Source organism: Luteimonas changyuni (genome assembly GCF_039548395.1).
GTDB lineage: Bacteria > Pseudomonadota > Gammaproteobacteria > Xanthomonadales > Xanthomonadaceae > Luteimonas.
Genome location: NZ_JBCLUZ010000007.1, coordinates 1 through 55,014, shown reverse-complemented (window position 1 = coordinate 55,014; position 55,014 = coordinate 1). Strand labels below are relative to the sequence as shown.

The window sequence follows — 55,014 nt, the reverse complement described above, 5'->3', positions numbered from 1 at the left end:
AAACCATTGCAAACTCCGAATACCAAGACAGAATATGCGGGAGACACACGGCGGGTGCTAACGTTCGTCGTGAAAAGGGAAACAACCCAGACCCACAGCTAAGGTCCCAAATTCCATGCTGAGTGGAAAACCATGTGGAAAGGCACAGACAGCCAGGAGGTTGGCTTAGAAGCAGCCATCCTTTAAAGAAAGCGTAATAGCTCACTGGTCGAGTCGGTCTGCGGGGAAGATTTAACGGGGCTAAGCATGGAACCGAAGCTTGGGGTGCATCACTTTGTGATGCGCGGTAGAGGAGCGTTCCGTAAGCCGTTGAAGGTGGATTGAGAAGTCTGCTGGAGGTATCGGAAGTGCGAATGCTGACATGAGTAACGATAATGGGGGTGAAAAGCCCCCACGCCGAAAGCCCAAGGTTTCCTTGCGCAACGTTAATCGACGCAGGGTGAGTCGGCCCCTAAGGCGAGGCAGAAATGCGTAGTCGATGGGAAGCTGGTTAATATTCCAGCACCTCGCACAAGTGCGATGGAGGGACGGAGAAGGTTAGGTCTACCAGGCGTTGGTTGTCCTGGGGAAAGGAGGTAGGTTTGGGTCTTTGGCAAATCCGGGACCCTTCAAGACCGAGCACCGAGACGAGCTCATTAGAGCGAAGTGACTGATACCACGCTTCCAGGAAAAGCTCCTAAGCTTCAGCTTGTGCAGACCGTACCGTAAACCGACACAGGTGGGTAGGATGAGAATTCTCAGGCGCTTGAGAGAACTCGGGTGAAGGAACTAGGCAAAATGGTACCGTAACTTCGGGAGAAGGTACGCCCTCTTTGGTGGCCACATGCGTGGCTGAGCTGAGGAGGGCCGCAGATACCAGGCCGCTGCGACTGTTTATCAAAAACACAGGACTCTGCAAACACGAAAGTGGACGTATAGGGTCTGACGCCTGCCCGGTGCCGGAAGGTTAATTGATGGGGTCAGCCGCAAGGCGAAGCTCTTGATCGAAGCCCCGGTAAACGGCGGCCGTAACTATAACGGTCCTAAGGTAGCGAAATTCCTTGTCGGGTAAGTTCCGACCTGCACGAATGGCGTAACGATGGCGGCACTGTCTCCACCCGAGACTCAGTGAAATTGAAATCGCTGTGAAGATGCAGCGTTCCCGTGGCAAGACGGAAAGACCCCGTGAACCTTTACTATAGCTTTACACTGAACGTTGAGTTCGTCTGTGTAGGATAGGTGGGAGGCTGTGAAACCCTGGCGCTAGCTGGGGTGGAGCCAACCTTGAAATACCACCCTGTCGTGCTTGACGTTCTAACCTAGGTCCGTTATCCGGATCGGGGACCGTGTATGGTGGGTAGTTTGACTGGGGCGGTCTCCTCCCAAAGAGTAACGGAGGAGCTCGAAGGTACGCTCAGCGCGGTCGGACATCGCGCACTGTGTGCAAAGGCATAAGCGTGCTTGACTGCAAGATCGACGGATCAAGCAGGTACGAAAGTAGGACTTAGTGATCCGGTGGTTCTGTATGGAAGGGCCATCGCTCAACGGATAAAAGGTACTCCGGGGATAACAGGCTGATACCGCCCAAGAGTTCATATCGACGGCGGTGTTTGGCACCTCGATGTCGGCTCATCACATCCTGGGGCTGTAGCCGGTCCCAAGGGTATGGCTGTTCGCCATTTAAAGTGGTACGCGAGCTGGGTTCAGAACGTCGTGAGACAGTTCGGTCCCTATCTGCCATGGGCGTTGGAGATTTGAGAGGGGCTGCTCCTAGTACGAGAGGACCGGAGTGGACGAACCTCTGGTGTTCCGGTTGTCACGCCAGTGGCATTGCCGGGTAGCTACGTTCGGAAGCGATAACCGCTGAAAGCATCTAAGCGGGAAGCGCGCCTCAAGATGAGATCTCCCGGGGCACAAGCCCCCTGAAGGAACCATCAAGACTAGGTGGTTGATAGGCTGGGTGTGTAAGCACAGCAATGTGTTGAGCTAACCAGTACTAATGATCCGTGTGGCTTGACCATATAACCTCAAGTGGCCTTGGACTCGACGACGCGTCGATGTTCGACCCAAAAGTTCGCTACGTCCCTATTTATTCGCCAACGGCGGAGCTGATTTCCGGCTCTGTTCCGAGGCAAACCAACGAGAGCGTGTGCGCGTCAAGCCGGTAACGGCCCGCGACCCTCCACCCTCTCCCTGGTGACAATAGCTGTATGGAACCACCCGATCCCATTCCGAACTCGGAAGTGAAACGTACATGCGCCGATGGTAGTGTGCATCTAGCATGCGAGAGTAGGTCATCGCCAGGGTTTTACCCCAAAACCCCGCAGCCACGGCTGCGGGGTTTTTCTTTGTGTATCATCCGTGCGGCCTTGCCTAGACGGGCCACCTCCGATAACGTGGGCGACCTTTCAAGACCGGTGAATCCAATGCGTCGTGCCGCCAGTTTGTTGTTTGCCGCCAGTTGCCTCCTGGCGCTGTCGCCAAGTTCTGATGCCGCCGAGCTGGGGCGCGTGGATGTCCAGGGTGCGGTAGGCATGTGCAGGGCGATTACGCAGGCCGACGCGGCCGGCATTCGCTACAGGCCCCTGGCGCTGGCCAACGAGTCCAGTGGAATTGCCCGCGTCGCCTGCAGCTGGCAGGGCGACGACAGCCCCCAGACGGTGCGCGCGGCCAAGCGGCTCGCGGTCACCATCAGCAATTTCGGTGTCGTGCCGGTCGAGGTGAGCTGCACCCTGGTCAACGGCCACCAGACGGGTGCCCTTGTCTATGCGAGCTACACACCCAAGACGGTGGCCATTGCCGCGGGTGCTTCGGCCGAGCTTGCGTGGCTTCCGGGCGACGTCGCGAATTCCAAGCCTTCCGGCATCGACAGGCCGTCGGTGAGCTGCCTGCTTCCGCCGCAGGCGGCGATGATGCACACCACCCGCGAGTACAACGAAAATGTCGGCGCCTGAGGTGCGCGCGGGCGCGCCGCTGGCGGCAACCGCACTGTTCGCGGCGCTCGTGGTCGCTGCGCCGGCCTTTTCGCTCGACGCACGCAGTGCGGAAGTCTCCCGCTATGATTTCCAGGGGGCGGCCGCGATCTGCCAGCCCGCGACCGCCGCCTACGGGCAGTCCGTGCGCTCGCGTCCATTGGCCGTGGTCAACGAAGGCACCAGCAACACCTTCGTGACCTGCGCGCTGCGCGGTGATCCGCGCCCTGGTGGCCGTGGCGCGATGAAGGTCCTGGTTGAAACCGGGGCTCCCGTCGGCAGGAACGGCATCGTGTCCTGCACATTCGTCGACGGCACCCAGCACGGCAATGTGGTCGACGCGGTGTATCGCACAAAATCCGCCAGTGTCGCGGCCGGAAGCCGCGGCGTTACGCTGACCTGGCAGCCGGTCGAGATCGCCGGTGCACCCGAGCACATCTTCCGGCCGGCCGTGCAGTGCATGCTCAGCCCAGGGATTGCGTTGCACTACCTCAGCGTGACCTACGACGAAGACGTCGGTAGCTGAGGGGTCCCGCCCGGACCGTAACGCGCGGTAATTCCGCGCTCAGCGTACCCGCGGCGGCGTTCCGCCGACGATCACCACGTCGGCGGGGCGACGCGCGAACAGTCCGACGCTGACCACGCCCGGCACCTGGTTGAGCATTCGCTCCAGCGCCATCGGGTCGGTGATCGACAGGCCATGGATGTCGATCACCCAGTTGCCGTTGTCGGTCACCGTGCCCTGGCGCCAGACCGGTTGGCCGCCGGTCAGCGCCACGATCTCGCGTCCGACCAGGCTCCGCGCCATCGGGATCACTTCAACCGGCAGCGGAAAGCGGCCCAATACGGCAACCTCTTTCGAGGGGTCGATGATGCAGACAAAGGTTTTAGCCGCTTCGGCGATGATCTTTTCGCGGGTGAGCGCAGCGCCGCCACCCTTGATCAGGCGCTTGCCCGGATCGCATTCGTCGGCGCCGTCAACGTAAAGCGGGATCGGGCCGCAGGCATTCAGGTCCAGGACCTCGATGCCGTGCCCGCGTAGTCGTTCCGTGCTCTGGTCCGAGCTCGACACCGCGCCGGCGATGCGGTCGCGGATGCCGGCAAGCGCGTCGATGAAGAACGCTACGGTCGATCCGGTGCCCACGCCCACCACCATGCCGTCTTCGACGTAGTCCAAGGCCTTTTCGCCGGCCAGGCGCTTGGCTTCGCTCATTTCGGCTCCATCGCCAGCAGGATCTTCCACTGCGCGGCGCCTACCGGCAGCACCGACAGGCGGGTGCCCTTGCGGATCAGCGCGAAGTCCTCGCCCAGGGATTCCGAGCGACCGCGGATGGCTTCAAGCGTGACGGGTGCGGCGAGCCTGCGTACGAAGCCGACGTCGACCAGCATCCAGCGCGGCTCCTGCGGGCTCGCCTTGGGATCGAAGTATTTCGACTGGCGGTCGAACTGCGTCGGATCCGGATAGGGCGCGCTCGCGACCTCGGCAATTCCGTAGATGCCGGGCACCTTGCAGTTGGAGTGGTAGAACAACACGCCGTCACCGATCTGCATGCCGTCGCGCATGAAATTGCGCGCCTGGTAGTTGCGCACGCCGGTCCATGGCTCGGTGCCGACCCGTTCAAGGTCGTCGATCGAGAAGTCCTCGGGCTCGGACTTCATCAGCCAGTATCGTTTGCGCGTGCGGGTGGTCATGTCGGTCGGAAATGGGTGGATTGATCGGTGCAGACCGCGTCGAGCTGGACGTCCCACTCTTCGCTGGGAAGGTCTTCGTCGACGCGCTGGAATTCAAACGCAGCGCCGACCAGCCGCGGTGGCGCGGATTGCCGATGCCGGAAGGCGAAGCTGCGATCGTACCAGCCGCCGCCCATGCCAAGCCGGTGGCAGCGGGTGTCGAACGCGACCAGGGGCACGACCACAAGGTCCAGCGCCGCTGGCTCTAGGAGTGCCCCGGGCGCAAGCGCGGGCTCCGGTATGCCGTAGCGATTGGGTACAACGGGTTCGCCCGGGCGCCACGGGCCGAAGCGCAGGCAGCCGTCGTCCTGCAGCACCGGCAGGCAATAGATGCAGTCGGCGGGAAGCCGCAGCTGCCAGACATGTAGGGCGATTTCACCGTCGGCGGCCCAGTAGCCGGCGACAGTGGCGCCGGGTACAAGCGGCAGCGAAAGCAGCTGTCCGGCAAGCGCGCTGGCCGAGCCGATGCGTGCCGCCGGGGGAACCCCACGTCGCCGCTCGCGCATGAGGCGGCGCGTGTGGCCGCGGTCTGGTGGACTCACGTCACGTGCGGCGCAAGGCTCGCCGCCGGGAGTCGGAAAAGAGATACGCCCTCCACCATGTCGATGCATACCAAACGACCTTGAACCCGGGGTTCAAGTGGAGACGCTTGGCTGCCGTCGGGCTTTCCGCTCGGGGGCGGACATGCACGCCAGGCTACCGTCGCGTCCCCGTGGTCGTGATTAAGGGACAAGGCGAATGTTTGTGTACGCCGTCGGTCACGGCAGAGGACGCAGGTGCAGTATACCCCCTGGTCCTGCGGCCCGAAGGCCATCCGTCGGTGGACGTTCACCTTGGGCCGGTCCGCCCGGTCGCTGCGTTCGCCTTCACGCATCGAGCAGCGCATCGAGCTTCAGCTCCAGCGCCGACAGCGCATCGGCCAGTTGCCGGTCGCGACGTTCCGCATCCCTGCGCAGCTGTTCGAGTTCGTGCGCCAGGTTGAGTGCGGCAAGCACCGCGACGCGATCGATCGCGGCCATGCGGTTGGCACCGCGCACCTCGCGCATGCGCGCATCCAGCACGCGTGCCGCGGCCATGAGGCCCTCCACTTCGCCGGCACCCACGCCAACGGTGTACTCGCGATCAAGCACCCGTACGCTGACCGCCTCGGTACTGCTCACGTGTGCTGCTCCAGCGACTTGAGGTGCGCGATCATCGCCTCGACCCGGCTGCGCGCCTGTTCGTTCCTGGTCAGCAGCTGGGACCGTTCCCCCGAGGCCTGTTCATGCTGCTGGCGGAGGCTGCGGTTTTCCTCGCCCAGCCGGCGCGTGCGCAGCGCGAGCTCGTCGAAGCGTTCTGAAAGCCGCCGCAGCTGGGCAAGTACGTCCGGAGTGTCCATCAGCGGCACGATAGCAGGCGGGCGGGAGTGGTCAAGGCGTGCCGATGGTGCTGGCAGTGGCGGGCGCCGCGGATTGCCGATGGTTGTGGAAGTAGGCCATGCAGGACACCGCGTCCAGGGGCTGCGACACCCAGAAGCCCTGGATCTCGTCGCAGTCGTTGCGGGCCAGGAACCGCGCCTGGTCCGCGGTCTCCACCCCTTCGGCCACCACGGTCAGGCCGAGTCCGTGCGCCATCGCGATCACCGTGGTCGTGATCGACGCGCCTTCGCGGTCGTTGCAGACGTCGGCGATGAACGTCTTGTCGATCTTGATCGTGGTGATCGGCAGTCGCTTCAGGTAGGCAAGCGACGAGTAGCCGGTGCCGAAATCGTCGATCGCCAGCGAAACGCCCAGCTCGCGGAAGGCCTGCAGCTTGTGCGCGGTCTGCGCGGCGTTGGCCATGAGCATGCTTTCGGTCAGTTCCAGTTCCAGGGCCTGCGCCGGTATGCCGGTATCGTCCAGCACGCCGCGCACGACGTCGGCGAAGTCGCCGCGCAACAGCTGCAGCACCGACATGTTCACCGATACCCGGACATCGGACAGGCCATGGTCGCGCCAGCGGCGGGCCGCCAGGCAGGCCTCGCGCAGGACCCATTCGCCGATCTCGAGGATCATGCCGTTCTCTTCGGCAAGCGGGATGAAGTCGGCCGGCGGGATCTCGCCGTGCTCGGGGCTGGTCCAGCGCAGCAGCGCTTCGGCGCCGGTGATGCGTGAAGACGCCAAGGCCTGCCGTGGCTGGTAGACCACCCGGAGTTCGCCGCGGTCGAGCGCCTTGTGCAGCGCGCCGGCGAGGATCGCGCGCCGGCGGATCGCGGCTTCCATGCTGTCGTCGTAGCGCATCCAGGTGCGGCGGCCGGCGGCCTTGGCCTGGTACATGGCGGCATCGGCGCGCTTGAGGAGTTCGGTGGGCACCTGGGCGTGGTCTGGATACAGGCTGACGCCGATCGAGGCCGATACCGAAACCTCCTGGCCGTCTTCGGGAACCAGTGGCGCCTCGAACGCCATGATGATCTCCCGCGCCACGCGCTCGGCGTCCTCGGGTACGGCCAGCCCCTCGAGGATCACCGTGAACTCGTCGCCCGCCAGCCGGGCCACGGTCTGCCCCGGGCCGACGGCCTGCTGCAGGCGGGCCGCCGCCGCGCGCAGGATGCGGTCGCCGACGGCGTGGCCAAGCGAATCGTTGATGTCCTTGAAGCGGTCGAGGTCGAGGAACAGCACGGCGACCCGGGAGCCGTCGCGCCGGGCATGGACGATCGCGCGCGACAGGCGCTCTGCAAGCAGCGAACGGTTGGGCAGGTTGGTCAGCGAATCGAAGTTGGCCACGTAGCGCAGCTCTTCCTCGGCGCGCTTCTGCAGAGTGATGTCGCTGAGCATCAGCACGTGCATGCGTTCGCCGCCGGCGTCGCCTTCACGCACGGTGGCGGCCTCCACGGCGCAGAGGAGCTCCTCGCCGTTGCTTTCCCGCTGCCACATTTCGCCCGACCAGCGGCCGTCGCGCCGGAGGGCCTCGCGCATGATGCGTCCGCGGGTGTGGTCGTGCCGGACGCTGTCGAGGACCTCCATGCCGCGCCCGATGACATCGGCCGCGCCGTGGCCGGTGATGTGCGTGAACGCGGGATTCACCGAAAGGAACCGGAAGCGGTCGTCAAGGACCGCGACCGCCTCGTTCATGCTGCGCAGCACTTCGCTGGCGATGCGGTTCTCGCGCTCCACCGCGCGGGTGGCACTGATGTCGAGCGAGGTTCCGGCCACCCGCAGGATGGCGCCGTCGGCCTGGCGCTCGACCGCGCGGCCGCGGGCCCTGATCCAGGTCCACTGGCCCTGGGTCGACGCCGGGCTGTCGGCGCGGACCCGGTGTTCGGACGAAAACTCCGCGGTCTCGCCGGCGGCGTAACGATGCATGGCGTCGACAACGCCCGGCAGGTCGTCGGGATGGATCACGGCGGCCGGCTCCGCCTGCTCGGAGCTGAAATCGTGCCTGCGGCCATCGCCCTCGTGGCGGGCGACCAGGTATTGCAGGCGCGCGCTCGGGACATGGAAGTCCCAATAGCGCTGGCCGCTCGCCCACAGGGCCAGGCGAAAGCTCTGCTCGCGCGCCTGCAGCGATGCCACCAGGCTGCGCGCCCTTCGCGCACGCACGGCAAGGACGCCGCAGGCCACGGCCAGCAGCATCGCCGCGATGATCACAGGTCCAGCTCCACCGGCCACGGGCAAGGCGGCTCTCCCCACCGCCTCCCCTGGCGGACATCGCAGTGTATGCGCGCGCGCGCGCCGGCAACAAGCCGCGCCCGGCGGTACACTGCCGTGGTCCATCGCAGACTCCGTGCCATGTCCGAAAAATCATTGCCTACCCTGTCCGAAGTCGAACAGGCCTGCCGCGAGTCCGGCCTCGCCACGCCCGCGCCCGAACTGCACGGCAGCCTTTGCGGCTGGCTGGCCGGTGGTGGCGACGCCGCGGGCAACTGGCTGGCCCGGGTGATGGTGGACGACAGCCTCCCGGCCCCGGCCGAAGGCTCGGTGCTGGCGCGCCTGCAGTCGGCAACGCGAAGCCAGTTCGAAGACCGCGAGTTCGGGCTGGTCCTGCTCGGCCCCGACGACGACGCCTCCCTGGCCGCGCGCAGCGGCGCCCTGTTCGACTGGTGCCGCGGTTTCGTTGGCGCGTTCGGCCTCGCCGCCGGTGGCGGGGCGAAGCTTTCCGAGGAGGGCGAGGAAGCCCTTGCCGACCTCGCACGCCTGGCGCGCGCCACCGCCCAGGATGACGGTGACGAGGAAGACGAAGCCGCACTGGCCGAGATCGAAGAGTTCGTCCGCGTCGCCGCACTGCTCCTGCACGGAGATTGCGCGCTGGCCGCTCGCCACCGCAACAGCCTCAACTGAGATCCGCTGCATGGCTTTTGCCGTACCGACCAGCAGCTGCAAGCGTCGCCGCCGCCAGCTCATGCGGATGGCCGGTGATGACGCGATCATCATCCTTCCCGCCGCGCCCGAGCGTGTGCGCAGCCGCGACACCTTCCATCCCTACCGGCCGGACTCCGACGTCCTGTACCTCAGCGGGTTCGACGAGCCCGAAGCGGTCCTGGTGCTCGTGCCCGGCCGCAAGCACGGCGAAAGCCTGCTGTTCTGCCGCGAACGCGATGCCGCGCGCGAGGCCTGGGACGGCTCGCGCGTCGGCCCCGAAGGCGCCCCGGACGCACTTGGCATCGACGACGCCTACGCCATCGACGACATCGACGACATCCTGCCCGGGCTGATCGAAGGCCGCCGCCGCGTCTACTACCACTTCGGCCGCGACACCGACTTCGATCTCAAGCTGATCGGCTGGGTCAACAGCGTCCGCGCCCAGGTCCGCCATGGTGCGCAGCCGCCGCACGAATTCCTCGAGCTCGGCCACCTGCTCGACGAGATGCGCCTGTTCAAGGGCGCCGACGAGCTGCGGCTGATGCGCCGCGCCGCGGCGATCAGCGTGCAGGCGCACGAAGCGGTGATGCGCGCGGTGCGCGCCGGCATGCGCGAATACGAGCTGCAGGCCGAACTCGAGCGCGTGTTCCGCGCCGCCGGTGCCGAGCCGGCCTATTCCAGCATCATCGGCGCGGGTGCCAATGGCTGCGTGCTGCACTACCGCGGCAACCGCGCCACGGTGCGCCGCGGCGAACTGGTGCTGGTCGACGCCGGCGCCGAACATCGGGGCTATGCCGCCGACATCACCCGGACCTTCCCGGTCGACGGCCGCTTCAGCCGCGAGCAGCGGACGCTGCACGACCTGGTCGATGCCGCCTACGCCGCGGCGCTCGCGCAGGCGCGGCCCGGCGTGCCCTACGAGGCCGGCCACCTGGCCGCCGTGGAGGTGCTCACCGAGGGCATGCTCTCGCTGGGACTGCTGAAGGGCACGCTGCGCAAGGCGCTGGCGGACGAGGCCTACAAGCGCTACTACCCGCACAAGACCGGCCACTGGATCGGCCTGGACGTGCACGACGTGGGCGACTACCGCATCGACGGCGAATCGCGCCTGCTCGAGCCGGGCATGGTCTACACCATCGAGCCCGGCATCTACATCCCGCCGGGCGACACCGGCGTTGCCGCCAAGTGGCGCGGCATCGGCATCCGCACCGAAGACGACGTGGCCATCACCCGTGACGGCCATGAGGTGCTGACCGCGGGGCTGGCGCGCAGCGCCGACGAGATCGAAGCGTTCATGGCGGGCTGACTGCCGGCACGGGCGACCGCCCATGCCGGCGCTCCTTTGTTCGGCGCGGGGCGGCGCTCAGCCCAGGGCGGCGAACTCTTCGCGGGTCAGGTTCACCGGTTCGCCGTCCGTGCACACCACGTTGTCCTCGATGCGCACCCCGCCGAAAGGACGGAAGGCATCCACGCGGTCCCAGTCCACCAGGCGGGCGTTGTCGCTGGCCTTGAGGTCCTCGAGCAGCATGTCGCCGAAGTACAGGCCGGGCTCGATCGTCACCACCATGCCCGGCGCCAGCTCACGCGTCAGCCGCAGATAGGGATGGCCCTCGGGCTTGCCGATGCTGCCGCCGGCGTCGGAGGCGGCGAAGCCGGCGACATCGTGCACCTGCAGGCCCAGGCCGTGGCCGATGCCGTGGGGGAAAAAGCTCGCGCTGAGGCCCGACGCAACGGCCTCCTCGGCACCGCAGGTGATCACGCCGAATTCCTTCAGCACGCCCGACAGGGCCAGGTGCGCGTCGAGGTGCAGCTGCCGGTAGTCGACGCCGGCGCGGACCTGGTCGCACATGGCCAGCTCGGCGCGATCAACGGCGTCGATGAAGGCCTGGAACTCGCTTTCACGATCCAGCGCGTGGGTGCGGGTGATGTCGGCCGCGTAGCCGGCGTGGCCGGCGCCGGCATCGAGCAGGAAGCTCAGCACCGGCTTCGGCGGCAGGCGGTCGCGCTCGGTGTAGTGCAGCACCGCACCATGGCCGTTGAGGGCGACGATGCTGCCGTAGGGCAGGTCGTTGGCGTCCTGGCCCACCGCCTGGCAATAGGCCAGGTGGATGCCGAACTCGCTGGCTCCGGCGCGGAAGGCGCGCTCGGCGGCGCGGTGGCCGCGGACCGCGCGCCGGTTGGCTTCGCGCAGCATGGCCAGTTCGTAGGGCGTCTTGTAGGCGCGGTGGTAGTCGAGGTAGTCGAGCACCGGCTGCGGATTGTTGGGCGCGAAGGCGCCGTAGCGGCCGAGCGCGCTCTGCGCCTCGCCGAGGATGGCGCAGCGGGTGGCGTCCCGCGGCAGGTGCTGCAGGGCCTCGTCGGGCGTGCGCACGACGGTGATGTCGAAATGTTCGACCCAGTCGCCGGACGGCGCCTCGGGCACCACGTGCCAGTAGTCGCGCGGCTGCAGGTAGACCAGCTTCGGGCGCGCGCCGGGCGTGGCCACCAGCCAGCTGCCGGGGTTGGCCAGCAGCGGCACCCAGGCCTTGAACTGCGGATTCACCGCATACGGATAGTCGCGGTCGTCGAAGAGCTGGTAATGCAGGGTGCCGCTGGGAACGACCAGGTGGTCGAAGCCGCCGCGCTCCAGCGCGATCGCGGTGCGCGCGGTCAGCGTCTCGATGTGGGCGGCGTACAGGGATGCGGTGGTCTGGGTGGTCATGGCGGATACGCAGGCGGGGTTGGCCCCATTTTGCCGCATCGGCCGGATCGTCGCCGGGCCCGCTATTCGTAGCGGCTTCCGGGCGCGTCGATCCACGCGCGCAGCGGCCGCGCCTGCAGTTCGGTGATGCCGAGGAACCTGAAACCGGCCCAGGTCTGGCCGGGCGCGCTGGCCTGGTCCATCCACAGCAGATGGGCGCCGATCTCGACGCTGGACTCGTCGTCGCCTTCTGTCGGCAGGCTGAAGCGGAACTGGTACAGGGCGTCGTCGACCAGCGGCGTCCCGGCCATCAGCAGCATGCCGGTTTCCGAAAGGTTGCCGATCCGCCCGACCACGCGTTCGGTCATGGCGTCGATCACCAGGATGGTCGCGGGGGCCTTGCGTCGCCGGGCGCGCCGGAACTCGTTGATCATGCGTGCGAATCCGCGTCGAGGGGCAGGGCGTCGCTGCGCCCGGCGAAGCTGCGCAGGGTACGCAGCGCAGCCTGCCAGGCGCGGTCGACCAGCCGGCCGCGCTCCGCGGTGACGATGCGCGCCTGCCCGGCCGCCATCATCCGCGCCAGCGAATCCAGCGAATGCTCGCCGATGCGCTGTCCGCGCTGGTTCACGAACAGCGCGTTGTCGGTGACCGGGCTGAACCACGACATGCGGCGGCGGACGACGTCGCCCTGCTGGTTGGTGGTGAATTCGATCCACGCGCCGAAGGGCATCACCCGGAGCTGCTCGTAGCGCGCCTGCTCCTCGGGCGTGCGCGGCGGAAGGTCCGGGCGTCGCGCCCGTTCGGCGTCCTCGCCGAGCCGGGTGCGCGCCTTGAGCTTCATCGCCAGCTCGGTGCGCGATGCCGGGTCGTCCTCGTCGCTGCGGCTGCTGGTCAGGCGCGCGGCGATGATGCCGGCTTCGTCGGCGTGGTAGCCGACCTGCGACAGGGCGGCTTCGACGTGGGTCGTCAGCGCCGGATCGGCGAGTTCTTCACCGCGCGCGCAGGCGCTGATGATGCGTCGGGTGGCATCCAGCTGGGCCTGCCACTCGGGCGAATCCTCGCCCTGGCGAAGCAGGCTGAGGGTCAGGACATCGGTCCAGGCCTGGTTGAGCAGCGCCCGGGAGAATTTGGGGATCCGCTGGTCGCCGAGGAGCTTTTCGAGCACGGCCGCCGAGCGGAGCTTGGCGACCTCGAGCTTTTCCTTGCCACGGGCGGCTTCGACGTGCCGGCGCTCGAGCATTTCGGCCTTGCGCACCTGCGCCTGCAGGTGTGCCTGCAACTGCTCGTTGCTGGCCTCGAACACCTTGTTGTCGCCGTCGTACTTCTCGACGACCTGGCTGACCGCCTGCTGCAGCGGCAGCAGCAGCTGCGGGTCGACGTCGTCCTTGTCGAGCCAGCTTGCGGCGGTTTCGGCGACGGTGTTGAGGAGCTCGCGCGCCGGATGCGTGGCCTGGACGAAGAAGGCCTGGTCCTGCAGCGCGACGCGCAGCAGCGGCAGCTGCAGCCTGCGGATCAGGGCGGCAGCCGGGGCGTCGGTCCGGATCTCGCCTTCAAGCTGGCCGTACAGCAGGTGCAGGAGCTCGAAGGTGTCGTTGTCGCGCTGCGACAGGTTGGCGCCCTTGCCGTGGCGCTGGCGCGCCTGCGCCAGCAGCATCTGGCGCACGTCCATCAGGCTCGGCTTGGCACCACCGGGAGCGTCCGGCTGGCGCTGTATCGATCCCAGCGCGTCCATCAGCTCGCTGGTTCCCAGCGTTGCCATCGGGCCCGCGGGCCTGGTGGCACGCAGCTTGCCGATCAGGGCGCGGCGTCCGGCCAGCAGCTGCTGCAGGGCACCGTAGGACGCCTGCTCGTCGCTGCCGGCGAATGCGGTGGTGGTTTCCGCCATCCATCCGGTGTGCGGGCGTCCGGCGCCCGCAGGCCCCGGGCCTGCCGCCGACGGCTTCGACCCGCGCTGCGTGCCGCCACCGATGCCGCCATGGTCGCCAGCGCCGTTGCGCGCCCCCGCGCCCACTGCAGCATCACCCTGTCCGGCGTTCCGCGATGCGTTGTCCGCACTGCGCTGTTCAACCCCGCCCTCGCGCCCGGAGCCGCTGCGCCCGTCCGGCGCTCCGCGGGCGCCGCGGTGGCTGGACCGTCCCGGGGCCGCGCTCTCGGCGGCCTCCTCGGCCTGGTCGCGCGGCGAGGCGCGCAGCCGCGCGGGCACATAGGTCAGTCCCTTGAGGACGCCCGCCTGGTCGAGGGTGGCGTCGAGCTTCTCGAGCACCGGCGCGTAGTGGGCCATGACCATGCGGTCGAACAGCCGGTACAGCAGTTCGCGCGCCTCGGCCCCGAGCTGGAGGGCGTGGCAGGCGCTGCGCAGGGCGCGACACACCGCCTGCGGGCCAAGCGGCAGGCGTTCGGCGTCAGGCGCCGGTGTCCCGGCCAGTACGCCGAAGCGCTGGCCAAGCAGGTGCATCGGCAGGCTGGCGCGGCCTTCCTGCCGGATCGCGATCTCGCGCAGCAGGGTGTCCTCGTCGACCATCGAATCGTCGACCAGGCTCAGGATCCGTCCGGCGGCGGGCGCTGCTGGAAGCGGCTTCGCTTCGGCCACCTGCGGCGCGCGCAGCGTGGCCAGGCCGATCTCCAGCTCGAGCATGAACTGCGGCACCAGGTCGGAGCGGTTCACGCGGAAGCTGCGCAGCGCCTGCACGTAGGCGGACTCGGTGCCCGGGTGCGTGGAGCGCTCGGCCAGGCGGAACAGCTCCTGCTCGTACTCGTCGAGCATCGATGCCAGGTACGGATCGAGCTCCATCGACACGAGCTTCAACGCCGCGTCCAAGGCCTTGCGTACGCGCCTTGGGAGGTCGACGGCCGCAAGGCCGCGCCGACCCGGGCCATCGTTGGAATGTGTCGTCAATGGCATGAGTGTTCGCTGGTTCCCCTGTGGGTTTCATATCACGGGTATGGCGTGACGGCCAGCACGGAAATCGCGCCCCCGCGCGGCCACCCGGATGCAGCCCGGCCTCAGGCCAGGAACAGCGAGACCACATCGTTGCCCAAGCGCCGCCCGAGGAGGGTCGGGACCACGCGATCGCCGTCGATGCGGAGCCAGTCGCGAGCCACGGCGTCGGCAAGCTCGGAGGCGATCGCGGTGCGCGGCAGGCCGGTGCGGGCCTCGAAGTCGCCCAGGCTGAAACCTTCGTGCAGGCGCAGCGCATTGAGCATGTATTCGAAGGGCAGGCGGCCGCGCTCGACGTCCTCGTCGCCGCCCATCGCGGCCGCGGTGCCGGCGACGGACATCCACGCCGTCGGATGCTTGAGCTTCCAGCGCCGGCGCACGGTCCCGGTGGCGCCGAGGCTGATCTTGCCGTGCGCGCCGGCGCCGATGCCCAGATAGTCGCCGAAGCGCCAGTAGTTGAGGTTGTGCGCGCACTGCCGGCCGGGGCGCGCATAGGCGCTGACCTCGTAGTGGTCGAAACCGGCTTCGGCCAGCATCGCCTGGCAGTGCTCCTGCATGTCCCAGGCGGCGTCCTCGTCAGGGATCGCCTCCGGCGGGCGCGCGGCGAACAGGGTGTTCGGCTCCAGCGTGAGCTGGTAGTGCGAGACGTGCGTGGGCCGCAGTGCGAAGGCGCGCTCGAGGTCGCGCGCGGCGCCGGCCAGGTCCTGGCCCGGCAGCGCGTACATCAGGTCGATGTTGATGTTGTCGTAGCCGGCGTCCTGGGCAAGCTTCACCGCGGCCTCGGCTTCGCGACTGTCGTGGATGCGCCCGAGGCGCCGGAGGCAGCCGTCGTCGAAGCTCTGGATGCCGAAGCTGAGCCGGTTCACGCCGGCGGCGAGGTAGCCTTCGAAGCGCCCGTGCTCGGCGGTGCCCGGATTGGTCTCCAGCGTGATCTCGCAGCCGGGCGCGAAGCGCAGCCGCGCGCTGGCCTGCTGCAGGAAGTCGTCGATGGCATCGGCCGGGAACAGCGACGGCGTGCCGCCGCCGAAGAACACGCTGTGCACGGTGCGGCCCCAGGCCAGCGGCAGGTCGTGCTCGAGGTCGGCGATCAGCGCCTGCACGTAGCCGGCGAAGGGCAGGGCGCCACGCTGTTCGTGCGAATTGAAGTCGCAATAGGGACATTTGCGCACGCACCAGGGCAGGTGCACGTACAGCGACAGCGGCGGCGGCACCAGCATGGCCTAGGCCAGTTCGTGCAGGCGGGTGCGCAACAGGGCCAGGGCCCGGCCGCGGTGGCTGATCGCGTTCTTGCGCGCGGCCGGCAGTTCGGCGGCGGTCTGGCCGCTGTCGGGATCCAGGAACAGCGGGTCGTAGCCGAAGCCGCCGTCACCGCGCGGGGCGTGCAGGATGCGGCCGCGCCAGCTGCCCTCGACCACCAGCGGCCGCGGATCGGTGGCATGGCGCAGCAGCACGATGCAGCAGTGGAAGCTGGCGCCGCGGGCGTCGTCGGGCACGCCGTCGAGCTCATGCAGCAGGCGCTCGATGTTGCGCGCGGCGTTGCCGCCGGGACCGGCATAGCGTGCGGAATACAGGCCGGGTGCGCCGTCGAGGGCGTCCACGCACAGGCCCGAGTCGTCGCCCAGCGCCGGCAGGCCGGTGGCCTGCGCCGCGTTGCGGGCCTTCAGCAGGGCGTTCTCGACGAAGCTGAGCCCGGTCTCGTCGATATCCCCGACGCCGAGCTCCGACTGCGCGCGCAGCCTGAAGCCCGCTTCGCCGAGCAGCTCGCGCAGTTCGACCAGCTTGCCGGCGTTGCCGCTGGCCAGCACCAGGTCCATGGCTCAGCCCGCGGCCAGCGCGGCCTGCTGGGCCGCGAACAGTTCGCTGCAGCCCTTGGCCGCGAGCTCCAGCATCGCGTCGAGCTCGTCGCGGCGGAAGGCGTGGCCTTCGGCCGTGCCCTGAAGCTCGATGAACCCGCCGCCGTCGTTCATCACCACGTTCATGTCGGTGTCGCAGTCGCTGTCCTCGGCGTAGTCGAGGTCGAGCACCGGCACGCCGCCGTGGACGCCGACCGAAACCGCGGCAACCGCGCCGTGGACCGGGTCGCGCTTGATGTCGCCGCGCGCCTGCAGCCAGCGCGTCGCGTCGACCAGGGCCACGTAGGCGCCGGTGATCGCGGCGGTGCGGGTGCCGCCGTCGGCCTGCAGCACGTCGCAGTCCAGGGTGATGGTGCGCTCGCCCAGGGCGTCGCGGTTCACGCAGGCGCGCAGGCTGCGCCCGATCAGGCGCTGGATCTCCAGGGTGCGCCCGCCCTGCTTGCCGCGCGAGGCCTCGCGGTCGTTGCGGGTGTGGGTGGCGCGCGGAAGCATGCCGTATTCGGCGGTGACCCAGCCGGCGCCCTTGCCGCGCAGGAAGCCCGGCACGCGGTTCTCGACGCTGGCGGTGCACAGCACGCGGGTTTCGCCGAAGGCGACCAGCACCGAGCCCTCGGCGTGGCGGGTATAGCCGCGCTGGATGCGCACTTCGCGCATCTGGCCGGCCGCGCGGCCGCTGGGGCGTGGGGTCTGGGACATGTCGATTACCGCTGGAATGGCGCGCGAGTTTACCATCGGCACCCCGATCCACTGGATGCCGGCATGATCCGCAGCATGACCGCCTACGCTTCTGGCGAGCGCACGGCCCCCTGGGGCACGCTTGCCTGCGAGCTGCGTGCGGTCAACCACCGCTTCCTCGAGATCGGCATGCGCGCGCCCGACGAACTGCGCGCGCTGGAGCCGCAGCTGCGCGAGCGGATCTCGGCCCGGGTCTCGCGCGGCAAGCTCGATCTGTCGCTGCGCCTGCGCCCCGCCGAGGGCGCGGCATCGCTGCACGTCGACGAATCGTTGCTCGGCCAGCTGTCCGTGATCGCGCAGGACGCTGGCGCGCGCTTCCCCGGGCTGCGCACACAGTTCATCGACCTCCTCCAGTTCCCGGGCGTGCTGCGCTCGGCCGCGCCGGAGCCGGACGCGCTGCAGGCCGAGCTGCTGGCGCTGCTCGACCAGGTGCTGGGCGAGTTCATCGCCGCGCGCGAGCGCGAGGGCGGCAAGCTGGTGGCAAACATGCTCGAGCGCGTCGACGGCATCGAAGCGCGTGCGGCCGAGGTCCGGACGCTGGTGCCGCTGATCCGCGCCGGGCAGCGCACCAAACTCGAGGCGCGCCTGGCTGATCTTGCCCAGGCGGCGGATCCGGGACGCGTGGAACAGGAGCTGGTGCTGGCGCTGCAGAAGCTCGACGTCGACGAGGAGCTTGACCGCCTCGACAGCCACGTCGCCGAGATCCGTCGCGTGCTCGGCCAGCCCGAACCCGCCGGCCGCCGCCTCGACTTCCTGCTGCAGGAGTTCAACCGCGAGGCCAACACCCTGGGTTCGAAGTCGGTCGACGCCCGCACCACCAATATCGCGGTGGAGCTGAAGGTGCTGATCGACCAGGTCCGCGAACAGGTGCAGAACATTGAGTAGCGGCGACGCCCCGATGCGCGGGACCCTGTTCATGGTCGCGGCGCCGTCGGGCGCCGGGAAGTCGAGCATCGTCAACGCCTGCCTTGCGCGCGACCCCAACATCAGCCTCTCGGTCTCGTTCACCTCGCGCGCACCGCGTCCGGGCGAGCGCCACGGCGAGCATTACCACTTCGTCGACGACGCGGAATTCCAGCGCATGATCGATGCCGGCGATTTCTTCGAGCATGCACGCGTCCATGGCGACTGGAAGGGCACCGCGCGGCAGTCGGTCGATCCGCAGCTGGCGGCGGGCCGCGACGTGCTGCTCGAGATCGACTGGCAGGGCGCGCGCCAGGTCCGCGCCGCGGTCCCGGATTCGGTGGGCGTGTTCATCCTGCCGCCTTCGCGCGCCGCGCTCGACCAGCGCATGCGCAAGCGCGGCCAGGACAGCGAGGAGGTCATGGCCCGGCGCCTGGCGGCCGCGCGCGAGGAAATGTCGCACTACGGCGAGTTCGATTTCGTCATCGTCAACGAGGACTTCGACACCGCGGTGGCCGAGATGTGCGCGGTGTTCGGCGCCAGCCGCCTGCGGCGCGACGCGCAGGCGCGGCGCCACCAGGCGCTCATTCGCGCCCTGCTGGCGGGGGAATGACGCGGCCCGTCCTGCAAGTCACTGATTTTCATTGCGCCTTGCTTGTTTCCTGACTCCACGTGGGGTACCATTTCCGGTTCCTTACACCGCATCGACGGCCCGCCGGCCGCCCGGAGATTTATGGCCCGCATCACCGTTGAGGATTGCCTCCAGGTCATCGACAACCGCTTCGAGCTGGTCATGATGGCCGCCAAGCGCGCCCGCCAGCTTGCCAATGGCGTCGATTCGCAGATCGACAACAGCGAGAACGACGACAAGCCGACCGTGCTGGCGCTGCGCGAAATCGCCGCCCGCCGCATCGATGCCGACTACGTCGAAGCGGTCGAGAAGTCCGAGCGCGAGCGTCGCGAACGCGAAGCGCTGGAATGGGCTGCCGCCGAGGTGGTTGCCGACGACGAGCTTGGCAAGGGCGACGACGCCTGAGCCACCCGCACGCGCGCCAGCTGGCGCGCTGTCGCAGCACCCGCGCTGTCGCATCGACGGCCCCGCCCTGGCGGGGCCGTTCGCGTTCTGGCGAGCGAAGTCGCCTGCTCGCCAACCCGGTCGCTCCATTGCCGCCCTGCGGGCGCCCGCGTACGCTCGCTGCATGAATGCAGCCGAGCTTGCGCTGGTCACCGTGCCGATCCCGGGGGATGAAGAGATCCCGGGATACATGCGCGCGCTCGAGGCCGCCGCCGCCTATCTTCCCGCCGAGCAGATGCGGCTGCTGCGTCGCGCCTGGGCGGTGGGCGCCGCGGCGCACGCCGGCCAGGTGCGGAAGTCCGGCGAACCCTACATCACCCATCCGGTGGCGGTCGCCGGGGTGCTGGCCGAGCAGAAGGTCGACCTCGAGACCCTGGTCGCGGCGATCCTGCACGACACCATCGAAGACACCCCGCTGACGCGGGCCGCCCTTGCCAGCGAGTTCGGCGAATCGGTGGCGGAGCTGGTCGAAGGCGTGACCAAGCTCGACAAGCTGCATTTCGCCAGCCGCCGCGAGGCCGACGCCGAAAGCTTCCGCAAGATGATGCTGGCGATGGCGCGGGACCTGCGGGTGATCCTGATCAAGCTCGCCGATCGCCTGCACAACATGCGCACGCTCGGCGCGCAGTCGGGCGAGGCGCGGGCACGCATCGCCCGCGAGACGCTGGAGGTCTACGCACCGATCGCCCAGCGCCTGGGCATGAACCTGATCAAGTCCGAGCTGCAGGACCTGGGCTTCCGCGCGCTGTATCCCATGCGGCACCGGATACTCGACAAGCGCATCCGCACCCAGCCGCAGCTGCGCCGCGAGGCGATGGCCAAGATCGAAGCCCAGCTGGCGCAGCGGCTGACCAAGGAAGGGTTGAACTACCGGCTGGTGAGCCGGGTGAAGTCGCCCTGGAGCATCTACAACAAGATGCGCGCCGAGGCCAAGTCCTTCGCCCAGGTGATCGACGTCTTCGGCTTCCGGCTGATCGTGGGCACGGTTGCCGACTGCTACCACGCGCTCGGCGTGGCGCACTCGGTGTACAAGCCGGTCGACGGCCGCTTCCGCGACTTCATCGCCATCCCCAAGGCCAACGGCTACCAGTCGCTGCATACGGTGCTGTTCGGACCCTACGGTTCACCGATCGAGGTCCAGATCCGGACCGAGGAGATGGATCTGATCGCCGAGCGCGGCATCGCCGCGCACTGGGCCTACAAGCATGGTGGCAGCGGGCCCAACAGCGCCCAGCAGCGTGCGCATACGTGGATTTCCGGGCTGCTGGAGTCGCAAAGCGGCACCGGTTCGTCGCTGGAGTTCCTTGAAAACGTCAAGGTCGACCTGTTCCCCGACGAGGTCTACCTGTTCACGCCCAAGGGCGAGATCATGTCCCTGCCGCGCAACGCCACCGCCGTGGACTTCGCCTATGCCGTGCACACCGATGTCGGCAACCAGGCCGTGGCCGCGCGGGTGGATCGCAAGCTGGTGCCGCTGCGCACGCGTCTGGCCAGCGGGCAGACGGTCGAGGTCGTGACCGCGAAGTCGTCGCTGCCGCGGCCGCAGTGGCTGGAGTTCGTGGTCACCGGCAAGGCGCGCACGGCGATCCGGCAGCAGCTCAAGCAGCTCGAACACGAGGACGCCGTGCAGCTCGGCCACCGCATGCTCGACAGCGCGCTGGAGGACCTGGACAGCTCGCTCGAGCGCCTGCCCGCGGCCCAGCTCGAGGCCTACCTGGCCGAGCACCGCTACCCGCGGCTGGAGGCCCTGCTGGCCGATGTCGCGCTTGGCAACCGGATGCCGGCGCACGTGGCGCAGTCGCTCAGCCACAAGGATCCCGCAGGCGCGCGCGCGCACCGCGAGGACCGCATCCTGATCACCGGCGCCGAACGCGGCGTGTTGACCTTCGCCAACTGCTGCATGCCGATCCCGGGCGACGACATCATGGGTTACCACACCGCCGGGCGTGGCGTGATGGTGCATCGGATCGAGTGCCCGAACGTGGCCGAGTACCGCAAGTCGCCCGAACGCTGGGTCGACATCGGCTGGGACCGCGAGGTCACCGGCGACTACAACGTCGCGCTGCGCTTCCAGGTCGAGAACCGCCCCGGCGTGCTCGCCCAGGTGGCGGCGGCGGTCGCCAAGGCCGACTCCAACATCGATGCGGTGGAGTACCTGGAGCGCGATACCAACGTCTCGGTGATCCAGTTCGCCATCGAAGTGCGCGATCGCACCCACCTGGCCGACGTGATCCGCAAGGTGCGCAGGCTCGGCGTGGTCCATGGGGTGCAGCGCCAGTAGGCCCGCGCTCCATGGCGGCAGGCGCGCCGGGCGGTCATAATCGGCGGCTACTTCAATCGCAAGGATGTCGCGCATGCCCAGGCAACCCGTCCGCACCGGCGATGCACCCGCCGCGATCGGCCCGTACTCGCAGGCCACGCGCGCCGGCAATACCGTCTTTCTTTCCGGCCAGATCCCGCTGGATCCCGCCACCGGCGAGCTGGTGCCCGGCGATCTCGCCGCCCAGGCGCGCCGCGCCTTCGACAACCTGCGCGCGGTCTGCCAGGCCGGCGGTGGTTCGCTCGACGACGTTGCCCGCGTCGGTCTGTACCTGACCGACCTGTCGCAGTTCGCGGTGGTCAACGCCGTGATGGCCGAGTACTTCAGCGAACCGTATCCCGCGCGTTCGACCATCGAAGTGTCGGCGCTGCCCAAGGGCGCGCAGTTCGAGGTCGACGCGGTGATGGTCCTCGACTGAGGCGTGGCCGCGCGGCGCACGCCGGGTACGCCGGCACCCGGACTGGCGCCGGCCGGTGCGACCGCGCTGTCCACGCTTGCCGGCGTGGGCCCGAAGATCGCTGAAAAGCTTGCCGCGCGCGGCCTGGACACCCTGCAGGACCTCTGGCTGCAGCTTCCGCGTGGCTACGAGGACCGCACCGCGCTGACGCCGATCCGCTTGCTGCAGCCGGGCGTCGCGGCGCAGGTCGAAGGCCGGGTCGAGGCCGTTGAGCGGGGATTTCGCTACCGGCCGCTGCTGCGCGTTGCGCTCGGCGACGATTCGCAGGCGACGCTGGTGCTGCGTTTCTTCCACTTCCGTGCCGTGCAGGCCGCGCAGTTCCAGCCCGGGGTGCGGGTGCGCGCCTATGGCACGCCGCGACCGGGGCAGCGCGGCCTGGAAATCGTGCATCCCAGCTACAGCCTGCTCGATGACGCCGACGAGGCCGGACTCGGCGATCGCCTCGATCCTGTCTATCCCGCCGTGGAGGGCATCGGTCCGGCAGCGATGAAGCGCCTGATCACGCAGGCGCTCGACCGGCTCCCGGGCGACGATGTGCTCGAACTGCTGCCGCCCGGACTGCTGCGCGCGCACGGCCTGCCGGGCCTGCGCGAGGCACTTCTCACCGTGCACCGGCCGCCGCGCGATGCCGACGTCGACGCGCTGCTTGCCGGCACCCATCCGGCGCAGCGACGGCTGGCGTTCGAGGAATTGCTCGCGCACCACATCAGCATGCGCAGCCAGCGCCTGGCCCGCCAGGCCCATGACGCCACGCCGCTTGCCGACGCCAGCCTGGCCGAACGCCTGCGCGCCAGGCTGCCGTTCGCGCTCACCACGGCGCAGGAGCGGGTGTTTGCCGAGGTGCGCGCGGACGTGGCGCGGCCGGTGCCGATGCTGCGCCTGGTGCAGGGCGACGTTGGTTCGGGCAAGACCGTGGTCGCGGCGATGGCGGCGCTGATGGCGGTGGCCGATGGCCGCCAGGCGGCGCTGATGGCGCCCACCGAGCTGCTTGCCGAACAGCATCTGGCCAACCTGCGCGGCTGGCTCGAGCCGCTGGGCGTCGAGGTCACCTGGCTGGCGGGCAAGGTCACCGGCCGCGCGCGCAGCCGCGCGCTGGCCGAGGTCGCCGACGGCCGCGCGCAGGTGGTGGTCGGTACCCATGCCCTGATGCAGCAGGCGGTGGCCTTCCACGACCTTGCGCTTGCGATCGTCGACGAGCAGCACCGCTTCGGCGTCCACCAGCGCCTGGCCCTGCGCGACAAGGGCGGCGAGGGCGGCCGCGTGCCGCACCAGCTGGTGATGACCGCAACGCCGATCCCGCGGACGCTTGCCATGGCCGCCTATGCCGATCTCGACGTGTCCGCCATCGATGAACTTCCGCCCGGGCGCACGCCGGTGCAGACCGTGGTCATGGCCGAGGGCCGCCGCCCGGAGCTGATCGAACGCATCCGCGCCGCCTGCGCCGAAGGCCGCCAGGCCTATTGGGTGTGCACGATCATCGACGAGTCCGACGAAGTGGTCGCGCAGGCCGCGCAGGCGACGTTCGAAGGCTTGTCGGCCGCGCTTCCCGGGCTGCGCGTGGGCCTGGTGCACGGACGCATGAAGGCCGCGGAGAAGCAGGCCGCGATGCGCGCATTCAAGGACGGCGACTCCGACCTCCTGGTGGCGACCACCGTGATCGAGGTCGGCGTCGACGTGCCCAATGCCTCGCTGATGGTGATCGAGAACGCCGAGCGGCTGGGGCTTGCGCAGCTGCACCAGCTGCGCGGGCGGGTGGGGCGGGGCAGTGAAGCGTCCAGCTGCGTGCTGCTCTACCAGGCACCACTGTCGCGCACCGCGCGCGAGCGCCTGGCGACGATGCGCGAAACCGGCGACGGCTTCGTCATCGCCGAAAAGGACCTCGAGCTGCGTGGTCCAGGCGAACTGCTGGGCACGCGCCAGACCGGCCTGGCCGCGTTCCGCGTGGCCGACCTTGCGCGCGACGCGGGAATGCTGCCGCTGGTGCACGAGCTCGGCGAAGGGCTGTTGCGGGATCATCCGGCGGTGGCCGCAGGCCTGGTCGCGCGCTGGGTCGGCGGGGCGGCCCGGTACGCTTCGGCCTGATCGGGGATAATCGGGCGATGGACGAACGCATTCCGCTGTTGATCGATACCGACCCGGGCGTCGATGACGCACTGGCCCTGCTGATGGCCTTCGCCGATCCGCGGCACGAGGTCGTGGGACTGACCATCGCCGCCGGCAACGTCGGCCTCGGGCACACCGTGGCCAATGCACTGAAGCTGTGCGAGCTGCTGGGTCGCGACGACGTCCCGGTGTTCGCCGGCTGCGACCGCCCGCTGCTGCACCCGGCGCCGGATGCCGCCAACGTGCACGGCCGCGACGGTTTCGGAGACGCCGGCCTGGCGCCGGCTACGCGCGGCGCGGAGTCACGCCACGCCGCCGAAGCCATCATCGAACTCTCGCACCGGCACCGCGGCCGCCTGCTGCTGGTGGCGCTCGGACCGCTGACCAACGTCGCGCTCGCGCTGCGCCTGGACCCGACGCTGCCCTCGCGCGTGGCGCGGCTGGTGGTGATGGGCGGCGCGGTCACCGGCCGCGGCAACATCACGCCATCGGCCGAATTCAACGTGTTCTTTGATCCCGAAGCGGCACATATCGTGTTCGAGGCCTTCGAGCGCTTCGATCTCTGCGACTGGGAGGCGACCATGGCCCATGGCTTCCTCCATGCCGACGTCGAACGCTGGCTGGCGGCGCCGGGTCCGGTCGCCGCGTTCTACGAGGCTGTGTCGCGGCATACCCGGCTCTGGTCGGCCGACGCCCGCGGCGAGCGCTGGCACTCCGCCGATTCCCTGGCCATGGCCATGGCGCTGTGTCCCGACGGCGTGCTTGAGGCGGAGGAGCGCCCGATCGAAGTCGTGCTGGGGCATTCTGCCGCCCGTGGCGCGACGCTGGTCGACTGGCAGCGCCAGCTGGGGCGTCCGGACCGGGCGCGGATCCTGCTTCGCTACGACCAGGCGGCCTACGAAGCGCAGGTGCGCGATTGTCTCGCCTGAAGGCTTGCGGGCCGTTCTGCTGCCGGCTATAATGCCGCTCTTCCCTCGATCACTCTGGTGCCCGCCATGAAGGCCGACATCCATCCCGAATACCGCGACGTCGTCTTCCAGGACGTGACCTCGGACTTCAAGATCCTCACCCGTTCCACGCTCTCCAGCAAAGAGACCGTGAAGTGGGAGGACGGCAATGAATATCCGCTTGTCAAGATCGAAGTCTCCTCGGCTTCGCATCCGTTCTACACCGGCCAGAACAAGCTGATGGACACCAGCGGTCGCGTCGACAAGTTCCGCAAGCGCTACGCCAAGTAAGCGCGGGCAAGAGCGCACGCCCCGACGGCCACCGCAAGGTGGCCGTCGTCGTTTCCGGCGCACGCCGCTATGCGATAATTGCCGCATCGCGGCAAAGCCGCGATCCGCCTGATTCCCCGACCGCCCGCGCCCACCGCGCCGGCGCGGGACGCCAAGAAGGAGTGCGAGAGTGTCCGCCAACCAGAACACGGCCGGCAGCGAGCCGTTCATCGCCACCGTCCAGGTCGACGGCACGTCCGTCGAGCTGCCGGTCATCAAGCCCACGCTCGGCAACGAGTGCATCGACATCGCGAAGCTGCCCAAGGCCACCGGGCGCTTCACTTATGATTCCGGCTTCACCGCGACTGCCAGCTGCAAGTCCGCCATCACCTATATCGACGGCGACGAGGGCGTGCTGCTGTACCGCGGCTACCCGATCGAGCAGCTGGCCGAGCACTCGAACTTCCTCGAGGTCGCCTATCTGCTGATGAACGGCGAGCTGCCGGACCAGGCCGAAATGGCCGCGTTCGACCACGACGTCACGCACCACACGATGATGCACGAGGCGTTCAAGAGCTTCATCGGCGGTTTCCGCCATGACGCCCATCCGATGGCGATGCTGGTCGGCATGCTCGGCTCGATGGCGAGCTTCTACCACAACGACCTCGACTACGACGACCCGCAGCAGCGCCGCCTGGCCGGGATCCGGCTGATCGCCAAGCTGCCGACCATAGCCGCCGCCTGCCACCGCTACTCGATGGGCTGGCCGCTGAGCTACCCGCGCAACGACCTCGGCTACGTCGAACGCTTCCTGCACATGATGTTCGAGTTGCCCAGCGGCCCGCTTGAGCTGCCGCCGGTCGCCGCCAAGGCGCTCGACCTGCTGTTCATCCTGCACGCCGACCACGAGCAGAACGCGTCGACCTCGACCGTGCGCCTGGTCGGTTCCACCGGTGCAAACCCGTATGCGTGCATCGCCGCGGGCGTGGCCGCGCTGTGGGGTCCGGCACACGGCGGCGCCAACGAAGCCGTGCTCAAGATGCTGGGCGACATCGGCGACGTGAAGAACGTGCAGTCCGCGGTCGATCGCGCCAAGGACAAGGAGTCGGGCTTCCGCCTGATGGGCTTCGGCCACCGTGTCTACAAGAACTTCGACCCGCGCGCGAAGATCATCCGCGAGATGACCCACAAGGTGCTGGGCGAGCTCGGCGTCGACGACCCGATGCTCGAGGTCGCGATGCGCCTGGAAGAGGCCGCGCTGAAAGACGACTACTTCGTGCAGCGCAAGCTGTACCCGAACGTCGATTTCTACAGCGGCATCATCTACAAGGCGCTGAAGATCCCGACCGAGATGTTCACGGTGATGTTCGCGATCGCGCGCACCGCCGGCTGGGTCTCGCACTGGCTGGAACAGCAGACCGATCCCGAGTTCAAGATCGGCCGCCCGCGGCAGATCTACACCGGTGCGGCTTCGCGCGACTACGTGGCCACTGACAAGCGCTGACACCTGTCCTCGACGCGCTGCACGCAAAACGCCCCGGATCCGCGGGGCGTTTTGCGTTCCCGTGCAGGAAATTCCGACATGGACGCCGGTCCTGCACGGATGGTGCGTCATTGCGCCGGCGCTGAAGATGAGCTGCAGCCGCGCACCCGGCACCCCGCCAACGCGGATCACTCTCCAGGGAAGGAGCACACCATGCGCATCAAAACGCAATTCACAGCCGTCATGGCGGCGGCACTGCTGGCGTCCGCGGCATTTGCCGTCCCGGCGCAGGAACTCGAGGTGCGCAAAGGCGTCGTCACGGCGATGCAGCCCACCGACGTGCAGGCACCGGTCGTCAGCACGTCGACCAAGCGGCAACTTGGCGGAATGCTGGGCCGTGCACTCGGCCAGGCGGTCGGTGGACGCGGTGGGCAGGCCTATGAGCTGACCCTGGCGGCGGGGAGCCTCGGCGCCGACATCGCGTCCAGCGATGCGGGGGCGGCAGGGCGCGGCAACTACCTGCTCACGGTGCGCTTCGATGACGCTTCGGAGTCGGCATTCACGCGACGCGGCGAGCAGCTCGCCCGCATCCGGGTTGGCAGTCGGGTGAAGGTGGTCGGTACGGGAGACTCGGTCACGCTGCTCGCCGAATAGCCCCTTGCCTTATCGCTGCGGGGCGCTGGATCCGAAGCCGGCGACTCCGTCCGCGGCGAGCAGTTCCCGCAGCTGGGCACGTGAGGCGCGCCGCATCGGCCGTTCATCAGTGCCCGACAGCGGCGCCTGGCGCAGTGTGTCCAGCGGCAACACGGTCAGGTCGAAGGCCAGGCCGTCGGCGCTGAAGGTCCAGACCGGCGCGTCGTAGTCGCGCGTCCGGTCCAGGCGCATGCGGCGCGAGCTTGCCTCGGCCGGAATGCCGGCGTCGGCCAGGACGCGCGTGACCTCGTCGGCGTCGTCGGCGTGCAGGTGCAGCGACACTGCGGTGTGCCCGTCTGCGGTGCCGTCGAGCACGCGGCCGACCAGGCGTGGCTGGAAAGGCTCGAAGAAGGCGAGTGCCTGCAGCGCCGCTTCGCGGCGCATGCGCAGGGTATCGGCCTGCGCGTCGCCAACGAACAGGCGCTGGTATTCGCGCAGCGCATCCTCGACTTCGCGGTTGCGCGGCAGCGATGCGTCGTCGCGGATGCCCAGGCGGTCGGCGGCCTTGAGCTTGGCCTGGTGGTAGTCGCCGATGCCGCCTTCGGCCATCAGCCTGGCGGCTTCCTGTGCGAGCCGATGGCGGCGTTCACGGGTGTTTCGCTCGGCGTGCTGTCGGACGCGGCGCATGCAGGGTCTCCATGCTGACCCCGCAAGCCTAGCCGATGCGCGCGTCAGAAAATGTCGAAGGCCTCTTCGGCCGGCATTTCGTCGTCGAAGTCTTCGAACGTGGACTCCATTCGTTCGAGGTCCTCGGCCTTCACCCATTCGGTGATCCCGCCCTCGCCGGCCGGCAGCAGGCGGCCACTGGCGCTGACCGAAACCTTGACCATGCCCTCGGGAGGCTCGTTGGCCGCGATCGGCACGCCGTCCAGCGCCGAGCGCATGTAGTCGATCCAGATCGGCAGCGCCGACCGGCCGCCGTACTCGCGCCTGCCAAGCGAGCGGTTGTCGTCGCGGCCCACCCAGACCACGGTGACCAGGTTGCCGCCGAAGCCGGAGAACCAGGCGTCGCGATGGTCGTTGGTGGAGCCGGTCTTGCCGCCAACGTCCTCACGTCCCAGTACCTTGGCCTGGGTGCCGGTGCCGCGCTGGACCACGTCGCGCATCATCGACACCAGCTGGTAGGCAACGCGCGGGTCGATCGCGCGCGGCGCGATCACGGCATCCGGACCGGGTTGCTGCGCGGGCTCTTCGGCGCTGGTGTCCGCAATCACTTCCGGTGCGGGCAGCGACGGGCCGAGGTTGAAGCCGTCGACGACGGTGGACGGCACGCCCGGCTTGCCGCCGGCGCCACAGCTGCGGCACGCCACAGCCGGATTCTCCTTGAAGATCACCTGGCCGTCGCGGTCGCGGACCTCGTCGATGTACCAGGGCGTGACCAGGAAGCCGCCGTTGGCGAATACGCTGTAGCCGCGTGCGATATCCAGCGGTGCGAGTGACGGCGTGCCCAGCGAGATCGACAGGTTCGGTGGCAGCTCGGATTCGTCGAAGCCCATGTGGCTGATGTAGCGGCGCGCGTAATCCACGCCGATGGCATCGAGCAGCCGCACCGAAACCAGATTGCGCGATCGCACCAGTGCTTCGCGCAGGCGCATCGGGCCGACGAACCTGCCGTCGTCGTTCTGCGGCCTCCAGTCCTGGCCGCGGCGCATGCGGAACACCACCGGGGCGTCGGGCACGATGGATGCCGGATTGAAGCCGCGTTCGAAGGCGGCGGCGTAGATGAAGGGCTTGAAGCTCGAGCCCGGCTGGCGGCGCGCCTGCGTCGCGCGGTTGAACTTCTGTCCGGCGAAGCTGAAGCCGCCGACCAGCGCCCGCAGCGCGCCGTTGTCGGGCTCCAGCGAGACCAGCGTCGCCTGCGCGCGCGGCAGCTGGTCCAGCTGCCACGTCGGCCTGGCGTCTGCCGCCGGTGGCTCGCCGTCCTTGCCCTTGGGTTCGATGCGGCGCACGCGCGTGAGGTCGCCGCGCTTGAGGAGCGCGGCCGGGTTGCGCCCGGTCCAGCGGCTCGAAGCGGCGTCCAGCGTGACCACGGTGGCGTCGGCCAGCACCACGTCCGCGGTGCCGCCGTCGGCGCGCAGCACCACCGCCGGCAGGAGCCCGCCCTGCGCGAAGATCCCGCGCAGGCGTGCGGCGGCCGTCGCGGCATCCTCGTCGTCGGCCAGCTCGAAGCTCTGCTCGACCTTGGACCAGCCATGGCGATGGTCGTAGGTCGAAAGCCCGCTGCGCACCGACTGGTCGGCGGCGGCCTGCATCACCGGGTCGATGGTCGTGGTGACGTGGTAGCCACGGGTCAGCACGTCGCCGCCGTAGCGCGCGATCATTTCCTGGCGGACCATCTCGGCAACGTAGGGCGCGTAGACCTCGACCGGACGCTCGTGCGGACGCGCGTGCATTTCCACCGCCTGCGCCGCGGTCGCCCGGTCGCGGGTGATGAAGCCCAGGTCGGCCATGCGCTCGAGCACGTAGTCGCGACGGATCTGCGCGCGTTCGGGATTGGAGATCGGGTTGCCGCTCGATGGGAACTTGGGAATCGCCGCCAGCGCGGCGACCTCGTCGAGGTCGAGCTCGGCCAGCTTCTTGCCGTAGTAGAACTCGGCGGCGGCGGCGATGCCGTAGGCGCGGTTGCCGAAGAAACTCTTGTTGAGGTAAAGCTCGAAGATCTCGTCCTTGCTCAGCTCGCGCTCCATCTTCATCGCCAGCAGCATTTCCTCGAACTTGCGGCTGAAGCTGTATTCCGAGCTCAGGTAGAACTGTCGCGCCACCTGCTGGGTGATCGTGGAACCGCCCGGGACGCGCTCGTCGCTGGTCGTGGCCAGCAGCCAGATCGCGCGCGCCACGCCCTTGTAGTCGACGCCGCCGTGCTCGTAGAAGCGGTTGTCCTCGATCGCGACGAAGGCCTGCTTGACCGCGTCCGGAACCTCGGCGATGTCCACCGGGTAGCGTCGCATTTCGCCGAACAGCGCCATCAGCCGACCGTCGTTGGCGTAGACGTACATCGGTTCCTGCAGTTCGATGGTGCGCAGGCTCTCGACCTCCGGCAGGCGCGAGGACACGACGTAGTAGAGTGTGCCGGCCGCGAGCAGGCCGAGGACGGTGGCAAGTGCGGCCAGCAGCAGCAGCCAGCGAAACAGACGACGAAAGCGTGACATCGGATTGATCCTGGCCGTTTCGGGGCTTGGCGCGCCGTGGAGAGTCGCGCAGTATATATATGGATCGGCCGGGCGGCCGCGGGGCGCTCGGTCCAGAGGGGTGACGTTCTACGTCAAGACGTGACCGAACGCGCAATGCGACACGCTTTGGCGTGCCGCTTGTTGCCATTCGGTAAAAACTCCGTTATTTAATGCACCGGGGCACGAAGCGCACGTAAGCGCCCGTGACATGGGGAGAAAAGCGTGGGGCTCATCACAAAAAGCCAGGCACCGCTGGTCGGGGTCGATATCAGCTCGACAGCGGTCAAGCTGCTGCAGCTGTCGCGGTCGGGTGACCGCTATCGGGTCGAGCACTACGCCGTCGAGCCGCTGCCACCCAATGCGGTGGTCGAAAAGGGCATCGTCGAGGTCGAGGCCGTTGGCGAGGCGATCCGCCGCGCGATGGCGCGTTCGGGCAGCAAGGCCAAGCATGCGGCCGCGGCCGTTGCGGGCTCCGCCGTCATCATCAAGCTGATTCCGATGCCGGCCGACCTCGACGAAGAGGAAATGGAGTCCCAGGTCGAGCTCGAGGCGGTCAACTACATTCCGTACCCGATCGAAGAAGTGAACCTTGATTTCGAGGTGCTCGGTCCGATGCCGGGCAACACCGAGATGGTGCAGGTGATGCTGGCCGCGTCGCGTTCTGAAAGCGTCGAGATGCGCGCCTCCGCCCTCGAACTCGGCGGCCTTGCCGCCAGGGTCATGGACGTCGAGGCCTTCGCGATCGAGAACGCGTTCTCGCTGCTGGCGAACACGCTCAACGTACCGCGCGACGGCATCGTGGCCCTGGTCGACGTCGGCGCGACCATGACCACGCTCAGCATCCTGCGCAACGACCGCAGCCTGTACACCCGCGAGCAGGTCTTCGGCGGCAAGCAGCTCACCGACGAAGTCATGCGCCGCTACGGGCTGTCCTACGAGGAAGCCGGGCTGGCCAAGCGCCAGGGCGGACTGCCGGAAAGCTACGAGGTCGAGGTGCTGGAGCCGTTCAAGGAGGCGCTGGTCCAGCAGATCAGTCGCCTGCTGCAGTTCTTCTACGCCGGCAGCGAGTTCAATCGCGTCGACCAGGTGGTGCTGGCCGGGGGCTGCGCCTCCATCGCGGGCATCTCGGAGATGGTCGAGGAGCAGCTTGGCGTGCAGACCGTGGTCGCCAATCCGCTTGCGCAGATGACCCTGGGTCCGCGCGTGCAGGCCCATGCGCTGGCTCAGGATGCGCCCGCCCTGATGATTGCCTGCGGACTGGCCCTGAGGAGCTTCGACTGATGGCCCGCATCAACCTCCTGCCGTGGCGCGCCGAACGCCGCAAGCAGCGACAGAAGGAATTCGGCGTCATGCTGGCCTTCGCCGCGCTGGCCGGCGTGCTGCTCTGGTTCCTGGTCAACGGCTACTACAACGCGCAGATCGACGGCCAGAACACGCGCAACACCTATCTCAAGGACCAGATCCAGCAGGTCGAGGCGCGCATCACCGAGATCGACGAACTCGACCGCCAGAAGGCGCGCCTGCTGGCGCGCAAGGAAGTGATCGAGCAGCTGCAGGCCAACCGCTCGCAGATGGTCCATCTGTTCGACTCGCTGGTGCGGACCATTCCCGATGGCGTGGTGCTCACCAATATCAAACAGGTCGGCGAGAAGCTGACGCTGGAGGGCCGCTCGCAGTCCAATGCGCGCGTCAGCACCTACATGCGCAACCTCGAGGGCTCGGGCTGGATGACCAAGCCGGACCTCTCGATCATCGAAGCCCGCGACGGCGTGGCAGGCCTGCCCTACGCCTTCACCCTGGCCGTCGAGCTTGCCAACCCCAACGCGCCGAAGGACGAGGACGGCGACGGCATTCCGGATGCGGTTCCGCCGGTTGATTCCGCGGACGCCGCAACGCCTGCCGGCATCGCCCCCGATGCGTCGCCGGAGGCCGCCGGAGCTGCCGATGCCGCGCCTGCCGCCAACGCCGAACCCGCCGTCGAGGCCCCCGTGGACGCCGAAGAAGCCGTGCCGGCCGCTGAAGAAGGAGCCGCATCGTGAGCAAGCGCAAGATGTCGCTCAAGGAACTTGATTTCAACAACATCGGTTCCTGGCCGCGCGAGTACAAGATCGGTTTCTGCACGATCGTCGGCCTGCTGATCTTCGGCCTGGCGTGGTGGGTGTTCACCCGTGAAAAGGGCGACCAGCTCGAAGGCCTGGAGCGCACCGAGTCCGACCTGCGCGCCGAATTCGAGACCAAGCAGGGCCGCGCCGCCAACCTGGAGCCGCTCAAGCTCCAGCTGGCGCAGATGGAACAGCAGCTGCAGCAGATGCTGCGCCAGCTGCCCAGCCGCACCGAGATGCCCGACCTCATCGTCGACATCTCGCAGACCGCGCTGGCCACCGGCATCCAGAACGAGCTTTTCCAGCCCGGTCCGGAAACCCCCAAGGAGTTCTACGCCGAGAAGCCGATCGCGCTGCGCATGGTCGGCAGCTACCACCAGTTCGGCGCCTTTGTCAGCGGCGTGGCCTCGCTGCCGCGCGTGGTGATCATGACCATGCACGACATCCAGCTGCGTCCGCGCGGTGCCGACAAGGATCCGCGTGTCGGCATCCGCGCCAACTCGCCGCTCGAACTGGCCGGCACGGTGAAGACCTATCGCTACCTGGACGAGGAAGAAGCCGCTGCCCAGGAAGCCGCGGCCGCTGCAGCCGGGGGGAGCCGCTGACATGCGCATGACATCAAACGCCATCCGCGGGCTGGCCCTGGTCGCGGCCATCGCGGCAGTGGTCGGCTGCGGCCGCGGCATCACCAGCGAGCCCGGCGGCGCGCCGAACCTGGAGGAGTGGGCCGCCAACGTCCGCGCCCGTCCTGCGCCACCGCTTGACCCGTTGCCGGTGATGCAGCAGTTCGAGACCTTCGAATACGCGGCACAGGGCATGCGCGATCCGTTCAGCGCCGCCTTCAGCAACGAAGGTGGTGGCAGCGGGCCGCGGCCCGACTCCAATCGCCGCAAGCAGACGCTCGAGCAGTTCCCGCTCGACAGCCTGGACATGGTCGGGTCGCTTGGCGCGGGCAACAGTTTGAAGGCGCTCGTGATGGCGCCGGACAAGGTCACCTACCAGGTCGGCCCGGGTGTGTACATGGGCCAGAACGACGGCCGCGTCACCAGCGTTACCGATGACCGCATCGAACTCGTGGAACTCGTGCCCGATGGCTCGGGTGGCTGGCTGGAACGGCCGGCCTCGATTGCGCTCGAAGACAATTGATTAGGGGAAGCCAGATGACGTTCACCAACGCGCAACGCCGTTCGCCCACCCAGCGGGCACTTCCGCTCCGGGCAGGCGCCTGCGGTCTCCTCGCCGGCCTGCTTGGCGCCTTCGGGACGGTCAGCGCCGCTCCGAACCCGGGCGTGCCCGTGGCCAGCTTCGCCCAGTCGTCCGTGGTGGCGACGGATCCGGCGAAGCAGGTCCCGGCCGAAGTGGCCGTGGCCGACATCGACTTCAAGCGCGGCGACGGCGGCGCGGGGCGACTCGTGCTCCGCTTCGACGGCGAAGGTGCGGCGCCGGACCTGCGTACCGAAGGCGGTGCCGTGATCATCAACGTCGGCAACGCGTCGCTGCCGGCCTCGCTGCAGCGGCCGCTGAACGTCACCGACTTCGCGACTCCGGTGCAGCGGATCGATGCCAACCAGGGCGCCAAGGGCACCCAGATCGTGCTCAGCACGCAGGGGGCGTTCGAGCCGCTGGCCTACCAGACCGGCCGCGACTACATCGTCGAGATCGTGCCGCGCGCCGAAGCGCCGAACCGCGCCGTGGGCGCAGCCGCCGCCAATACCGTGGCGGCCACCGGCCAGGTCGTCGCTGGCCAGGCCGCGCAGGGCGAGACCCGCGCGTATCGCGGCCGTCCGGTCACGTTCAACTTCCAGGACGTTCCGGTGCGCACCGTGCTGCAGCTGATCGCCGAGCTGTCCGACCTCAACATCGTCGCCAGCGACAACGTCACCGGCAACGTCACCCTGCGCCTGATCAACGTGCCGTGGGACCAGGCGCTGGACATCGTGCTGCAGGCCAAGTCGCTGGACAAGCGCCGCAGCGGCAACGTGGTCTGGGTGGCGCCGCAGGTGGAGATCGCGAAGTTCGAGCAGGACATTGCCAATGCCCGGATCGCGCTCGAAGAGAGCGCGGAGATGGCCACCCAGTACATCCCGATTTCCTATGGCAGTGCGGAAGACATCGCAAAATTGCTCACCGACGAAAGCAAGACTGGTCAAGGGGGTGGAAGTCAAGGGGCGTCCAGTCGTGGCTTCCTGTCTTCGCGCGGCAGCCTCAGTTTTGATCGCCGCACGAACACCCTGCTGGTGATCGACATTCCCAAGCGCGTGGAGGAGATCCAACGCGTGGTGAATGAGCTCGACAAGCCCGTCGATCAGGTGGTGATCGAAGCGCGGATCGTGATTGCCAACGAATCTTTCGCACGTGACCTGGGCTCTCGTTTTGGCGTCCGGGCGGAGAAAGATCGTCTGATCACATCTGGTTCGCTTGAGGGCAATCAAGCACCTGGAGGGGGGTGGAGCGAGCAGACGCTGAACACCAATTTCGGTCTCGGAGACCTGAATCCGGGTTCGATCGCTTTCACTATCCTCGGGAACACCATTGACTGGGACTTGGAGCTGCAAGCTCTGCAACAGGAGCAGCGGGGCGAAGTAGTTTCCAACCCGCGTGTAGTCACCAGCAATCAGCGCGAGGCGATCATCCGTCAGGGACGCGAGGTGGGGTACCTAACCATCCAGGCCAGCCAGGGACAGAGCCAGCCCAGCGTCCAGTTCAAGGAAGCTCTGCTTGAACTCAAGGTTACGCCGACGATTACATCTGATGGGCGCGTATTCCTGACCCTTGCCGTCAAGAAGGATGAGGTGGAGGACTACACTACAATCGCGGGCTATGGTTCTATTCCGAACCTCGCGAAGCGCGAAGTGACCACTGCGGTATTGATCGAAGACGGTCAAACGGTAGTGATTGGCGGTGTCTATGAGTTCGAGGACCGCAATTCCGTGTCCAAGGTGCCGTTCCTGGGCGACCTGCCGATCCTCGGCAACCTGTTCAAGACCAAGAGCCGTTCCAAGGCCAAGGCCGAGCTGCTGATCTTCGTGACTCCGCGCGTGCTGCGCGTGGCGCCACGCGGATACTGATTTCTTTCAAGCCAGTGTGATGCGCGACGGGGCCCATCGGGCCCCGTCGCCGTTTCAGTGACCGGCGGCCCTTGAACCAATCCCCCCGGTTGGAGTCAAACTGGTCCCGGCGCAGCCCGCGCCGCAGACCGGCTTTCCATGGAAACGACCAGCGACGAAGGTGTCCGCCTCCACGGCCTTTTCTCCAGCCTCCGCGACGCGCTCGCGGAAGAGATCATCGGCCAGGCGGCCCTTGTCGAACGCCTGCTGATCGCCCTGCTCGCAGACGGCCACCTCCTGGTCGAAGGCGCGCCCGGCCTGGCCAAGACCAGCGCCATCCGCGCGCTTGCCGCGCGCGTAGAAGCCGACTTCGCCCGCGTCCAGTTCACCCCCGACCTGCTGCCGGGGGACCTGACCGGGACCGAGGTCTGGCGCCCGCAGGACGGCCGCTTCGAGTTCCTTCCCGGCCCCGTCTTCCACTCGCTGCTGCTGGCCGACGAGGTCAACCGCGCTCCGGCCAAGGTGCAGTCGGCGCTGCTCGAGGCGATGGGCGAGCGCCAGGTGACCGTAGGTCGACAGACCTATGCGCTGCCGCCGCTGTTCCTGGTGATGGCGACCCAGAACCCGATCGAGCAGGAAGGCACGTTCCCGCTGCCGGAAGCGCAGCTCGACCGTTTCCTGATGCACGTTCGCGTCGGCTATCCGGACGCCGGGGCCGAGACCGCGATTTTGCGCCTGGCGCGCGAGCGCGCGATTGCGATGCTGGAGGCGCCGTCGGTTCCCGCCGAACGCATCTCGCAGGCCGATGTGATGGCCGCGCGCTCCGCCGTGCTGGCGCTGCACATGGCGCCAGCGGTCGAGCGCTACCTGGTCGAGATCGTGTTGGCTTCGCGCGACGCTGCGCGCTACGACGAAGCGCTTGCACCGCGCATCGCCTGGGGTGCCAGCCCGCGCGGCTCGATCGCGCTGGAGCGCTGCGCACGCGCCCACGCCTGGCTTGCGGGGCGTGACTTCGTGACTCCGGACGACGTGCGCGCGGTCGCGCCCGACGTCCTCCGCCACCGCGTGCTGCCCAGCTATGAGGCGACCGCCGAGGGCTGGGACGGCGAGCGCCTGGTGCAGGCCCTGCTGGCGCTGGTGCCGCTGCCGTGATCCACGGCCCCGTGGTCGATGCCGTGCGCGGGCGATTGCGGGCCCGCGTCGGAGCGCCGCCGGAGACTCCAGCACCGGTAGGGAACTCGATACACGAGGGTGATGGCATCGCTCCAACACTTCCCGAGCTGATCGCCCTGCGTGGCCTGGCCCAGGCGCGGGGCGCAGCGCGTCGCGGGGCCGCGGGCCTGCGCGCCCAGGCGCCATCGGTGCTGCGCGGGCGCGGCATGGAATACGCAGAATCGCGCGGCTATGCGATCGGCGACGACGCCCGCCACATCGACTGGCGCCTGACCGCCCGTAGCGGCAAGCCGCACACGAAGCTGTTCCAGGCCGAGCGCGAGCGACTCAGCCTGATCGTGGCCGACACCGCGCCGGCGCTGTACTTCGGCACCCGCGTGCGCTTCAAGTCGGTGCAGGCCGCGCGCGCCGGCGCGATCGCGGCATGGCGCGCGGTGGCCGACGGCGACCGTGTCGCCGCGCTCCGCGGCAGCGATGCTTCACCGCCGGTACCCGCGGCGTCCGGCGCGCGCGGCGCGCTGCGAGTCCTGGACGCCCTGGTGCGCTGGTATGCACGACCGCCCGATGCCGACGCGGGCCTCGATGTCGCCCTCGACCATGCCCGCCGCCTGCTGCGCCCGGGATCGCGGCTGCTGGTGCTGGCCGACCCGGCCAGTGTGGCCGCCATTCCCCCCGAGCGCTGGCCGGCGCTGGCCGCGCACAGCCAGGTCGTGGTGCTGCTGCTGACCGATCCGTTGGAAACTGCACCGCCCGAAGCCCTGCTTGCGTTCGCAGCCGGGGGAGCGGGGCAGGCGTCCGGCCCGCGCATCGACGTGGACCTGGCCGCCGATGCCGAGCGCCGGCGCTGGCAGGAGGCGTTCGCCGGCAGCGTGTCGGCCACGGTCGCGGCCCTGGCCGCGCGCGGCGTCCGCGCGATACCGCTGTCGTCCGACGCGCCAAGCGACGCCTGGCTCGCGGCCACAGGGGCGGGGCGCGGCTGATGGACGACGGGCTGGTCCTGCGCGACATCCACCTGTCGACGGCCCCGCCGTGGTGGCCGCCGGCACCGGGCTGGTGGATGCTGGCCGCAGCGCTGCTGCTCGTGCTGGCCGCGAGCATCGCCTGGCGCTGGTGGCGTGCCCGGCGCCGTCGCCGGCTTCAGGCCCTGTTCGACGCCGAGGTGGACGCCGCGGCAGGACCCGCCGCGTCCGTCGCCGCGATCTCGGCCTTGCTGCGCCGCGCGGCGCGGCTGCGCGACCCCGCGGCGGATCGCCTGGAAGGCCAGGCCTGGCTCGCGTTCCTGGATGCCGGCCGCGAGGCGACGCGCTTTGATGGCGCCCGTGGGACCCTGCTGGTTGAAGGCCCGTTCCGGCGTGACGCGGATGCTGCGGAGGTGGCCGACCTGCGCCACGTCGCACGCGAGCGCTTCGTCGAATGGATGGAGGGCCGCAAATGAGTGCGCTGTCGTCCGCCTGGCCGGCGTTCGCGGGCTTCGCCTGGCCCTGGCTGCTGCTCGCGCTGCCGCTGCCCCTGCTGTTGCGCGCTCTGCTGCCGCCGCTGCGCGACACCGGACCGGCGCTGCGCGTGCCCTGGGCCGCGCGCCTGGCAACGATCGCGGCCCCGTCCGGTCTGCGCAGGAGCACGGCCGGACAGCCGTGGCTGGCCTGGCTCGGCTGGGCGCTGCTGTGCCTGGCCGCGGCCCGCCCGCTGGCGTGGGGCGAGGTCGTGCAGCCGCCGCACAGCGCGCGCGAACTGATGCTTGCCGTTGATCTCTCGGCAAGCATGGGCGAGCGCGACATGCTGGTCGGCAACGAAGTGGTCGATCGGCTTGCCGCGGCCAGGGCGGTGATCGCCGACTTCCTCGACCGGCGCGAGGGCGACCGCGTCGGCCTGCTGGTATTCGGCCGCGGCGCCTACGTGCTGGCGCCGGCCACCGCCGACCTCGGCACCGTGCGCGAACAGCTGCTGGCGACCGAGGTCTCGCTGGCCGGCCGTGAAACCGCCATCGGCGATGCGATCGGGCTCGGGGTCAAGCGCCTGCAGGCACAGCGCGAAGGCGAGCGCGTGCTGGTGCTGCTCACCGATGGCGTCAACACCGCCGGCGCCCTCGATCCGCTGAAGGCCGCTGAAATCGCCCGCGATGAGGGCGTGCGCATCCACACCATCGCCTTCGGCGGCAGCGGGGAACAGCTGTCGGTGTTCGGCTTCCGCCTGCCGTCGGGCGGCAGCGAGATCGACGAGGAGTCGCTGGCCCGGATTGCGGAGATGACCGGTGGCCGCAGCTTCCGCGCCCGCGACACCGAAGCCCTGGCCGGCATCTATGCCGAAATCGACCGCATTGAACCGGTCGAGGCGCCGGGCGAGGCCATGCGCCCCCGCCTCGAGCGCTACCACTGGCCGCTGGCCCTGGCGCTGTTCGCCGGTCTGCTTGCGGCCGCGCTGGCGTGGCAGAGGGGTGGACGATGACGCTGCCGTTCGCCGACCTCCAGTTCCTGCGCCCGGCCTGGCTGCTGGCGCTGCTGCTCCTGCCGCTGCTGGCCTGGGCGTGGAGGCAGCGCGCGCGCCGGCGCAGCGGCTGGCGCACGGCGGTCGATGCACATCTTCTGCCGCACCTGCTCGATGCACGCGGCGGCGGGCGCGACAGCTCGCTGGCCGGCCTCGCCACGCTCGCGGGCCTGGCCGTGATGATCGTCGCCCTCGCCGGACCAGGCTGGCGCGGCGTGCCGCAGCCGCTGCAGGGCGGCGGCAGTGCCCTGGTGATCGTGCTCGACCTGTCCAGCGCGACCCTGGCCAACGACCTCCAGCCTTCGCGCCTGGCGCAGGCCCGCGCCAGGATCGACGCCCTGCTGCACGCGCATGCCGGCGAGGTTGCGCTGGTGGCCTACGCCGACGATGCCTTCGTGGTCTCGCCGGTCACCTCCGATCCCGACAACGTCGCCGTCTTCCTCGATGCCCTGGCACCCGAGGTGATGCCGGTGGATGGCCAGCGACCCGAGCGCGCCATCGACCGCGCGCGCGAACTGCTGGCCCAGGCCGGCCATGCCCGCGGCGACATCCTGCTGCTGGCCCCGGAGGCCGGACGCGCTGCCGTTCGCGCCGCGACCCGCGCCGCGGCCGACGGCTATCGCGTCTCGGTGCTGGCGATGGGCTCCGAAGCCGGTGCCGGCTATCGCGGCCGCGACGGCGAGATCCATCGCAGCGCACTCGACCCCGGGTCCCTGCGCGCGCTGGCCGCGGCAGGAGGAGGCCGCGTCCACGGCTGGGACGAAGCGCCGGGGCAGGTCCTCGCCGCGCTGGGCGGCGAGCGCGGTGCAGGCGCAGGTGCCGGGACCGCCGATGCATCGCGCGGCCTGGTGCGCGAGGACGGCGGCTACTGGCTGCTGCCGCTGGCGATGCTCCTGCTGCTGGCCGCCTTCCGGCGCGGCGGCGTGCTCGCGGTGCTGGCGCTTTGCATGGTGCTGCCGATGCTGCCGATGCAGCCGGCCCTCGCAGCCGGCACCGGGCCGCCTGCGGCCGATGCCTGGCGCCGTGCGGACCAGGCCGCACACGCACGCAGCGTCGAAGCCGAGGCCGCCTATCGCGAAGGCGACTTCGCCGCCGCGGCGCGCGGCTTCGACGACCTGCCGGGCGCCGACGCCGCCTACAACCGCGGCAATGCCCTGGCCCGCGCGGGCCGCTACGAAGAGGCGATCACCGCTTACGACGACGCCCTGCGCGAAGCCCCCGACATGCCCGACGCGGTGGCCAACCGCGCCGCTGTCAAAGCCGTGATGGACCGCGAGCCGCCGAGCGGCGGCGCCGGCGGCGGCGACATGCCTCCCGATGGCGGCAAGGGCGACCGGGGCGCGGGCGACGAGGCCGGTGACCGCGGCGATGACGGACGCGCCCCGCCCGATGACGACGCGGGCAAAGAGCCGGAGGGTGACCAGTCCGCGCCACAGCCGCAGCCGCCCGGGGATGCCGACGCGGACGCCGGACCGCCACCTGCGGCTGACGACGACAGCGACGCCGATGCCCGCGCCCGCCAGCAGGCCGCCGATGACGCCCAGCGCGAAGCCATGCAGCGTGCCCTCGACGCCGGCACCGCGCGCGGTGCCGGCAGCGAAGCGGACGACCAGCACAACGCGTCCGAACGCAGCGAGTCCACCGCAGCCGACGAGCGCGAACAGGCCAACGCCGCCTGGCTGCGCCGCGTGCCCGACGACCCCGGGGCGCTGCTGCGCGCCCGCTTCCGCAACGAACACCTGCGCCGCCGCGCCGGGGAGCGCTGACCGCATGCCCATCCTGTCCAAGGCCTTCCGCCGGCCGCTCACGCTGCTCCTGCTGCTGGCCATGCTCGTCCCCGGCCTCGCCCACGCCGAGGTCCGCGCCTGGCTGGATCGCGACGGCATCGAACTCGGCGAGACCGTCACCCTCAACGTCGAGACCGACGGCGGCGGCCGTCCGGACTACGCGCCGCTCGAGGACGACTTCCGCATCGAACAGCGCAGCAGCCGCCAGTCCTTCGTGCAGCGCGGCGGGCAAACGGTTGCCCGCACGCTGTACGCGGTGGCGCTGCAGCCGCAGCGCGAGGGCAGGATCACGATCCCGGCGCTGCGGGTCGGCAGCGAACGCACCGCGCCCATCGTGCTTACGGTCACCGCCGCGCGCGCGGCGCCGGCCCGCGCACGCGGACCGGCCTACATCGAGGCCGAGGTCGACGACACCGCGCCCTATGTGCAGCAGACCGTGGGGCTGCGCCTGCGGCTGTACTACGCGGCGCAGCTGGTGTCCGGACAGCTGGACCAGCCGGAACCCGATGGCGCGTCCCTGCAGCGCGTCGGCAGCGACCTGCAGTACACGCGGGAGGTCGATGGCCGCCGCTTCCAGGTGGTCGAACGCAACTACCTGCTGGTGCCCGAGCGCAGCGGCCGGATCGAGCTGCCCCCGGCGCGCTTCCGCGGCCGCGGCGTGGGCGGCTGGCTCGACGACCTGTTCGGTGACGGCCAGCGTGCACTGGCCGCCGACGGCCCGGCGATCGTGCTGGACACGAAGCCGATACCCGACGCGGCGGTCCGGCCCTGGCTGCCCCTGCACGGGCTGCAGCTGCGCTGGCTGGAGACGCCCACCGCGGCGCGCGCGGGCGATGCGTTCACGGTCGAACTGGAGCTGGTCGCCGATGGCGCGATCGCCGCCCAGGTCGAGCCGCCGGTGCTCGGCGCCGACCAGGGCGCGCAGGTGTTCCCCGAACCCGCGCAGCACGACGAGACCGTCGAGGACGGCCGGCCACGCGTGCGCATGGTGCGCCGCTTCTCGATCCTGCCCGCGCGCGAGGGTCGCGTCCGCATCGAGGCGCCGCGCCTGCAGTGGTGGGACGTGGACGCCGATCGCGCCCGCGTGGCGACGCTGCCGCCGCTGGAGCTCGACGTCGCGGCATCGGCATCGGGCGGTGCCGCCACCGCCACGTCGCCGCGCGACGGGGGATGGATGCGCGTGCCCGGCGTGCAGGGAGAAGTGCGCACCTGGGCGCTGGCGACGGTGGCGTTCGCGCTGCTGTGGCTCTTGACCCTGGGCTGGGCGCTGGGCCTGCGGCAGCGTGCGGGTGCCAGTGCAAGCGTCCGGGACGGGGCCGGGGAACCGGACGCCGGCGCCACGCCGGGTCGCCGCGCGGGGCCATCGCCCATGCTCCGCAAGGCGCTCGATACCGGCGACCTGGGCGATGTTGCCGACGCCCTGTGCGCGCTGGCCTCGCCGCCCGCCGCCGACCTCGACGCGCTGTCGCGAAGGCTGGCGGCCGGTCCGCAGCGCGACGCGATCGCCGGGCTGCAGTGCGCGCGCTGGGGCCAGGGCGAAGGCACCGCGGCGCAGGCCCGCGCCGCGGTGCGCGAGGCCTTCGCGCGCGGACCCGACTGGGTGGCGCAAGACCCCGGCGCCGATGGACCGCTGCCGCCGCTCTATCCGCGCTGAAATGCCGCGGCGGGGCGCTTTGCTAAGCTCCGCCGTCCACACCGTTCCGGGGAACACCGCATGACCGAGCCGACCGCGCCCAGCCGCCAGCGCATGCCGCTGCACTGGAAGATCGCCATCGGCTTCGTCGCCGGCCTGGTCCTCGGCCTGTTCGTGCACTACGTCGCCGGTGCCGATGCCGCCTGGGTGCAGGGCCTGACGCGCTACGTGACCCAGCCGCTGTCGACCCTGTTCCTCAGCCTGATCTTCATGATGATCGTGCCGCTACTGTTTTCCGCGCTGGTGGTCGGCGTCTCGGAGATGGGCGACGTGAAGTCGCTCGGGCGCATCGGCTGGCGCACCCTGGTCTGCACCGTGCTGTTCTCGGGCATCGCCGTGCTGCTGGGCCTGGTGATGGTGAACGTGTTCAAGCCTGGCGAGGGCGTCGATCCGGTGCTTGCGCAGCAGCTTCTGAGCGAGGGCGCCGAGCGCGCCGCGGCCATCGTCCGCGACAGCGGCGAGCAGCCCTCGGGCATGCAGATGCTGCTCGACATCGTGCCGCAGAACGTGGTCGGCGCGGCGGCCAACAACGCCAACATCCTGGCGCTGATGTTCTTTGCGCTGATGTTCGGCATCGGCGTCGTGATGAGCCCGGATACCGCGCCGATCCGCACGCTGCGCCGCGGCATCGAAGGCATCTTCGAAATATCGATGACCCTGATCGGCCTGATCATCCGCATGGCCCCGGTGGCGGTGTTCTGCTTCATGTTCAACCTCGCGGCGCTGTTCGGCTGGGACCTGCTGCTGCGCCTGGGCGCCTTCGTGCTGGTGGTGGTCGGGGCGCTGTTCCTGCACATGGTGGTGACCTATTCGCTTGCGCTGAAGTTCATCGGCGGCTATTCGCCGCTGAAGTTCTTCAAGGGCGTGCAGGAAGCGATGCTGATGGCGTTTTCCACCGCGTCCAGCAACGCCACGCTGCCGACGGCGCTGAAGGTGGCCGACGAGGAGCTGCACCTGCCGTCGAAGGTCTCGCGCTTCGTGCTGACCATCGGCGCCACCGCCAACCAGAACGGCACCGCGCTGTTCGAGGGCGTGACGGTGATCTTCCTGGCGCAGTTCTTCGGCGTGGACCTGACGCTGGGCCAGCAGTTCATGGTGATGCTGGTCTGCATCCTCGGCGGCATCGGCACCGCCGGCGTGCCCTCGGGCTCGCTGCCGGTGGTGGCGCTGATCTGCGCGATGGTCGGCGTGCCGCCGGAAGGCATCGGCCTGATCCTGGGCGTGAACCACTTCCTGGACATGTGCCGGACCACGGTGAACGTGACCGGCGACCTCGGCATCGCCGCGATCGTGTCGAAGGGCGAGGCGGACGCGCCGCTCGACCTCGCCCCGGACACCCCCGAAGCCACAGCCTGACAGTAGGAGCAGCTATAGCTGCGACCGAACCAATCGGTCGAGCCAATTTTCGTCCGGCGGAGACCTCGGTCGCAGCTATAGCTGCTCCTACCGAGGGGCGCTCCGGGCGGAGCGAGGCGGCGAGGCGGCGAGGGGAGGCGGCAGGCGGCTGCAGTCGCCCGCGGGAGACTCCGCGGGCAGGGGGTGGGACAATGACGGCTTCGCCCGCCGTCCCCAGCCGCCCGAGACCCCATGACCAGCCCCAGCCGCCGCGACCTCGCCAATGCCATCCGCATCCTCGCCATGGACGCCGTCCAGGCGGCCAACTCCGGCCATCCCGGCATGCCCATGGGCATGGCCGACATCGCCGAAGTGCTGTGGAACGACTACCTGAACCACAATCCGGGCAACCCGAAGTGGTTCAACCGCGACCGCTTCGTGCTGTCCAACGGCCATGGCTCGATGCTGCAGTACGCGCTGCTGCACCTGTCCGGCTACGACCTGCCGCTGGAAGAGCTGAAGCACTTCCGCCAGCTCGGCCACCGCACCCCGGGGCATCCGGAAAACTTCGTCACCGGTGGCGTCGAAACCACCACCGGGCCGCTGGGCCAGGGCTTCGCCAACGCCGTCGGCTTCGCGCTGGCCGAGAAGCTGATGGCGCAGCGCTTCAACCGCCCCGAGCACGCGGTGGTCGACCACCGCACCTGGGTGTTCATGGGCGACGGCTGCCTGATGGAAGGCATCAGCCACGAGGCCGCCTCGCTCGCCGGCACCTGGGGCCTGGGCAAGCTGGTGGCGTTCTGGGACGACAACCACATCTCGATCGACGGCGACACCGCGGGCTGGTTCACCGACGACACCCCGGCGCGCTTCGAGGCCTACGGCTGGCGCGTGATCCGCGACGTCGACGGCCACGATGCGGATTCGATCAAGGCCGCGATCGACAAGGCGATGCAGCACGACGACAAGCCCGTACTGGTCTGCTGCCGCACCACCATCGGCTTCGGCTCGCCGGCCAAGGCGGGCAAGGAGTCCTCGCACGGTGCGCCGCTGGGCAAGGACGAGATCGCCGCCACGCGCAAGGCGCTGGGCTGGGAACACGGCGACTTCGAGATCCCGCAGGCGATCCGCGACGGCTGGCGCGCGAACAACGCCGGCACCGTGCGCGAAGAGCAGTGGAACCGGATGTTCGACGGTTACGCGCAGCGCCATCCGGAGCTGGCCGCGGAGCTGACCCGCCGCTCGCACGGCGATCTCCCGGACGGCTTCTCCGCCGCCGCTGACGCGTACATCGCCAAGCTGCAGGCCGAGAGCCCCAAGGTTGCCTCACGCAAGGCCTCGCAGATGGCCATCGAAGCCTTTGCGCCGCTGCTGCCGGAGCTCGTCGGCGGTTCGGCCGACCTTGCCGGCTCGAACCTCACCCTGTGGAGCGGCAGCAAGTCCGTGGCCGGTGACGATCCCGACGCCAACTACATCTATTACGGCGTGCGCGAGTTCGCGATGACCGCGATCTCGAACGGTCTTGCGGTGCACGGCGGCTTCATCCCCTACGACGCCACCTTCCTGGTGTTCAGCGACTACGCCCGCAACGCCGTGCGCATGAGCGCGCTGATGGGCGCGCACGCGATCCACGTCTACACCCACGACTCCATCGGCCTGGGCGAGGACGGCCCGACGCACCAGCCGATCGAACACATGGCGAGCCTGCGCTACATCCCCGGCAACGACGTCTGGCGCCCCTGCGACGCGGTTGAATCCGCGGTGTGCTGGAAGGCCGCCATCGAACGCGGCAACGGCCCCAGCTGCCTGGTGTTCTCGCGCCAGAACCTTGCGCCGCAGGCGCGTGACGCCGCCCAGGTCGCGGCGATCGCGCGCGGTGGCTACGTGCTGAAGGATTCGGTCGGCGCGCCTGAAATCATCCTGATCGCCACCGGTTCGGAAGTCGGCCTTGCGATGGATGCCGCCGCGCAGCTCGGCGACACCGTGCGCGTGGTGTCCATGCCCTCCAGCGACGTCTTCGATCGCCAGGACGCGGCCTGGCGCGAATCGGTGCTGCCGAACGGATGCCGCAAGCGCGTCGCGGTCGAAGCCGGCGTGTCCGACTTCTGGCGCAAGTACGTGGGCCTGGACGGCGCGGTGATCGGCATCGACCGCTTCGGTGCCAGCGCGCCGGCCGAGGTGCTGTTCCCGCACTTCGGCTTCACCGTCGAAGCGGTGGTCGCTGCCGCGCGCGCGCTGTAAGGCGCGCGGGGAGCACGGCGACATGGCACAGCGTGAGTGGGTGGCGCGCGCCATCCATACCATCGAGGCCGACTTCAACCGCTCGGCCGATACCCACCTGATCCCGCTGGCGCTGCCCGGCTATCCGGGGGTCGATGTCTATCTCAAGGACGAGTCCAGCCACCCCACCGGCAGCCTCAAGCACCGGTTGGCGCGCTCGCTGTTCCTGTACGCGCTGGCCAACGGCTGGCTGCGCGAAGGGCGGCCGGTGGTCGAGGCGTCCAGCGGTTCGACCGCGGTCTCGGAAGCGTATTTCGCGCGCCTGCTGGGCCTGCCCTTCATCGCCGTGATCCCGGCGTCGACCTCGCCGGAGAAGATCGCCGCGATCGAGTTCCACGGCGGTCGCTGCCAGCTGGTCGACACCGCCTGCGGCCTGGACGCCGAGTCGCATCGCGTGGCACAGGAGACCGGCGGGCACTTCATGGACCAGTTCACCTACGCCGAGCGCGCCACCGACTGGCGCGCGAACAACAACATCGCCGAGTCGATCTTCCGGCAGATGGCCGAAGAGCCGCACCCGGTGCCGGCGTGGATCGTGTGCAGCCCCGGCACCGGCGGCACCGCCGCCACCCTGGGTCGCTACGCGCGCTATCGCCGCCACGACACCCGCGTGCTGTGCGCGGACCCGCAGGAGTCGGTGTTCCACCGGGCCTACCGCGCGGCGCTGGCCGACGAGCCCTGGCGCGAGTTCACCCATCCCTGCGGCTCGCGGGTGGAAGGCATCGGCCGGCCGCGCGTGGAGGCGAGCTTCATCCCCAGCTGCATCGACGGCATGGTCAAGGTGCCCGACGCGCTGGCGCTGGCCGGAATGCGCCACGTCAGCGCCACGCTGGGCCGGCGCGTGGGCGGCTCCACCGGCACCAACTTCGTCGGCGTGCTGCACGCGGCGCGGCGCATGCGCGAGGAAGGCCGCGACGGTTCGATCGTCACCATCCTCTGCGACGCCGGCGACCGCTACGCCCACAGCTACTACGCGCCGGCCTGGTACGCGACAAACGGCATCGACACGGAGGACTCCGACGCCGCGATCGCCGCCGCTGTCGCGGGTGGTGGCATCGAAGGCCTGGATCCCCTCGGCGAAGCCTGACCGGTATCGGCTCGCCCAGGCCCGACCCGCAGCGCTCCACGAAGCCGCACCTGTAGGAGCAGCTATAGCTGCGACCCCTCCGCCGCGCCACCGTCGAAAACCCGTCGCGACGGTCCGCCCCGGGCACTTGACATCACGAACATTTACGTCTGTAATCGATCTCAAGGTTTACAGGTGTAATCGATATGTCGATCAGCGATGCCGAAGCCGTGGTGATGGAAGTCCTCTGGAGCGCGCACCCGCTCGCCGCCGAAGACGTGGTGGCGCGCCTGTCCGGGCAAAGCGACTGGGCCGAGCCGACCATCAAGACCCTGCTCAACCGCCTGCTGAAGAAGGGCGCGGTGCGAGCCGAGCGCGACGGCCGGCGCTACCTGTACTCGCCGGTGCTGGGTCGGGAGGCCTGGGTCGCGCAGCAAAGCGAGGGCGTGCTCGACCGCCTGTTTGGAGGCCGCGTGGCACCGCTGGTGGCGCACTTCAGCGAGCGCGGCAAGCTCAGCGCCGATGACATCGCCGAACTGCGGCGACTGGTCGAGGAGCTCGACGATGAGCGCTGACACGCTGTTGCGCTGGCTCGTGGATGGAAGCCTGGCCGCCACGGCCGCCGCCCTGCTGGTGCTTGCGCTGCGGCACCCCCTTCGCCGCGCGTTCGGCGTCCGCGTGGCCTATGGCGCATGGGCACTGGTGCCGCTGTCGCTGGTCGCGGCCTTCCTGCCGCGGCCCGGGGTCGGCCAGGGACTGGTCCCGGAGCTGGTCGCACTGCACCCGGGCGTGCTGGTGGTCGCCCCGGCGGATGGGTCGGCGGCCATGGCCGCGGGCCATGGAATCGACTGGTCATTGCTGCTCGCCGCCGCCTGGCTCTCCGGCGCGGCGTTGGCGGCGTGGCGGGTGGCGCGCCAGCAGCGGCGCTTCGTGGCCGGGCTGGGTCCGCTGGAGCGCGATGCGGCAGGTCATTGGCGCGGCGAGCACGTGCATGGCCCCGCGGTCGTGGGCGCGCTGTGCCCACGCATCGTGCTGCCCATCGATTTCGAGGCCCGCCACGCGGCGGACGAGGCTGCGCTGGTCATCGCCCACGAACGCGCCCATCTCGCGCGCGGCGATACCCGCGCCAACCTGGCGGCCGTGGCGCTGCGTTGCCTGCAGTGGTTCAACCCGCTCATGCACCTGGCCGAGCGGAGCTTCCGCCTCGACCAGGAGCTGGCCTGCGACGCCACCGTGCTCGCGCGCCATCCCCACGCCCGCCGCCGCTACGCGGACGCGATGTTGAACGTGCAGCTGGCCGTCCCTGGACTGCCGGTCGGTTGCCATTGGCAGTCCGCCCAATCCCTGAAGGAGCGAATCCTCATGTTGAAGCGACCACAACCCGGCTCCGGCCGTCGACGGACCGGCCTCGTGGCCCTCGGCCTCGTCCTGTCGGCGTGCAGTTATGCGGCCTGGGCCGTACGCCCGGCGGCGGCCCCCGACGCCCCGCCGCCACCGCCGCAGCCCGCCATCGCGCAGGCACCCGCACCGCCGGTCGCGCCGCCAGCGCCGCCAGCGCCCCCGGCGGCCTCCCGGCCCGCCGATGCACCATCGCCGCCAGCGCCCCCGGCGCCGGCCCGGCCCGCCGCTGCATCGCCGCCTCCGCCGCCTCCACCGCCTGCAGCCCCGGCCATGCCGCCGCCGCGCTACCCGGCCGATGCCGTCGCGGCGGGGCAAGGCGGTCGCGTGGTGCTGAAACTGCTGGTCGACACCGGGGGCCGCGTCAAGGATGTCGTGGTGGAGCAGTCGGAGCCGGCGGGCGTGTTCGATGCCGCCACCGTGGAAGCCGCCAGGACGTGGGTGCTGCAGCCGGCGCTCGAAGACGGCAAGCCCGTGGAGGGCTGGGTGCGTGTCCCGGTCGATTTCGAAGCGCCGGACCCCGTCCCCGGGCCCATGGACGATTAGGTCGGCTGGATGCAGATGGACGTGGGGCGCTGGGGCGCGCGTCAGTCAAGCCGGTGCACGGCCTCGGCCAGCCGGCGCACTTCTTCGGGATGGTGGCTGACGTAGAGCATCGGCAGCCGCACCTCGTCACGGACCCGCTGCAGGTACGGGATCAGCTCCTCGCGGCGCGCCTGGTCGAGCGCGGACAGCGGCTCGTCGAACAGCAGGATCGCCGGCTGCGACAGCAGGGCGCGGCCGATGGCCACGCGCTGCGCCTCGCCGCCGGAGAGGTTGGACGTGCGCCGCGCCAGCAGGGCGCCGATGCCGAGCAGGGCGACCACGGCATCGAGTTCGAAGCGCGGCGTGCCGTCGGCCTGCGCGTGGCGGCCGTAAAGCAGGTTGCCGCGCACGTCGAGGTGCGGGAACAGGCGCGCATCCTGGAACACGTAGCCGACGCGGCGTCGATGCACGGGCAGGTCGATCCGGCGCGCGCTGTCGAACAGCACCCGGCCGTCGACCTCGATGCGCCCGGCGCGTGGCTTCACCAGCCCCGCGATGGCGTTGAGCACCGTGGTCTTGCCGGCACCGGACGGGCCTGTGAGCGCGACCACGCGCGCGCTGTCCTCGATCCGCAGGTGGCGCTGGAAGCGGCCGCGGCGCAGTTCGATGTCGAGGCTCAGCATGCTGCAGCCCCTCCCGGCCGTGCCCGGCTCATGCCTCGTCTCCATCGCCGCGGCGGCCGTGCTGCCGCCGCACCAGCCACTCCGAGGCCAGCAGCGCCAGCAGCGAAATCGCCACTGCGACAATGGCCATCCGCCAGATTCCCAGCTCGCCGCCGGGGACCTGCATCAGCTCGTAGATCGCCGAAGAGATGGTCTGCGTCTCGCCGGGAATGTTGGACACGAAGGTGATCGTGGCGCCGAACTCGCCCAGCGCCTTGGCAAACGCCAGCACGCCGCCGGCGACGATGCCCGGCCAGGCCAGCGGCAGGGTGATGGTGGCGAAGACGCGCCAGGGGCTGGCGCCGAGGGTGGCGGCGGCATGCTCCAGGCGGCGGTCGACCGACTCGATCGACAGCCGGATCGCGCGCACCATCAGCGGGAAGCCCATGATCGCGCTGGCCAGCGCCGCGCCGGTCCAGCGGAACGCGAACGTGATCCCGAAGTGCTCGGCCAGGAAGGCGCCGACCGCACCCTGGCTGCCGAACACCACCAGCAGGGCATAGCCGACCACCACCGGCGGCAGCACCAGCGGCAGGTGCACCAGCGCGTCGAGCAGCGCCTTGCCGGGGAAGCGCCGCCGTGCCAGCAGCCAGGCCAGCGCGATCCCGGCTGGCAGGCTGGCCAGCGCGGCGACACAGGCCACCTTCAGGCTGAGTGCGATCGCTGCGAGTTCGGCGGGGCTGACGTCGGGCATTGCGTGGTCGGCGTTTCGGCTTGGCGCTTCAGCGCAGGCTGAAGCCGTGGCGGGCGAAGATCGCGCGCGCTTCGGCGTCCTGCAGCCAGCGCACGAAGCTGGCTGCGTGCGGATGCCGGCTCGCGGTCACGCGCGCCGCCGGGTAGACGATCTCCGGATGCGACCAGGGCGGGAACGTGGCCAGCACGCGCACCCGCGGTTCGGCCTGTGCGTCGCTGGCGTAGACCACGCCCAGCGGCGCCTCGCCCCGTGCCACCAGCATCAGCGCCGCGCGCACGTTCTCGACGCCGGCCACGCGTGGCTCAAGCGCCTCCCACATGCCCAGGGATTCGAAGCCGGCCCTGGCGTACTTGCCGGCCGGCACGCTGTCGACCATGCCCAGCGCGATGCGCCCGCGTTCGCCCAGCAGCGGACGCAGGTCCAGGCCCTGCTGCAGCTTGACCGCGGCTGGACCGGATGCCGCGGGCGCCACCAGCACCAGGCTGTTGCCGAGCAGCTCGCTGCGGGTCCCGGCGTCGACCAGGCCCTTGCCCTGCAGCTCGTCCATCCATTCGAGGTCGGCGGAGACGAAGACGTCCGCCGGCGCGCCCTGCGCGACCTGCCGCGCGAGCGCGGAGCTGGCGGCGTAGGACACCCGCACCTGCTGCCCGGTGGCAGCGGCGTACGCGTCAGCGGCTTCGTCCATCGACTCCTTGAGGCTGGCCGCGGCGAACACGGTCAGCGGCCCGTCGGCCGCGTGCGCGGAGGCTGCAGCGCACAGTGCGGCAGCGGCGGCGAGCCCGCAAAGGGCGATCATGGCGCGTCGGGACATCAACATCGTCGGGGATCCAAAGGGTGTCCAGCGGGACGTCGAGATAGCGGATGCCGTTACCCCTGCGGTTCGGGCAGGGCACCGGCGCTGCCGGTGCCGGCATGGTGGAACGGGTGGACGACGGTCGCGGCGGTCACGGGACGTTCTTGGGCCGCGCCAGGGCGTAGTTGAGCATCATCGCCAGGCGATAGCCGGCTTCGCGCAGCCGGCGTTCGGCCAGCGGCAGCTGCGCGTCGAGGAAGGCCTCGTCGATCACGTGCGTGCCCTCGGCCGGATAGAGATCGCCGGACTCCACCAGGCGGCAGGATTCAAGCGCCCATTCCAGGGTTGGGCGGTCGGAGGCCAGGGTCGGGTCGTCGGGCAGGGGCTGCAGCAGCAGTTCGGTGGCGTAGGCCTCCGCCCCCAGCGCGCGGCGCTCGATGATGGTGCCGTCCCAGATGCGGTGCATGTTGCTGCCTTCACCGTCCAGGTTCACCTGGTAGTCGTTGCCGCCCTTGTCGTCGCGCATGCTGGCGTGCATCGGCTGGTGCAGGTCGCCGATGAGGTGCACGACCCACTTCAGCGCAGCGGTGCGCGAGGCGTCGTCCTTGTCGCGGTTGGCCAGGACGCCGAACATCAGGTTGGCCTGGGTAACCACGCAGTTGTTGCCCGGACAGTCCTTCGGCGGCTCGAAACCGCAGCGGCCATCGAAGTTGATGTAGTGCCACTTGGCCGTGCGTTTGGCGACTACGGGGTCGGTGTCGCGCAGTTCGTCGGCCCAGGTGGAGATGCCGGCCAGGGTCGGGTCGGGCTCGGCGGCGAGCAGGCGGTCGACCTCGGCGCGGGCCGCGGGCGTGAGGCCGGCCTCGGCGATGCGGGCGACGATGCGGTGGCCTTCGGCGCTCCAGGCCAGGGCGTCGCCGGCGAACAGGGTGCCGGCAAGCGCGAGGAGGGAGAGGTATCGATGCATTCGGGGGGCTCGGTTCGGGTGCATGCGGCGATTCTAGCCGCATGCACCCGCCGAGCCCGCCGGGGCGGATCAGAAGCGCATGACGTAGGCGGCGCCGTAGACCAGCGGGTCGATCTTCGCGCTGCCGAGCTTCGCGCCGTCGAGCTTGACGTCGCTGTCGATGTCCATCCAGCGCACGTCGACGCGGATCGCGCCCTTTTCGCCGAGCTTGAAGTCGACGCCGGCGTGCAGCGCCAGGCCGAAGGAGTCGTCAAGCTCGAGCTTCGAACCCGCAAGCGCGCCGCGGGCGTCTTCGCTGAAAAAGGTGGTGTAGTTCAGGCCCACGCCCAGCAGCGGCGAGATCGTGCCCTGGCCGTTGAAGTGGTACTGCAGGCTGACGGTCGGCGGCAGGTGCTTGGTGCTGCCCACGCGGCCGAGGCCGTCGATGCTGATGTCGTGCTGGAACGGCAGTGCGGCCAGCACTTCCAGGCCCAGGTTGTCGCGCACGAAGTACTCGACGGCGATGGTCGGGCGCGTGCTGGAGCCGATGTCCAGCGGCAGGGTGCCGGCGGCAAGCTTGCCGTTGTCGGAATCCGGGTTGACCTGGTGCGCGCCGACGGCGACGGTCCAGTCGCCGGCGGACTGTGCGAAGGCGGCCGGGGCGGCGAGGGTGCCGGCGACGGCAAGGGCGAGCAGCGGAAGGGAGAGGGAGCGGATGTGGCGGGCCATCGAGGCACCTGTTCTCTGTGGAGGATGCCGCCATGGTCCGCTGTCCCATACGGCGCCGCATTGATCGTGGTCAAGTCCGGGGCCGGACCCGTCCGGGCCTGCTAAAATAGGCGTTCTGCGTGTTCCACCCATCCCTGCCGCGGCGCACGGCACTACGGAGTCAGCATTCCATGGCGATCAAGGTAGGCATCAACGGTTTCGGCCGCATCGGGCGCAACGTCCTGCGTTCGGCGGTGGAGAATTTCGGCAGCGACATCGAGATCGTGGCCATCAACGACCTGCTTGAGCCGGACTACCTGGCCTACATGCTGAAGTACGATTCCGTGCACGGTCGCTTCGACGGCGAAGTGTCGGTCGACGGCGACACCCTGGTGGTCAACGGCAAGCGCATCCGCCTGACCCAGGAGCGCGACCCGGCCAACCTCAAGTGGAACGAAGTTGGCGCCGAGGTGGTGATCGAGTCCACCGGCCTGTTCCTCGACAAGGCGAGCGCGCAGAAGCACCTGGATGCGGGCGCGAAGAAGGTGATCCTGTCGGCGCCGTCGAAGGACGACACGCCGATGTTCGTCTACGGCGTGAACCACGAAAAATATGCCGGCGAGGCCATCGTCTCCAACGCCTCGTGCACCACCAACTGCCTGGCGCCGCTGGCCAAGGTGCTGCACGACAAGTGGGGCATCAAGCGCGGCCTGATGACGACCGTGCACGCCGCCACCGCCAGCCAGAAGGTGGTCGACGGCCCGTCCAACAAGGACTGGCGCGGCGGCCGCGGCATCCTCGAGAACATCATTCCGTCGAGCACCGGCGCGGCCAAGGCCGTGGGCAAGGTGATCCCGGAGCTCAACGGCAAGCTGACCGGCATGTCGTTCCGCATCCCGACCTCGGATGTCTCGGTGGTCGACCTGACCGTCGAGCTCGAGAAGGGCGCGAGCTACGAAGAGATCAAGGCCGAGATGAAGGCGCAGTCGGAAGGCGCGCTGAAGGGCATCCTCGGCTACACCGAGGACAAGGTGGTGGCCACCGATTTCCGCGGCGACACCCGCACCTCGATCTTCGACGCCGAAGCCGGCATCCAGCTCGACGATACCTTCGTCAAGCTGGTGGCCTGGTACGACAACGAGTGGGGCTATTCCACCAAGTGCCTGGAGCTGGCCCGCGTGGTGGCGGCGAAGTAAGCGCGCGACGCCAAGGCAATATTCGAAGCCCCGCCCAGTGCGGGGCTTCTTTTTGGTTCTCCCCCCGATTGGGGGCTATTCGGTTGGTTGCGCCGCATCCCGACCCTGTGGGAGCTGCCATAGCCGCGATCGCCGCATCCCGCCCCTGTAGGAGCGGCTATAGCCGCGATCGGCGCATCCGGACCCTGTGGGAGCGGCTATAGCCGCGATCGGCGACAGCGCCTGGACTGTCGTTGTTGCGACGGCATTTCTCCGTTGTAGTCCGCGCTGCCCGTCCCGTGCACAGGGGGTGTGCTGCGCCGGCCGTCTCCGCGTCCTGCTCCCAGCGGCCGGGCGCCGGCCATCCATGGCCGGCTCTCCGCACACCCCCTGTGCACGGGACGGGCCGTGGCGTTTTCCTGCTTCGGGACGGAGATCAAGAGCGGGCGTGCGCTCGCGAT

General features: G+C 69.4%; 50 protein-coding genes, 2 rRNA genes and 1 other RNA gene. 33 read left to right on the top strand and 20 right to left on the bottom strand.

What is annotated here, in order from left to right; genetic code table 11:
- The 4 genes from WCD84_RS04910 to WCD84_RS04895 all read left to right on the top strand — a co-directional run.
- Positions 1-2,000 (top strand): 23S ribosomal RNA (locus WCD84_RS04910); the annotation flags it as partial.
- Positions 2,001-2,171: 171 nt separating this feature from the next.
- A 5S ribosomal RNA gene (gene rrf / locus WCD84_RS04905) occupies positions 2,172-2,285 on the top strand.
- A 90-nt stretch (positions 2,286-2,375) separates the two neighbouring features.
- Complete coding sequence (locus WCD84_RS04900; RefSeq protein WP_343280610.1) at positions 2,376-2,933, top strand: hypothetical protein; 558 nt, start codon at positions 2,376-2,378, stop codon at positions 2,931-2,933.
- Positions 2,920-3,477, top strand: a complete 558-nt coding sequence (locus tag WCD84_RS04895; protein ID WP_343280609.1) for a hypothetical protein — start codon at positions 2,920-2,922, stop codon at positions 3,475-3,477. Before WCD84_RS04900 ends, WCD84_RS04895 begins: the two co-directional genes overlap by 14 nt.
- Before the next feature lie 39 nt (positions 3,478-3,516).
- Here the strand turns inward: WCD84_RS04895 and rpiA are convergent, their stop codons facing one another.
- The 7 genes from rpiA to WCD84_RS04860 form a co-directional block, all read right to left on the bottom strand.
- Positions 3,517-4,164: a ribose-5-phosphate isomerase RpiA gene (gene rpiA / locus WCD84_RS04890; RefSeq protein ID WP_343280608.1), complete on the bottom strand. Its 648-nt coding sequence runs from the start codon at positions 4,162-4,164 to the stop codon at positions 3,517-3,519.
- The gene (locus WCD84_RS04885; RefSeq protein WP_343279031.1) at positions 4,161-4,643 is read right to left on the bottom strand and encodes an EVE domain-containing protein; all 483 of its coding nucleotides are present in this window, start codon (positions 4,641-4,643) and stop codon (positions 4,161-4,163) included. Before WCD84_RS04885 ends, rpiA begins: the two co-directional genes overlap by 4 nt.
- Positions 4,640-5,188 carry a 5-formyltetrahydrofolate cyclo-ligase gene (locus WCD84_RS04880; RefSeq protein ID WP_343280615.1) on the bottom strand — a complete coding sequence of 183 codons (549 nt, stop codon included), beginning with the start codon at positions 5,186-5,188 and terminating at the stop codon, positions 4,640-4,642. Before WCD84_RS04880 ends, WCD84_RS04885 begins: the two co-directional genes overlap by 4 nt.
- A gap of 81 nt (positions 5,189-5,269) precedes the next feature.
- Positions 5,270-5,455: non-coding RNA, 6S RNA (ssrS, locus tag WCD84_RS04875), on the bottom strand.
- 93 nt (positions 5,456-5,548) lie between these two features.
- Positions 5,549-5,842 carry a cell division protein ZapA gene (locus tag WCD84_RS04870; RefSeq protein ID WP_343254727.1) on the bottom strand — a complete coding sequence of 98 codons (294 nt, stop codon included), beginning with the start codon at positions 5,840-5,842 and terminating at the stop codon, positions 5,549-5,551.
- A complete protein-coding gene (locus tag WCD84_RS04865) occupies positions 5,839-6,060 on the bottom strand; it encodes a TIGR02449 family protein (RefSeq protein WP_343254726.1) in 222 nt (73 codons plus the stop codon). The genes WCD84_RS04870 and WCD84_RS04865 overlap by 4 nt, the downstream gene beginning before the upstream one ends.
- 31 nt (positions 6,061-6,091) lie before the next feature.
- Positions 6,092-8,287, bottom strand: coding sequence for a putative bifunctional diguanylate cyclase/phosphodiesterase (locus WCD84_RS04860; RefSeq protein ID WP_343280607.1), 2,196 nt, complete (start codon positions 8,285-8,287; stop codon positions 6,092-6,094).
- A 141-nt stretch (positions 8,288-8,428) separates the two neighbouring features.
- On the opposite strand from WCD84_RS04860, the gene WCD84_RS04855 reads away from it, so the two are divergent.
- Together WCD84_RS04855 and WCD84_RS04850 are read left to right on the top strand one after the other, a co-directional pair.
- On the top strand, positions 8,429-8,977 hold the full coding sequence (locus WCD84_RS04855; RefSeq protein WP_343280606.1) for a UPF0149 family protein: 549 nt from the start codon (positions 8,429-8,431) through the stop codon (positions 8,975-8,977).
- Between the two features lie 10 nt (positions 8,978-8,987).
- Entirely contained in the window at positions 8,988-10,304 is a 1,317-nt protein-coding gene (locus tag WCD84_RS04850; RefSeq protein WP_343280605.1) for an aminopeptidase P N-terminal domain-containing protein, read from the top strand.
- A 57-nt stretch (positions 10,305-10,361) separates the two neighbouring features.
- Here WCD84_RS04850 and pepQ read toward each other — a convergent pair whose 3' ends face one another.
- The 6 genes from pepQ to rph form a co-directional block, all read right to left on the bottom strand.
- Positions 10,362-11,699, bottom strand: coding sequence for a Xaa-Pro dipeptidase (pepQ, locus tag WCD84_RS04845; RefSeq protein ID WP_343280604.1), 1,338 nt, complete (start codon positions 11,697-11,699; stop codon positions 10,362-10,364).
- A 62-nt stretch (positions 11,700-11,761) separates the two neighbouring features.
- Entirely contained in the window at positions 11,762-12,112 is a 351-nt protein-coding gene (locus tag WCD84_RS04840; protein WP_343254721.1) for a PilZ domain-containing protein, read from the bottom strand.
- Positions 12,109-14,574, bottom strand: a complete 2,466-nt coding sequence (locus tag WCD84_RS04835; RefSeq protein ID WP_343280603.1) for a DUF1631 family protein — start codon at positions 14,572-14,574, stop codon at positions 12,109-12,111. The genes WCD84_RS04840 and WCD84_RS04835 overlap by 4 nt, the downstream gene beginning before the upstream one ends.
- A 107-nt stretch (positions 14,575-14,681) precedes the next feature.
- Positions 14,682-15,833, bottom strand: coding sequence for a radical SAM family heme chaperone HemW (gene hemW / locus WCD84_RS04830; protein WP_343254719.1), 1,152 nt, complete (start codon positions 15,831-15,833; stop codon positions 14,682-14,684).
- Between the two features lie 3 nt (positions 15,834-15,836).
- Entirely contained in the window at positions 15,837-16,430 is a 594-nt protein-coding gene (rdgB, locus tag WCD84_RS04825; protein WP_343254718.1) for an RdgB/HAM1 family non-canonical purine NTP pyrophosphatase, read from the bottom strand.
- Positions 16,431-16,433: 3 nt separating this feature from the next.
- On the bottom strand, positions 16,434-17,165 hold the full coding sequence (gene rph / locus WCD84_RS04820) for a ribonuclease PH (protein WP_343279041.1): 732 nt from the start codon (positions 17,163-17,165) through the stop codon (positions 16,434-16,436).
- Positions 17,166-17,228: 63 nt separating this feature from the next.
- On the opposite strand from rph, the gene WCD84_RS04815 reads away from it, so the two are divergent.
- The 10 genes from WCD84_RS04815 to WCD84_RS04770 all read left to right on the top strand — a co-directional run bounded on the left by WCD84_RS04815 (position 17,229) and on the right by WCD84_RS04770 (position 27,416).
- Positions 17,229-18,089, top strand: a complete 861-nt coding sequence (locus tag WCD84_RS04815; RefSeq protein WP_343280602.1) for a YicC/YloC family endoribonuclease — start codon at positions 17,229-17,231, stop codon at positions 18,087-18,089.
- A 13-nt stretch (positions 18,090-18,102) separates the two neighbouring features.
- The gene (gmk, locus tag WCD84_RS04810; protein ID WP_343280601.1) at positions 18,103-18,720 is read left to right on the top strand and encodes a guanylate kinase; all 618 of its coding nucleotides are present in this window, start codon (positions 18,103-18,105) and stop codon (positions 18,718-18,720) included.
- A 120-nt stretch (positions 18,721-18,840) separates the two neighbouring features.
- On the top strand, positions 18,841-19,143 hold the full coding sequence (gene rpoZ, locus WCD84_RS04805) for a DNA-directed RNA polymerase subunit omega (protein WP_343254714.1): 303 nt from the start codon (positions 18,841-18,843) through the stop codon (positions 19,141-19,143).
- Between the two features lie 163 nt (positions 19,144-19,306).
- Entirely contained in the window at positions 19,307-21,463 is a 2,157-nt protein-coding gene (locus tag WCD84_RS04800; protein WP_343280600.1) for a RelA/SpoT family protein, read from the top strand.
- A 73-nt stretch (positions 21,464-21,536) separates the two neighbouring features.
- A complete protein-coding gene (locus tag WCD84_RS04795; RefSeq protein WP_343279045.1) occupies positions 21,537-21,920 on the top strand; it encodes a RidA family protein in 384 nt (127 codons plus the stop codon).
- Between the two features lie 3 nt (positions 21,921-21,923).
- Positions 21,924-24,041: an ATP-dependent DNA helicase RecG gene (recG, locus tag WCD84_RS04790; RefSeq protein WP_343280599.1), complete on the top strand. Its 2,118-nt coding sequence runs from the start codon at positions 21,924-21,926 to the stop codon at positions 24,039-24,041.
- 17 nt (positions 24,042-24,058) lie between these two features.
- Positions 24,059-24,991 (top strand): nucleoside hydrolase, encoded by a 933-nt coding sequence (locus tag WCD84_RS04785; RefSeq protein ID WP_343280598.1) that lies wholly within the window; start codon positions 24,059-24,061, stop codon positions 24,989-24,991.
- 66 nt (positions 24,992-25,057) lie between these two features.
- Positions 25,058-25,300: a type B 50S ribosomal protein L31 gene (locus tag WCD84_RS04780; RefSeq protein WP_343254709.1), complete on the top strand. Its 243-nt coding sequence runs from the start codon at positions 25,058-25,060 to the stop codon at positions 25,298-25,300.
- A gap of 208 nt (positions 25,301-25,508) precedes the next feature.
- Positions 25,509-26,783, top strand: a complete 1,275-nt coding sequence (locus WCD84_RS04775; RefSeq protein ID WP_343280614.1) for a citrate synthase — start codon at positions 25,509-25,511, stop codon at positions 26,781-26,783.
- Positions 26,784-26,975: 192 nt separating this feature from the next.
- Positions 26,976-27,416 carry a hypothetical protein gene (locus tag WCD84_RS04770; RefSeq protein WP_343279048.1) on the top strand — a complete coding sequence of 147 codons (441 nt, stop codon included), beginning with the start codon at positions 26,976-26,978 and terminating at the stop codon, positions 27,414-27,416.
- 9 nt (positions 27,417-27,425) lie between these two features.
- On the opposite strand, the gene WCD84_RS04765 is transcribed toward WCD84_RS04770, so the two are convergent.
- Together WCD84_RS04765 and WCD84_RS04760 are read right to left on the bottom strand one after the other, a co-directional pair.
- Positions 27,426-28,082, bottom strand: coding sequence for a hypothetical protein (locus WCD84_RS04765; RefSeq protein ID WP_343280597.1), 657 nt, complete (start codon positions 28,080-28,082; stop codon positions 27,426-27,428).
- Positions 28,083-28,126: 44 nt separating this feature from the next.
- Entirely contained in the window at positions 28,127-30,604 is a 2,478-nt protein-coding gene (locus tag WCD84_RS04760) for a penicillin-binding protein 1A (RefSeq protein WP_343280596.1), read from the bottom strand.
- 243 nt (positions 30,605-30,847) lie between these two features.
- On the opposite strand from WCD84_RS04760, the gene WCD84_RS04755 reads away from it, so the two are divergent.
- The 16 genes from WCD84_RS04755 (at position 30,848) to WCD84_RS04680 (ending at position 49,536) form a co-directional block, all read left to right on the top strand.
- Positions 30,848-31,906: a pilus assembly protein PilM gene (locus WCD84_RS04755; RefSeq protein ID WP_343280595.1), complete on the top strand. Its 1,059-nt coding sequence runs from the start codon at positions 30,848-30,850 to the stop codon at positions 31,904-31,906.
- Positions 31,906-32,664, top strand: a complete 759-nt coding sequence (locus WCD84_RS04750; RefSeq protein ID WP_343279052.1) for a PilN domain-containing protein — start codon at positions 31,906-31,908, stop codon at positions 32,662-32,664. The genes WCD84_RS04755 and WCD84_RS04750 overlap by 1 nt, the downstream gene beginning before the upstream one ends.
- Before the next feature lie 11 nt (positions 32,665-32,675).
- Positions 32,676-33,332, top strand: coding sequence for a type 4a pilus biogenesis protein PilO (locus WCD84_RS04745; RefSeq protein WP_449280064.1), 657 nt, complete (start codon positions 32,676-32,678; stop codon positions 33,330-33,332).
- A 7-nt stretch (positions 33,333-33,339) separates the two neighbouring features.
- Complete coding sequence (locus tag WCD84_RS04740) at positions 33,340-33,873, top strand: pilus assembly protein PilP (protein WP_343280613.1); 534 nt, start codon at positions 33,340-33,342, stop codon at positions 33,871-33,873.
- A 14-nt stretch (positions 33,874-33,887) separates the two neighbouring features.
- Complete coding sequence (locus tag WCD84_RS04735; RefSeq protein WP_343280593.1) at positions 33,888-35,795, top strand: type IV pilus secretin PilQ; 1,908 nt, start codon at positions 33,888-33,890, stop codon at positions 35,793-35,795.
- A 138-nt stretch (positions 35,796-35,933) separates the two neighbouring features.
- Positions 35,934-36,926 (top strand): AAA family ATPase, encoded by a 993-nt coding sequence (locus WCD84_RS04730; RefSeq protein ID WP_343280592.1) that lies wholly within the window; start codon positions 35,934-35,936, stop codon positions 36,924-36,926.
- Positions 36,927-36,961: 35 nt separating this feature from the next.
- On the top strand, positions 36,962-37,927 hold the full coding sequence (locus tag WCD84_RS04725) for a DUF58 domain-containing protein (RefSeq protein WP_449280063.1): 966 nt from the start codon (positions 36,962-36,964) through the stop codon (positions 37,925-37,927).
- Positions 37,927-38,382 carry a DUF4381 family protein gene (locus WCD84_RS04720; protein ID WP_343280591.1) on the top strand — a complete coding sequence of 152 codons (456 nt, stop codon included), beginning with the start codon at positions 37,927-37,929 and terminating at the stop codon, positions 38,380-38,382. Before WCD84_RS04725 ends, WCD84_RS04720 begins: the two co-directional genes overlap by 1 nt.
- Entirely contained in the window at positions 38,379-39,392 is a 1,014-nt protein-coding gene (locus tag WCD84_RS04715; protein ID WP_343254698.1) for a vWA domain-containing protein, read from the top strand. The genes WCD84_RS04720 and WCD84_RS04715 overlap by 4 nt, the downstream gene beginning before the upstream one ends.
- A complete protein-coding gene (locus tag WCD84_RS04710) occupies positions 39,389-41,197 on the top strand; it encodes a VWA domain-containing protein (RefSeq protein WP_343280590.1) in 1,809 nt (602 codons plus the stop codon). The genes WCD84_RS04715 and WCD84_RS04710 overlap by 4 nt, the downstream gene beginning before the upstream one ends.
- 4 nt (positions 41,198-41,201) lie before the next feature.
- On the top strand, positions 41,202-42,872 hold the full coding sequence (locus WCD84_RS04705; RefSeq protein ID WP_343280589.1) for a BatD family protein: 1,671 nt from the start codon (positions 41,202-41,204) through the stop codon (positions 42,870-42,872).
- Between the two features lie 60 nt (positions 42,873-42,932).
- Positions 42,933-44,267 carry a dicarboxylate/amino acid:cation symporter gene (locus WCD84_RS04700; protein ID WP_343254695.1) on the top strand — a complete coding sequence of 445 codons (1,335 nt, stop codon included), beginning with the start codon at positions 42,933-42,935 and terminating at the stop codon, positions 44,265-44,267.
- A 231-nt stretch (positions 44,268-44,498) separates the two neighbouring features.
- Entirely contained in the window at positions 44,499-46,487 is a 1,989-nt protein-coding gene (gene tkt / locus WCD84_RS04695; RefSeq protein WP_343254694.1) for a transketolase, read from the top strand.
- Between the two features lie 22 nt (positions 46,488-46,509).
- Complete coding sequence (locus WCD84_RS04690) at positions 46,510-47,613, top strand: PLP-dependent cysteine synthase family protein (RefSeq protein ID WP_343280588.1); 1,104 nt, start codon at positions 46,510-46,512, stop codon at positions 47,611-47,613.
- 185 nt (positions 47,614-47,798) lie between these two features.
- Positions 47,799-48,167, top strand: a complete 369-nt coding sequence (locus tag WCD84_RS04685) for a BlaI/MecI/CopY family transcriptional regulator (protein WP_343280587.1) — start codon at positions 47,799-47,801, stop codon at positions 48,165-48,167.
- Positions 48,157-49,536 (top strand): TonB family protein, encoded by a 1,380-nt coding sequence (locus WCD84_RS04680; protein WP_343280586.1) that lies wholly within the window; start codon positions 48,157-48,159, stop codon positions 49,534-49,536. Before WCD84_RS04685 ends, WCD84_RS04680 begins: the two co-directional genes overlap by 11 nt.
- 41 nt (positions 49,537-49,577) lie before the next feature.
- On the opposite strand, the gene modC is transcribed toward WCD84_RS04680, so the two are convergent.
- The 5 genes from modC to WCD84_RS04655 form a co-directional block, all read right to left on the bottom strand.
- Positions 49,578-50,198, bottom strand: coding sequence for a molybdenum ABC transporter ATP-binding protein (gene modC / locus WCD84_RS04675; RefSeq protein ID WP_343280585.1), 621 nt, complete (start codon positions 50,196-50,198; stop codon positions 49,578-49,580).
- Positions 50,199-50,226: 28 nt separating this feature from the next.
- On the bottom strand, positions 50,227-50,931 hold the full coding sequence (gene modB, locus WCD84_RS04670; protein WP_343280584.1) for a molybdate ABC transporter permease subunit: 705 nt from the start codon (positions 50,929-50,931) through the stop codon (positions 50,227-50,229).
- Between the two features lie 28 nt (positions 50,932-50,959).
- Positions 50,960-51,742 (bottom strand): molybdate ABC transporter substrate-binding protein, encoded by a 783-nt coding sequence (gene modA, locus WCD84_RS04665; RefSeq protein ID WP_449280062.1) that lies wholly within the window; start codon positions 51,740-51,742, stop codon positions 50,960-50,962.
- Positions 51,743-51,875: 133 nt separating this feature from the next.
- Positions 51,876-52,691, bottom strand: a complete 816-nt coding sequence (locus tag WCD84_RS04660; RefSeq protein ID WP_343280583.1) for a S1/P1 nuclease — start codon at positions 52,689-52,691, stop codon at positions 51,876-51,878.
- Positions 52,692-52,760: 69 nt separating this feature from the next.
- Positions 52,761-53,399 (bottom strand): OmpW/AlkL family protein, encoded by a 639-nt coding sequence (locus WCD84_RS04655; protein WP_343280582.1) that lies wholly within the window; start codon positions 53,397-53,399, stop codon positions 52,761-52,763.
- A gap of 170 nt (positions 53,400-53,569) precedes the next feature.
- Between WCD84_RS04655 and gap the strand changes: the two genes are divergently transcribed.
- Positions 53,570-54,574 carry a type I glyceraldehyde-3-phosphate dehydrogenase gene (gene gap, locus WCD84_RS04650; RefSeq protein WP_343254686.1) on the top strand — a complete coding sequence of 335 codons (1,005 nt, stop codon included), beginning with the start codon at positions 53,570-53,572 and terminating at the stop codon, positions 54,572-54,574.
- Positions 54,575-55,014: the final 440 nt, after the last annotated feature.

What these genes read in the sequence shown, in the direction of transcription:
- WCD84_RS04855 (WP_343280606.1), top strand. Translation starts at nt 8,429, where the DNA reads ATGTCCGAAAAATCATTGCCTACCCTGTCCGAAGTCGAACAGGCCTGC.
- WCD84_RS04680 (WP_343280586.1), top strand. Translation starts at nt 48,157, where the DNA reads ATGAGCGCTGACACGCTGTTGCGCTGGCTCGTGGATGGAAGCCTGGCC.
- WCD84_RS04655 (WP_343280582.1), bottom strand. Translation starts at nt 53,399, where the DNA reads ATGGCCCGCCACATCCGCTCCCTCTCCCTTCCGCTGCTCGCCCTTGCC.
- WCD84_RS04705 (WP_343280589.1), top strand. Translation starts at nt 41,202, where the DNA reads ATGCCCATCCTGTCCAAGGCCTTCCGCCGGCCGCTCACGCTGCTCCTG.
- WCD84_RS04715 (WP_343254698.1), top strand. Translation starts at nt 38,379, where the DNA reads ATGAGTGCGCTGTCGTCCGCCTGGCCGGCGTTCGCGGGCTTCGCCTGG.
- WCD84_RS04740 (WP_343280613.1), top strand. Translation starts at nt 33,340, where the DNA reads ATGACATCAAACGCCATCCGCGGGCTGGCCCTGGTCGCGGCCATCGCG.
- rpiA (WP_343280608.1), bottom strand. Translation starts at nt 4,164, where the DNA reads ATGAGCGAAGCCAAGCGCCTGGCCGGCGAAAAGGCCTTGGACTACGTC.
- WCD84_RS04785 (WP_343280598.1), top strand. Translation starts at nt 24,059, where the DNA reads ATGGACGAACGCATTCCGCTGTTGATCGATACCGACCCGGGCGTCGAT.
- WCD84_RS04865 (WP_343254726.1), bottom strand. Translation starts at nt 6,060, where the DNA reads ATGGACACTCCGGACGTACTTGCCCAGCTGCGGCGGCTTTCAGAACGC.
- modA (WP_449280062.1), bottom strand. Translation starts at nt 51,742, where the DNA reads ATGTCCCGACGCGCCATGATCGCCCTTTGCGGGCTCGCCGCCGCTGCC.
- WCD84_RS04795 (WP_343279045.1), top strand. Translation starts at nt 21,537, where the DNA reads ATGCCCAGGCAACCCGTCCGCACCGGCGATGCACCCGCCGCGATCGGC.
- WCD84_RS04710 (WP_343280590.1), top strand. Translation starts at nt 39,389, where the DNA reads ATGACGCTGCCGTTCGCCGACCTCCAGTTCCTGCGCCCGGCCTGGCTG.
- WCD84_RS04660 (WP_343280583.1), bottom strand. Translation starts at nt 52,691, where the DNA reads ATGCATCGATACCTCTCCCTCCTCGCGCTTGCCGGCACCCTGTTCGCC.
- WCD84_RS04850 (WP_343280605.1), top strand. Translation starts at nt 8,988, where the DNA reads ATGGCTTTTGCCGTACCGACCAGCAGCTGCAAGCGTCGCCGCCGCCAG.
- WCD84_RS04770 (WP_343279048.1), top strand. Translation starts at nt 26,976, where the DNA reads ATGCGCATCAAAACGCAATTCACAGCCGTCATGGCGGCGGCACTGCTG.
- WCD84_RS04840 (WP_343254721.1), bottom strand. Translation starts at nt 12,112, where the DNA reads ATGATCAACGAGTTCCGGCGCGCCCGGCGACGCAAGGCCCCCGCGACC.
- WCD84_RS04895 (WP_343280609.1), top strand. Translation starts at nt 2,920, where the DNA reads ATGTCGGCGCCTGAGGTGCGCGCGGGCGCGCCGCTGGCGGCAACCGCA.
- rpoZ (WP_343254714.1), top strand. Translation starts at nt 18,841, where the DNA reads ATGGCCCGCATCACCGTTGAGGATTGCCTCCAGGTCATCGACAACCGC.
- gap (WP_343254686.1), top strand. Translation starts at nt 53,570, where the DNA reads ATGGCGATCAAGGTAGGCATCAACGGTTTCGGCCGCATCGGGCGCAAC.
- WCD84_RS04880 (WP_343280615.1), bottom strand. Translation starts at nt 5,188, where the DNA reads ATGCGCGAGCGGCGACGTGGGGTTCCCCCGGCGGCACGCATCGGCTCG.
- hemW (WP_343254719.1), bottom strand. Translation starts at nt 15,833, where the DNA reads ATGCTGGTGCCGCCGCCGCTGTCGCTGTACGTGCACCTGCCCTGGTGC.
- WCD84_RS04690 (WP_343280588.1), top strand. Translation starts at nt 46,510, where the DNA reads ATGGCACAGCGTGAGTGGGTGGCGCGCGCCATCCATACCATCGAGGCC.
- WCD84_RS04780 (WP_343254709.1), top strand. Translation starts at nt 25,058, where the DNA reads ATGAAGGCCGACATCCATCCCGAATACCGCGACGTCGTCTTCCAGGAC.
- tkt (WP_343254694.1), top strand. Translation starts at nt 44,499, where the DNA reads ATGACCAGCCCCAGCCGCCGCGACCTCGCCAATGCCATCCGCATCCTC.
- WCD84_RS04750 (WP_343279052.1), top strand. Translation starts at nt 31,906, where the DNA reads ATGGCCCGCATCAACCTCCTGCCGTGGCGCGCCGAACGCCGCAAGCAG.
- modB (WP_343280584.1), bottom strand. Translation starts at nt 50,931, where the DNA reads ATGCCCGACGTCAGCCCCGCCGAACTCGCAGCGATCGCACTCAGCCTG.
- WCD84_RS04885 (WP_343279031.1), bottom strand. Translation starts at nt 4,643, where the DNA reads ATGACCACCCGCACGCGCAAACGATACTGGCTGATGAAGTCCGAGCCC.
- WCD84_RS04735 (WP_343280593.1), top strand. Translation starts at nt 33,888, where the DNA reads ATGACGTTCACCAACGCGCAACGCCGTTCGCCCACCCAGCGGGCACTT.
- rdgB (WP_343254718.1), bottom strand. Translation starts at nt 16,430, where the DNA reads ATGGACCTGGTGCTGGCCAGCGGCAACGCCGGCAAGCTGGTCGAACTG.
- WCD84_RS04800 (WP_343280600.1), top strand. Translation starts at nt 19,307, where the DNA reads ATGAATGCAGCCGAGCTTGCGCTGGTCACCGTGCCGATCCCGGGGGAT.
- WCD84_RS04760 (WP_343280596.1), bottom strand. Translation starts at nt 30,604, where the DNA reads ATGTCACGCTTTCGTCGTCTGTTTCGCTGGCTGCTGCTGCTGGCCGCA.
- WCD84_RS04765 (WP_343280597.1), bottom strand. Translation starts at nt 28,082, where the DNA reads ATGCGCCGCGTCCGACAGCACGCCGAGCGAAACACCCGTGAACGCCGC.
- WCD84_RS04700 (WP_343254695.1), top strand. Translation starts at nt 42,933, where the DNA reads ATGACCGAGCCGACCGCGCCCAGCCGCCAGCGCATGCCGCTGCACTGG.
- WCD84_RS04720 (WP_343280591.1), top strand. Translation starts at nt 37,927, where the DNA reads ATGGACGACGGGCTGGTCCTGCGCGACATCCACCTGTCGACGGCCCCG.
- WCD84_RS04815 (WP_343280602.1), top strand. Translation starts at nt 17,229, where the DNA reads ATGATCCGCAGCATGACCGCCTACGCTTCTGGCGAGCGCACGGCCCCC.
- modC (WP_343280585.1), bottom strand. Translation starts at nt 50,198, where the DNA reads ATGCTGAGCCTCGACATCGAACTGCGCCGCGGCCGCTTCCAGCGCCAC.
- rph (WP_343279041.1), bottom strand. Translation starts at nt 17,165, where the DNA reads ATGTCCCAGACCCCACGCCCCAGCGGCCGCGCGGCCGGCCAGATGCGC.
- WCD84_RS04685 (WP_343280587.1), top strand. Translation starts at nt 47,799, where the DNA reads ATGTCGATCAGCGATGCCGAAGCCGTGGTGATGGAAGTCCTCTGGAGC.
- WCD84_RS04745 (WP_449280064.1), top strand. Translation starts at nt 32,676, where the DNA reads ATGTCGCTCAAGGAACTTGATTTCAACAACATCGGTTCCTGGCCGCGC.
- pepQ (WP_343280604.1), bottom strand. Translation starts at nt 11,699, where the DNA reads ATGACCACCCAGACCACCGCATCCCTGTACGCCGCCCACATCGAGACG.
- WCD84_RS04730 (WP_343280592.1), top strand. Translation starts at nt 35,934, where the DNA reads ATGGAAACGACCAGCGACGAAGGTGTCCGCCTCCACGGCCTTTTCTCC.
- gmk (WP_343280601.1), top strand. Translation starts at nt 18,103, where the DNA reads ATGCGCGGGACCCTGTTCATGGTCGCGGCGCCGTCGGGCGCCGGGAAG.